Source organism: Actinoplanes nipponensis, from assembly GCF_016862275.1.
In the GTDB taxonomy this organism is placed as follows: domain Bacteria; phylum Actinomycetota; class Actinomycetes; order Mycobacteriales; family Micromonosporaceae; genus Actinoplanes; species Actinoplanes nipponensis.
Genome location: NZ_BOMQ01000018.1, coordinates 1 through 54,818 on the forward strand (window position 1 = coordinate 1; position 54,818 = coordinate 54,818).

55 protein-coding genes (1 of these 55 running past the window's edge) are annotated in these 54,818 nt (G+C 75.3%); 28 read left to right on the forward strand and 27 right to left on the reverse strand.

The annotated features are described in order from the left end of the window. The first annotated feature begins 113 nt into the window (after positions 1–113). From Ani05nite_RS07185 to Ani05nite_RS07205, 5 genes are read left to right on the forward strand one after another with little or no spacing between them, the layout of a single operon-like run. Positions 114–488, forward strand: a complete 375-nt coding sequence (locus Ani05nite_RS07185) for a MerR family transcriptional regulator (RefSeq protein WP_203766219.1) — start codon at positions 114–116, stop codon at positions 486–488. 4 nt (positions 489–492) lie between these two features. After that, on the forward strand, positions 493–939 hold the full coding sequence (locus tag Ani05nite_RS07190) for a YchJ family protein (RefSeq protein ID WP_203766220.1): 447 nt from the start codon (positions 493–495) through the stop codon (positions 937–939). A 45-nt stretch (positions 940–984) separates the two neighbouring features. Next, entirely contained in the window at positions 985–1,842 is an 858-nt protein-coding gene (gene kynA / locus Ani05nite_RS07195) for a tryptophan 2,3-dioxygenase (RefSeq protein ID WP_203766221.1), read from the forward strand. Beyond that, entirely contained in the window at positions 1,839–3,068 is a 1,230-nt protein-coding gene (gene kynU, locus Ani05nite_RS07200; protein ID WP_203766222.1) for a kynureninase, read from the forward strand. Before kynA ends, kynU begins: the two co-directional genes overlap by 4 nt. Continuing rightward, on the forward strand, positions 3,065–4,057 hold the full coding sequence (locus Ani05nite_RS07205; RefSeq protein WP_239129441.1) for an amidohydrolase family protein: 993 nt from the start codon (positions 3,065–3,067) through the stop codon (positions 4,055–4,057). Before kynU ends, Ani05nite_RS07205 begins: the two co-directional genes overlap by 4 nt. Here Ani05nite_RS07205 and Ani05nite_RS07210 read toward each other — a convergent pair. Further along, positions 4,054–5,073, reverse strand: a complete 1,020-nt coding sequence (locus Ani05nite_RS07210) for a Gfo/Idh/MocA family protein (RefSeq protein ID WP_203766223.1) — start codon at positions 5,071–5,073, stop codon at positions 4,054–4,056. The two genes, Ani05nite_RS07205 and Ani05nite_RS07210, sit on opposite strands and share 4 nt — an antisense overlap. 157 nt (positions 5,074–5,230) lie before the next feature. On the opposite strand from Ani05nite_RS07210, the gene Ani05nite_RS07215 reads away from it, so the two are divergent. After that, positions 5,231–6,052 (forward strand): methyltransferase domain-containing protein, encoded by an 822-nt coding sequence (locus Ani05nite_RS07215; RefSeq protein ID WP_203766224.1) that lies wholly within the window; start codon positions 5,231–5,233, stop codon positions 6,050–6,052. Positions 6,053–6,409: 357 nt separating this feature from the next. On the opposite strand, the gene Ani05nite_RS07220 is transcribed toward Ani05nite_RS07215, so the two are convergent. Then, the gene (locus tag Ani05nite_RS07220; RefSeq protein WP_203766225.1) at positions 6,410–7,084 is read right to left on the reverse strand and encodes a YqeB family protein; all 675 of its coding nucleotides are present in this window, start codon (positions 7,082–7,084) and stop codon (positions 6,410–6,412) included. 133 nt (positions 7,085–7,217) lie between these two features. On the opposite strand from Ani05nite_RS07220, the gene Ani05nite_RS07225 reads away from it, so the two are divergent. Together Ani05nite_RS07225 and Ani05nite_RS07230 are read left to right on the forward strand one after the other, a co-directional pair. Then, entirely contained in the window at positions 7,218–8,318 is a 1,101-nt protein-coding gene (locus Ani05nite_RS07225) for a sensor histidine kinase (RefSeq protein WP_203766226.1), read from the forward strand. Continuing rightward, a complete protein-coding gene (locus Ani05nite_RS07230) occupies positions 8,306–8,989 on the forward strand; it encodes a response regulator transcription factor (protein WP_377881014.1) in 684 nt (227 codons plus the stop codon). Before Ani05nite_RS07225 ends, Ani05nite_RS07230 begins: the two co-directional genes overlap by 13 nt. On the opposite strand, the gene Ani05nite_RS07235 is transcribed toward Ani05nite_RS07230, so the two are convergent. The 4 genes from Ani05nite_RS07235 to Ani05nite_RS07250 all read right to left on the reverse strand — a co-directional run bounded on the left by Ani05nite_RS07235 (position 8,986) and on the right by Ani05nite_RS07250 (position 13,865). Further along, positions 8,986–10,488 carry a glycoside hydrolase family 130 protein gene (locus Ani05nite_RS07235; protein WP_203766227.1) on the reverse strand — a complete coding sequence of 501 codons (1,503 nt, stop codon included), beginning with the start codon at positions 10,486–10,488 and terminating at the stop codon, positions 8,986–8,988. The genes Ani05nite_RS07230 and Ani05nite_RS07235 overlap by 4 nt on opposite strands. Then, positions 10,485–11,567, reverse strand: coding sequence for a glycosyltransferase (locus tag Ani05nite_RS07240; protein ID WP_203766228.1), 1,083 nt, complete (start codon positions 11,565–11,567; stop codon positions 10,485–10,487). Before Ani05nite_RS07240 ends, Ani05nite_RS07235 begins: the two co-directional genes overlap by 4 nt. Continuing rightward, positions 11,564–12,715 (reverse strand): glycosyltransferase, encoded by a 1,152-nt coding sequence (locus Ani05nite_RS07245; RefSeq protein WP_203766229.1) that lies wholly within the window; start codon positions 12,713–12,715, stop codon positions 11,564–11,566. The genes Ani05nite_RS07240 and Ani05nite_RS07245 overlap by 4 nt, the downstream gene beginning before the upstream one ends. Before the next feature lie 148 nt (positions 12,716–12,863). After that, positions 12,864–13,865 carry a glycosyltransferase family 4 protein gene (locus tag Ani05nite_RS07250; RefSeq protein ID WP_203766230.1) on the reverse strand — a complete coding sequence of 334 codons (1,002 nt, stop codon included), beginning with the start codon at positions 13,863–13,865 and terminating at the stop codon, positions 12,864–12,866. Between the two features lie 61 nt (positions 13,866–13,926). On the opposite strand from Ani05nite_RS07250, the gene Ani05nite_RS07255 reads away from it, so the two are divergent. Beyond that, the gene (locus Ani05nite_RS07255) at positions 13,927–15,624 is read left to right on the forward strand and encodes a glycoside hydrolase family 13 protein (protein ID WP_203766231.1); all 1,698 of its coding nucleotides are present in this window, start codon (positions 13,927–13,929) and stop codon (positions 15,622–15,624) included. Here Ani05nite_RS07255 and Ani05nite_RS07260 read toward each other — a convergent pair. Continuing rightward, a complete protein-coding gene (locus Ani05nite_RS07260) occupies positions 15,614–15,760 on the reverse strand; it encodes a hypothetical protein (RefSeq protein WP_203766232.1) in 147 nt (48 codons plus the stop codon). The genes Ani05nite_RS07255 and Ani05nite_RS07260 overlap by 11 nt on opposite strands. A 105-nt stretch (positions 15,761–15,865) precedes the next feature. On the opposite strand from Ani05nite_RS07260, the gene Ani05nite_RS07265 reads away from it, so the two are divergent. Then, the gene (locus Ani05nite_RS07265) at positions 15,866–16,519 is read left to right on the forward strand and encodes a class I SAM-dependent methyltransferase (RefSeq protein WP_203766234.1); all 654 of its coding nucleotides are present in this window, start codon (positions 15,866–15,868) and stop codon (positions 16,517–16,519) included. Between the two features lies 1 nt (position 16,520). Here the strand turns inward: Ani05nite_RS07265 and Ani05nite_RS07270 are convergent, their stop codons facing one another. Then, positions 16,521–18,140 carry a CocE/NonD family hydrolase gene (locus Ani05nite_RS07270; RefSeq protein WP_203766235.1) on the reverse strand — a complete coding sequence of 540 codons (1,620 nt, stop codon included), beginning with the start codon at positions 18,138–18,140 and terminating at the stop codon, positions 16,521–16,523. Positions 18,141–18,193: 53 nt separating this feature from the next. Here Ani05nite_RS07270 and Ani05nite_RS07275 point away from each other — a divergent pair, with 53 nt between their 5' ends. After that, positions 18,194–18,820, forward strand: a complete 627-nt coding sequence (locus Ani05nite_RS07275) for a TetR/AcrR family transcriptional regulator C-terminal domain-containing protein (protein WP_203766236.1) — start codon at positions 18,194–18,196, stop codon at positions 18,818–18,820. On the opposite strand, the gene Ani05nite_RS07280 is transcribed toward Ani05nite_RS07275, so the two are convergent. Continuing rightward, a complete protein-coding gene (locus Ani05nite_RS07280; protein ID WP_203766237.1) occupies positions 18,817–19,722 on the reverse strand; it encodes a GntR family transcriptional regulator in 906 nt (301 codons plus the stop codon). The genes Ani05nite_RS07275 and Ani05nite_RS07280 overlap by 4 nt on opposite strands. 121 nt (positions 19,723–19,843) lie before the next feature. Here Ani05nite_RS07280 and Ani05nite_RS07285 point away from each other — a divergent pair, with 121 nt between their 5' ends. Together Ani05nite_RS07285 and Ani05nite_RS07290 are read left to right on the forward strand one after the other, a co-directional pair. Continuing rightward, positions 19,844–21,016 (forward strand): FAD-dependent monooxygenase, encoded by a 1,173-nt coding sequence (locus tag Ani05nite_RS07285; RefSeq protein ID WP_203766238.1) that lies wholly within the window; start codon positions 19,844–19,846, stop codon positions 21,014–21,016. A 30-nt stretch (positions 21,017–21,046) separates the two neighbouring features. After that, positions 21,047–21,526, forward strand: a complete 480-nt coding sequence (locus Ani05nite_RS07290) for a TspO/MBR family protein (RefSeq protein ID WP_203766239.1) — start codon at positions 21,047–21,049, stop codon at positions 21,524–21,526. Here the strand turns inward: Ani05nite_RS07290 and Ani05nite_RS07295 are convergent. The 3 genes from Ani05nite_RS07295 to Ani05nite_RS07305 form a co-directional block, all read right to left on the reverse strand. Continuing rightward, on the reverse strand, positions 21,523–22,104 hold the full coding sequence (locus tag Ani05nite_RS07295; protein ID WP_203766240.1) for an NUDIX domain-containing protein: 582 nt from the start codon (positions 22,102–22,104) through the stop codon (positions 21,523–21,525). The two genes, Ani05nite_RS07290 and Ani05nite_RS07295, sit on opposite strands and share 4 nt — an antisense overlap. Before the next feature lie 63 nt (positions 22,105–22,167). Then, positions 22,168–22,533, reverse strand: a complete 366-nt coding sequence (locus tag Ani05nite_RS07300; protein ID WP_203766242.1) for a VOC family protein — start codon at positions 22,531–22,533, stop codon at positions 22,168–22,170. A 78-nt stretch (positions 22,534–22,611) separates the two neighbouring features. Next, complete coding sequence (locus tag Ani05nite_RS07305) at positions 22,612–24,975, reverse strand: ATP-binding protein (RefSeq protein ID WP_203766244.1); 2,364 nt, start codon at positions 24,973–24,975, stop codon at positions 22,612–22,614. 250 nt (positions 24,976–25,225) lie between these two features. On the opposite strand from Ani05nite_RS07305, the gene Ani05nite_RS07310 reads away from it, so the two are divergent. Beyond that, the gene (locus tag Ani05nite_RS07310) at positions 25,226–25,828 is read left to right on the forward strand and encodes a sigma factor-like helix-turn-helix DNA-binding protein (RefSeq protein ID WP_203766246.1); all 603 of its coding nucleotides are present in this window, start codon (positions 25,226–25,228) and stop codon (positions 25,826–25,828) included. Here the strand turns inward: Ani05nite_RS07310 and Ani05nite_RS07315 are convergent. Then, on the reverse strand, positions 25,816–27,936 hold the full coding sequence (locus Ani05nite_RS07315) for an N-acetylmuramoyl-L-alanine amidase (RefSeq protein ID WP_203766248.1): 2,121 nt from the start codon (positions 27,934–27,936) through the stop codon (positions 25,816–25,818). The two genes, Ani05nite_RS07310 and Ani05nite_RS07315, sit on opposite strands and share 13 nt — an antisense overlap. A 161-nt stretch (positions 27,937–28,097) precedes the next feature. On the opposite strand from Ani05nite_RS07315, the gene Ani05nite_RS07320 reads away from it, so the two are divergent. Further along, the gene (locus Ani05nite_RS07320) at positions 28,098–30,428 is read left to right on the forward strand and encodes a putative bifunctional diguanylate cyclase/phosphodiesterase (protein WP_239129442.1); all 2,331 of its coding nucleotides are present in this window, start codon (positions 28,098–28,100) and stop codon (positions 30,426–30,428) included. Between the two features lie 3 nt (positions 30,429–30,431). Here Ani05nite_RS07320 and Ani05nite_RS07325 read toward each other — a convergent pair whose 3' ends face one another. After that, positions 30,432–31,340, reverse strand: a complete 909-nt coding sequence (locus tag Ani05nite_RS07325) for an NADP-dependent oxidoreductase (RefSeq protein ID WP_203766250.1) — start codon at positions 31,338–31,340, stop codon at positions 30,432–30,434. A 116-nt stretch (positions 31,341–31,456) separates the two neighbouring features. On the opposite strand from Ani05nite_RS07325, the gene Ani05nite_RS07330 reads away from it, so the two are divergent. Both Ani05nite_RS07330 and Ani05nite_RS07335 read left to right on the forward strand, forming a co-directional pair. Continuing rightward, the gene (locus Ani05nite_RS07330; RefSeq protein ID WP_203766252.1) at positions 31,457–32,032 is read left to right on the forward strand and encodes a hypothetical protein; all 576 of its coding nucleotides are present in this window, start codon (positions 31,457–31,459) and stop codon (positions 32,030–32,032) included. Positions 32,033–32,061: 29 nt separating this feature from the next. Further along, positions 32,062–32,997 (forward strand): sugar kinase, encoded by a 936-nt coding sequence (locus Ani05nite_RS07335; protein ID WP_203766254.1) that lies wholly within the window; start codon positions 32,062–32,064, stop codon positions 32,995–32,997. A gap of 150 nt (positions 32,998–33,147) precedes the next feature. Here Ani05nite_RS07335 and Ani05nite_RS07340 read toward each other — a convergent pair whose 3' ends face one another. Together Ani05nite_RS07340 and Ani05nite_RS07345 are read right to left on the reverse strand one after the other, a co-directional pair. Continuing rightward, positions 33,148–33,891 (reverse strand): hypothetical protein, encoded by a 744-nt coding sequence (locus tag Ani05nite_RS07340; RefSeq protein WP_203766256.1) that lies wholly within the window; start codon positions 33,889–33,891, stop codon positions 33,148–33,150. A gap of 74 nt (positions 33,892–33,965) precedes the next feature. Further along, positions 33,966–35,093 carry a PQQ-binding-like beta-propeller repeat protein gene (locus Ani05nite_RS07345; protein WP_203766258.1) on the reverse strand — a complete coding sequence of 376 codons (1,128 nt, stop codon included), beginning with the start codon at positions 35,091–35,093 and terminating at the stop codon, positions 33,966–33,968. Between the two features lie 132 nt (positions 35,094–35,225). On the opposite strand from Ani05nite_RS07345, the gene Ani05nite_RS07350 reads away from it, so the two are divergent. Then, positions 35,226–36,194 carry a hypothetical protein gene (locus Ani05nite_RS07350; protein WP_203766259.1) on the forward strand — a complete coding sequence of 323 codons (969 nt, stop codon included), beginning with the start codon at positions 35,226–35,228 and terminating at the stop codon, positions 36,192–36,194. A gap of 1 nt (position 36,195) precedes the next feature. Here the strand turns inward: Ani05nite_RS07350 and Ani05nite_RS07355 are convergent, their stop codons facing one another. Continuing rightward, on the reverse strand, positions 36,196–36,885 hold the full coding sequence (locus Ani05nite_RS07355; RefSeq protein WP_239129444.1) for an SDR family oxidoreductase: 690 nt from the start codon (positions 36,883–36,885) through the stop codon (positions 36,196–36,198). A gap of 150 nt (positions 36,886–37,035) precedes the next feature. On the opposite strand from Ani05nite_RS07355, the gene Ani05nite_RS07360 reads away from it, so the two are divergent. Together Ani05nite_RS07360 and Ani05nite_RS07365 are read left to right on the forward strand one after the other, a co-directional pair. Next, positions 37,036–37,632 (forward strand): cysteine hydrolase family protein, encoded by a 597-nt coding sequence (locus Ani05nite_RS07360; protein WP_203766261.1) that lies wholly within the window; start codon positions 37,036–37,038, stop codon positions 37,630–37,632. Next, on the forward strand, positions 37,629–38,537 hold the full coding sequence (locus tag Ani05nite_RS07365; protein ID WP_203766262.1) for a GlxA family transcriptional regulator: 909 nt from the start codon (positions 37,629–37,631) through the stop codon (positions 38,535–38,537). The genes Ani05nite_RS07360 and Ani05nite_RS07365 overlap by 4 nt, the downstream gene beginning before the upstream one ends. A gap of 4 nt (positions 38,538–38,541) precedes the next feature. Here Ani05nite_RS07365 and Ani05nite_RS07370 read toward each other — a convergent pair whose 3' ends face one another. Next, positions 38,542–39,414, reverse strand: a complete 873-nt coding sequence (locus Ani05nite_RS07370; protein ID WP_203766263.1) for a pyridoxal-phosphate dependent enzyme — start codon at positions 39,412–39,414, stop codon at positions 38,542–38,544. Positions 39,415–39,437: 23 nt separating this feature from the next. Between Ani05nite_RS07370 and Ani05nite_RS07375 the strand changes: the two genes are divergently transcribed. Then, positions 39,438–40,127, forward strand: coding sequence for an HAD family hydrolase (locus tag Ani05nite_RS07375; protein WP_203766264.1), 690 nt, complete (start codon positions 39,438–39,440; stop codon positions 40,125–40,127). On the opposite strand, the gene Ani05nite_RS07380 is transcribed toward Ani05nite_RS07375, so the two are convergent. The 3 genes from Ani05nite_RS07380 to Ani05nite_RS07390 form a co-directional block, all read right to left on the reverse strand. Beyond that, a complete protein-coding gene (locus Ani05nite_RS07380) occupies positions 40,120–42,423 on the reverse strand; it encodes an N-acetylmuramoyl-L-alanine amidase (RefSeq protein WP_203766266.1) in 2,304 nt (767 codons plus the stop codon). The two genes, Ani05nite_RS07375 and Ani05nite_RS07380, sit on opposite strands and share 8 nt — an antisense overlap. A 114-nt stretch (positions 42,424–42,537) precedes the next feature. Then, positions 42,538–43,455 (reverse strand): DUF389 domain-containing protein, encoded by a 918-nt coding sequence (locus tag Ani05nite_RS07385; protein WP_203766267.1) that lies wholly within the window; start codon positions 43,453–43,455, stop codon positions 42,538–42,540. Positions 43,456–43,474: 19 nt separating this feature from the next. Further along, positions 43,475–44,575 (reverse strand): XdhC family protein, encoded by a 1,101-nt coding sequence (locus Ani05nite_RS07390; RefSeq protein WP_203766268.1) that lies wholly within the window; start codon positions 44,573–44,575, stop codon positions 43,475–43,477. Positions 44,576–44,659: 84 nt separating this feature from the next. Between Ani05nite_RS07390 and Ani05nite_RS07395 the strand changes: the two genes are divergently transcribed. Then, complete coding sequence (locus Ani05nite_RS07395; protein WP_203766269.1) at positions 44,660–45,994, forward strand: FAD-dependent oxidoreductase; 1,335 nt, start codon at positions 44,660–44,662, stop codon at positions 45,992–45,994. On the opposite strand, the gene Ani05nite_RS07400 is transcribed toward Ani05nite_RS07395, so the two are convergent. Continuing rightward, positions 45,991–47,406, reverse strand: a complete 1,416-nt coding sequence (locus tag Ani05nite_RS07400; RefSeq protein WP_239129446.1) for a hypothetical protein — start codon at positions 47,404–47,406, stop codon at positions 45,991–45,993. The two genes, Ani05nite_RS07395 and Ani05nite_RS07400, sit on opposite strands and share 4 nt — an antisense overlap. A gap of 112 nt (positions 47,407–47,518) precedes the next feature. On the opposite strand from Ani05nite_RS07400, the gene Ani05nite_RS07405 reads away from it, so the two are divergent. The 4 genes from Ani05nite_RS07405 to Ani05nite_RS07420 are packed head-to-tail and all read left to right on the forward strand — an operon-like array spanning position 47,519 to position 50,722. Next, positions 47,519–48,403 (forward strand): hypothetical protein, encoded by an 885-nt coding sequence (locus tag Ani05nite_RS07405; protein WP_203766270.1) that lies wholly within the window; start codon positions 47,519–47,521, stop codon positions 48,401–48,403. A gap of 34 nt (positions 48,404–48,437) precedes the next feature. After that, positions 48,438–48,866 (forward strand): ABA4-like family protein, encoded by a 429-nt coding sequence (locus Ani05nite_RS07410; RefSeq protein ID WP_203766271.1) that lies wholly within the window; start codon positions 48,438–48,440, stop codon positions 48,864–48,866. A 10-nt stretch (positions 48,867–48,876) separates the two neighbouring features. Then, positions 48,877–50,043 carry a sensor histidine kinase gene (locus Ani05nite_RS07415; RefSeq protein WP_203766272.1) on the forward strand — a complete coding sequence of 389 codons (1,167 nt, stop codon included), beginning with the start codon at positions 48,877–48,879 and terminating at the stop codon, positions 50,041–50,043. A gap of 52 nt (positions 50,044–50,095) precedes the next feature. Further along, on the forward strand, positions 50,096–50,722 hold the full coding sequence (locus Ani05nite_RS07420; protein ID WP_203766273.1) for a response regulator: 627 nt from the start codon (positions 50,096–50,098) through the stop codon (positions 50,720–50,722). A 12-nt stretch (positions 50,723–50,734) separates the two neighbouring features. On the opposite strand, the gene Ani05nite_RS07425 is transcribed toward Ani05nite_RS07420, so the two are convergent. The 5 genes from Ani05nite_RS07425 to Ani05nite_RS41775 all read right to left on the reverse strand — a co-directional run bounded on the left by Ani05nite_RS07425 (position 50,735) and on the right by Ani05nite_RS41775 (position 53,321). Further along, complete coding sequence (locus tag Ani05nite_RS07425) at positions 50,735–51,571, reverse strand: alpha/beta fold hydrolase (RefSeq protein ID WP_203766275.1); 837 nt, start codon at positions 51,569–51,571, stop codon at positions 50,735–50,737. 208 nt (positions 51,572–51,779) lie between these two features. Further along, complete coding sequence (locus Ani05nite_RS07430) at positions 51,780–52,094, reverse strand: hypothetical protein (protein ID WP_203766276.1); 315 nt, start codon at positions 52,092–52,094, stop codon at positions 51,780–51,782. A 27-nt stretch (positions 52,095–52,121) separates the two neighbouring features. Further along, positions 52,122–52,598, reverse strand: a complete 477-nt coding sequence (locus Ani05nite_RS07435) for an NADPH-dependent FMN reductase (protein WP_203766277.1) — start codon at positions 52,596–52,598, stop codon at positions 52,122–52,124. 71 nt (positions 52,599–52,669) lie between these two features. Further along, entirely contained in the window at positions 52,670–53,185 is a 516-nt protein-coding gene (locus Ani05nite_RS07440; protein ID WP_203766278.1) for a flavin reductase family protein, read from the reverse strand. Positions 53,186–53,195: 10 nt separating this feature from the next. Further along, positions 53,196–53,321, reverse strand: coding sequence for a hypothetical protein (locus Ani05nite_RS41775; RefSeq protein ID WP_275410517.1), 126 nt, complete (start codon positions 53,319–53,321; stop codon positions 53,196–53,198). A gap of 464 nt (positions 53,322–53,785) precedes the next feature. Between Ani05nite_RS41775 and Ani05nite_RS07445 the strand changes: the two genes are divergently transcribed. Beyond that, on the forward strand, positions 53,786–54,346 hold the full coding sequence (locus tag Ani05nite_RS07445; protein WP_203766279.1) for a winged helix-turn-helix domain-containing protein: 561 nt from the start codon (positions 53,786–53,788) through the stop codon (positions 54,344–54,346). Positions 54,347–54,423: 77 nt separating this feature from the next. Continuing rightward, positions 54,424–54,818, forward strand: the start of a protein-coding gene (locus Ani05nite_RS07450) for an FAD/NAD(P)-binding protein (protein WP_203766280.1). The gene runs 862 nt beyond the window's last position; only the first 395 of its 1,257 coding nucleotides appear in the window; it begins with the start codon at positions 54,424–54,426; its stop codon lies beyond the right edge, outside the window.

A 54,818-nucleotide genomic window follows, 5' to 3' on the forward strand; every position in this document is an offset into this window, starting at 1 on the left:
CCCGCTCCCGCTCCCGCTCCCGCTCCCGCTCCCGCTCCCGCTCCCGCTCCCGCTCCCGCTCCCGCTCCCGCTCCCCCTGGAGCCTCCACCCCATCAAAGGCAGAATCCCCACCATGCCGACCTATTCCCCCGGTGAGATCGCCGACAAGACCGGCTTCAGCCTCGACACCCTCCGCTACTACGAGCGGATCGGCCTGCTGGACGACATCGCCCGCACCCCCGGCGGCCGCCGGATCTTCGATGATGACGACATCGCCTGGCTGGGGATTCTGCGCTGCCTGCGGGACACCGGCATGCCGATCGCGCAGATGCGGCGGTACGCCGACCTCACCCGGGACGAGCGGACCGTTCGGGAGCGGGTCGAGTTGCTCGAGGAGCATGATCGGGAGATCGGGCGGCGGCTGGCCGAGTTGGCCGCGCAGCGGGAGCACATCCGCGGGAAGATCCGCTACTACCGGTCGTTGGACACCTCGGGTGAGGGAGACTGAGGGCATGGCCCGACGCTCATCCCGCCGCACCACGACGCTGACCGGCTTCGACGACGCGAAGGCGTGCCCGTGCGGGCTCGGCCAGCCGTACGGTGAGTGCTGCGGTCCCGCCCACCGCGGCCGGCCGCCGGCCACCGCCGAGGCGCTGATGCGTGCGCGGTACGCCGCCTTCGCCCTCGACGACGCGGCGTTCGTGCTGCGGTCCTGGCACCCGGACACCCGGCCGGCCGGGGTCGAGCCCGACCCGGGCATGCGCTGGACCGGCCTGGACGTGCTGAGCTCCAGCGGCGGCGGCCTGTTCGACGCCGAGGGGGTGGTGGAGTTCCGGGCCCGTTACCGGGACGCCGGCCGGCCCGGGGAGATGTACGAGCGCAGCCGCTTCGTGCGCCACGACGGTCAGTGGGTGTACTGGGGTCCGATCCTTACCGATGGAGACCTCGCCAACGTCTGACGGGTGTGATCTCCTTCAGGTGGATCATCTGAGGAGGGCAGGCGCGTGTCGTCGAACCAGCGGCCTCTGGAGCCCGGCATCGTCCGGGACTTCAAGGTCAACATGTCGTACGGGCGGTATCTGCAGCTCGATCAGGTGCTGTCGGCGCAGCACCCGGTCAGCGTGCCCGAGCACCATGACGAGCTGCTGTTCATCCTGCAGCACCAGACCTCCGAGCTGTGGCTCAAGCTGGTGCTGCACGAGCTGCGCGCCGTGCAGCGCAAGCTCGCCGCCGACGACCTGCGGCCGGCGCTCAAGGGCCTGGCCCGGGTCAAGCACATCCAGCGCTGCCTCACCGAGCAGTGGTCGGTGCTGGCCACGCTGACCCCGTCGGAGTACGCCGAGTTCCGCAGCTTCCTCGGCACGTCGTCGGGCTTCCAGTCGTACCAGTACCGGGCGGTCGAGTTCATGCTCGGCAACAAGGACCGCCGGATGCTGGCCGTCTTCGACGACGACCCGGCGGCGCAGGCGCTGCTGCAGGCCGCGCTCGAGGCGCCGACCGTCTACGACGAGTTCCTGCGCTATCTCGCCCGGGCCGGTCACGACGTGCCGGTCGAGCTGCTGCAGCGGGACGTCACGCTGCCGCACCGCTACCACCCCGACCTGGTCGCGGTGTTCACCAAGATCTACGAGAACGCGGACGCCCACTGGGAGGCGTACGAGGCCTGCGAGGAGCTCGTCGACCTGGAGGAGAACTTCCAGCTCTGGCGCTTCCGCCACCTCAAGACGGTGGAGCGCACGATCGGGTTCAAGGCCGGCACCGGCGGCTCCAGCGGCGTCGCGTTCCTGCGCAAGGCCCTCGACCTCACCTTCTTCCCGGAGCTGTACGCCGTCCGGACCGAGATCGGAGTAGTGGACGCGTGACCGACGAGCTGCTCAGCCGCGCGGAGGCCCTGGACGCCGCCGACCCCCTCGGCCACCTGCGGGACCAGTTCCTGGCCCCGGACGGCTTCGACGTCGTCTCGTACCTGGACGGCAACTCGCTGGGCCGGCCGTTGCGGGCCACCGCGCGGCTGCTCGACGAGTTCGTCCGGGAGCAGTGGGCGGGCCGGCTCATCCGGGGCTGGACCGACGGCTGGCTGGACTGGCCGCTGCGGCTCGGCGACCGGCTCGGCGCGGTCGCGCTCGGCGCCGCCGCCGGCCAGGTGGTGGTGGCCGACTCCACGACGGTGCTGCTGTACAAGCTGTCCCGGGCCGCCGTGGACGCCCGGCCCGGCCGCCGCAAGGTGGTGCTCGACACCGACAACTTCCCGACCGACCGGTACGTGCTGGAGGGCATCGCCGCCGAGCGGGGACTCACCCTGGTCTGGGTCGAGACGGACCCGCTGACCGGCATCACGCCCGAGCAGGTCGCCGCGACGGTCGACGACGAGACCGCGTTGGTGCTGTTCAGCCACGTCGCGTACCGGTCGGGCTGGCTGGCCGACGCCGCGGAGATCAACCGGATCGCGCACGCCGCCGGGGCGCTGACCCTGTGGGACCTGAGCCACTCGGTCGGCTCGGTCCCGGTGCGGCTCGACGACTGGGGCGTGGACCTGGCCGTGGGCTGCACCTACAAGTACCTCAACGGCGGCCCGGGCGCGCCCGCGTTCGGCTACCTGCGCCGGGAGCTGCAGGGCGAGCTGCGCCAGCCGATCCAGGGCTGGATGGGGCACCGGGCGGCGTTCGAGATGGGCCCGGGCCACGAGCCGGCCGAGGGGGTACGGGCCCTGCTCAGCGGCACCCCGCCGATCCTGGCCATGGTCCCGCTGCACGCCAACCTGGACATGCTGGCCGAGGCCGGCATCGAGGCCGTCCGCGCCAAGTCGGTGCTGCTCACCGGCTACGCGCTGGAGCTGGCCGACCGCTGGCTGGCGCCGCTGGGGGTCGAGGTGGTCAGCCCGCGCGATCCGGAGCAGCGCGGCGGACACGTGACGCTGCGCCGGCCCGGGTTCGCCGACCTGCTGGAGAGCCTGTGGGAGAACGGCGTGCTGCCCGACTACCGGCGCCCGGACGGCATCCGGATCGGGCCGGCCCCGCTGAGCACCAGCTTCGCCGAGGTGCACCGGGGGTTGAGCGTGCTGCGCACCGTGCTGGAGAAGCACCTGTGAGTTCGCCGGGGGACTGGGTGCTGCCGGAGTCGCTGTGGTGGGACGGCCGGCTGCGCGACGGGGTGGCGCTCGGCCCGGACCGGCAGGTGGTGCCGGTCGCCGCGGTGCCGGCGGGCGCGGCGCGGCGGCGGGTGCCCGGGACGGTGCTGCCGGGACTGTGCGACGCGCACGTGCACTCGGCGCTGGTGGATCTGCCCACGGTCGCGGCCGGCGGGATCTCGTCGGTGTGGGACCTGGGCGGCGTACCGGCGAAGGTGGCCGCCCTGGCCGCGCGCGGCGCACCCGCCGTGCGCTTCGCCGGGCCGTTCTTGCTCGCTCCCGGCGGTTATCCGAGCGACCGGGCGTGGGCGCCGGCCGGGAGCTGCCGCGAGGTGGTGTCGGTGGCGGACGCCGACGCGGCGGTCGGCGAGGCGCACGCCGCGGGGGCCACGCTGATCAAGGTGACCGCGCACGCCGGCGGCCCGATGCTCGACGCCGCGACGCTGGCCGCCGTGGTGCGGGCGGCGCACGCGGCGGGCCTGCCGGTGGTCGTGCACGCCGAGGGCCCGGGCACGGTCGCCGCGGCGCTGGACGCCGGCGCCGACATCCTGGCCCACACGCCCTGGACCGAGGCCCTCGACGACGGCCTCGTCCGGGCGAGCGCGGCCCGGATGACCTGGATCAGCACGCTGGACATCCACGGCTGGGGCCGGGCCACGCCGGAGCAGGAGCTGGCCGTCGGCAACCTGCGGCGTTTCCTCGGCCACGGCGGAAAGGTCCGCTACGGCACCGACCTCGGCAACGGCCCGCTGCCGGCGGGGATCAACCCGCGGGAGCTGCGGGCGTTGCAGCGCGCGGGGCTGGCCCCGGCCGACGTCCTGGCCGCCATGACCGAGCCCGACCAGGGCGACCCGGCGTGGCTGCCGGCCGGGCTGGACCTGGCGCCGGCCACCTTCGCCGACTCGCTCGCCACCGCCCGCGTCCTCACCGCGGCGGTGCGCCCGCGCTAGATCCCGACGGTCTCGCCGGTGGCCGCGCTGATCCGGGCGGCGTCCAGCACGTCCAGGTTGCGGACCGCGTCCCACGGGTCGACCGGCGCCGGCGCCTCCCGGCGGACCGCCGCCGCGAACGCCGGGTAGTAGGAGTCCCACCGGCCACGCTCGCTGCGGACCGGCGCGCCCGTCGCGCCCCGGTAGAGCCGGCCCCAGGCGTGCTCCGGCTCGGCGCCCCACCGGTCGCCGAGGCCGGCGGGGGAACGGCCGGCCTTGAGCGCCGCCTCCTGGCCGTCGATGCCGTCGATGATGTACGTGCCGGTGGTGCCGCTGACCCGCAGGCGTGGCCCCGGGGCGGCCTGCCGCCAGCTGCCCCACAGGTGCGACTCGACGCCCGAGGCGTGGTGCAGCGCCACGAACACGTCGTCGTCCAGGTCGCCGTCGCCGCGCACCTCCGCGTACACCCGGGTGGCCGGGCCGAAGAGCAGATGGGCCTGGTCGACCAGGTGCGCGCCGAAGTCGAGCAGCGTGCCGCCGCCGGCCGCGGGCGGCTCCCGGTCCGGCGCCCAGCGCTCGAAGCGGGACTCGAACCGGCGGACCTCGCCCAGCGCGCCCTCGCCGATCAGCCGCTGCAGGGTGAGCAGGTCGGAATCCCAGCGGCGGTTCTGGTAGACGCTGAGCGGCACGCCCGCCTCGGCCGCCAGGGTGGTGACCTCGCGGGCCGCCTCGGCGTCCAGGGCGAACGGCTTGTCCACGACCACGGCCAGGCCCAGCGCGATCGCCTCGCGGGCCAGCGCGGCGTGCGTCGCCGCCGGGGTCGAGATGGTGACCGCCTCGGCGCCCGCCGCGGCGAGGTCGGCCAGCGAGTCGAAGGCCGGCACGTCCGGGTGGATGCGGGCCAGCTCGGCGCGCCGTTGCGGCGAGCGCGTCACCACGCCCGCGAACGCGACACCGTCCGCCGCCGCGAGCAGGGGCGCGTGGAAGATCCGCCCGCCCGAGCCGTACCCCACCAGTCCGATCCGTGTCGCCGTCATGGACCGGATCCTACGGCCCGCGATCTTCTCCGCCGCCGGGCACCGGCGGGGCCGCCGTCACCCGATCGGGGGCAGTAGCGGCGGAAATACGCTCCGGGGTTGTCGGAAGGTTGACGGCCGCCTGTGCCGGGGCGCGCGCCGCGCAACGATCGGAGCCATGGAGCCCGCACAGCTGGACCGCACCCCGTTCGCGGACCTCGACGCCATGCCCCCGGACATGTTCGCCATGCTGGTGGCGGCCCTCGAGGGCATGTCCCGCCACCCCGAGATCCGCCGGGTCCGGCACACCGCCTGGCAGGCGCTGCGCCCGGCGCCCGGGCAGCGGCTGCTCGACGCCGGCTGCGGCGCGGGCGACGTCGCCCGCGCCCTGGCCGCCGCGGTCGCGCCGGGCGGCGAGGTGGTCGCGCTGGACTACTCCGCGGCCACCCTGGCCGCGGCCCGGGAACGCCACGACGGCGGCGACATCCGGTACGTGACCGGCGACGTCTCCAACCTCGACCTCGACGACGACACCTTCGACGGGGTCTGGTGCGAGCGGGTGCTGCAGCACGTGCAGGACGCCGACGTGGCGATCGGCGAGCTGATCCGGGTGACCCGCCCGGGCGGCCGGGTCTGCCTGCTCGACACCGACTGGGGCTCGCTGGCCTTCGACGGCGTGGACGCGGGCCTGGCCCAGACGATCGTCGGGCACATGCACGGCCGGCTCACCCCCCGCCAGCTCGACATGGGCCGCACGCTGCGCCGCCGGCTGGTCGGCTACGGCCTGCACGACATCGCCGCGACGCCGGTGACCTGCTACTTCCCCGAGCCGGCGTCGGCCGCGGTGGTGCTGCCGATGGTCAACCCGGAGGTGCCCCAGGAAGCCTGGATGACCCCGGCCGGCCTGCGCGAGCGCTGGTTCGACCAGGTGGACCGGGCCGGGGCGAGCGGGGAGTTCCTGGCGGTCCTGACCATCTGGGTGGTCGCCGCGACGGTGTGAACGGCACGCCCGCGACCGGATCGCGCCGGCGCGCCGGCCGGATCCGAGATCCAGGCGACAGGTCCGGGCTGGCGAGCAACGAGCGCGGGAGCCGGCGGATCAGCGCGATGAACCGGTACGCGCACATCCGGTGTCCCGTGACACCACCCGACCCGGGTGCCACGCCGGGCCGTTGCGGGACCGCCGGGCTGAACCGGTGGACGGTCCGCGCCGGGCGTCTTGAGTCGTCGACGCGTGTGCAGTGGCGGGCGAGGGATCCGGGGATCCGGTCGGCGAGCTTAACCTCGGCGTTTGTATGCCGGGCCCGCCGCCGCGGCTCCGACCGGGTGAACCGCCCCGCGATCCGGGCCGGCACCGTCAAAGAACCGGGTCGGTGCGGCGGAAGTGCTGGCGCTTCTTCTCGTCGCGCAGCACGAAGCCGAGCCGGGCCAGCTCGTCGCGCAGCTCCCGGGCGTCGTCGCCGTCGCCGCGGTCCAGGGCGCGCTGCCGGGCGGCGAAGAGCGCCGCCGCCTCCCCGGGCACGTCCGGCCGGTCCGGCACCCAGCGGTGGTAGGAGCCGGCGTACGGGTCCCGTGCCGACCAGGCCGGGCCGAACGCCGCCGCCAGCCGCCCCGCGTCCAGGTGCGACGGTTCCCGGGCCAGCTCGCGGCCGGTCCGGCCGAGCAGCACCAGCTGGTCCCGTTCGGGGTACGCCACGGCCACCGCGTCGCGCGGCACCGTCCGGGACGTTCCGGGGCGGGTGAGGGTCACCTCGGTCCGGGAGAGCCGCACGGTCAGCGACTCCCGGTCGATCAGCCCGGCCAGGACCAGCCCGGCGACCGCGCCCAGCAGCAGCGCGCCGAACGTCGCCGCGGGCTCGTCCAGCCGGTCGACCAGCCGCAACGGTCCCCGCAGGGGCAGCCACGGCACGCGCAGCAGCCACCCCGGCAGCTCGTGCAGCGCCCAGCCCACCCCGGCCCCGGCCGCCGGGCCGCCCGTCCACACCGCCGCGCGGGCCCACACCGGGGTCGCCACGATCGTCTCGTCGTCCACGACCGCAGAGTCTCCGGGCCGGCGCCGGACCGCCGCTACCGGCAGCGGTCTTCCCCCGCGTCGACCAAAGTCGACGCGGTGAGCGACCACCGGCCCCTGCGCGCACCGGCCCCCGCGCAGTACGGTCCCAGTCATGAGGCGCTGGCTCGTCGAGGCGGCCCTGGCCGTCGTCGCTGTCGCCCTGGGCAGCTTCTTCCTGGCGACCACGCTCAACGAGGGCGGTGGCTGGCCGATCGGCGCCGAGCTGGCCGCCGGCGCGGTGGCGGTCGCCGCCCTGGTCCGGTACAGGCGCAGCCGTCCCGTCGCGCTCGCGCTCGCGCTGATCGCGCTCGGCCTGCTCTTCGGCCTGCCGATGGGGGCCACCCCGGTCGCCCTGTTCGCCGTGGCCCTGTACCGACCGGCCGGGGTGACGGTCGCGGTCGCGGCGGTGCACGCCGTGTCCCTGGCGACCGTCTACCTGATCGCGCTCGGGCCCACCCGGACCTACTGGGAGGCGACGATCTCGCTGATCCTGCTGCACGTCATCCTGGTCGCGGTCGGGATGCTGGTCCGCGCCCAGCGGCGGCTGGTGCGGTCCTGGGCCGAGCGGGCGCGCGTGGCCGAGCGGGGTGACGAGCTGCGGGTCGAGCAGGCCCGGCTGGCCGAGCGCGAGCGGATCGCCCGGGAGATGCACGACGTGCTGGCCCACCGCATCTCGCTGCTCGCCGTGCACGCCGGGGCGCTGGAGGTGCGCCGCGACGCGCCGGCGGGCGAGCGGCAGGCCGCCGGGGTGATCCGGCAGAGCGCCCACGACGCGCTGGAGGAGCTGCGGCAGGTGATCGGCCTGCTGCGCGAGCCGGCCGAGGACCGGCCGCAGCCGACCCTCGCCGACGTGCCGGCCCTGGTCGCGCAGTCGCGGGCGGCCGGCGAGCGGGTGGAGCTGGAGCTGAGCGCGGCGCAGGTGCCGGCGGCGGTCGGCCGGCACGCGTACCGGATCGTGCAGGAGGCGCTGACCAACGCGCGCAAGCACGCGCCCGGTACGCGGGTGCGGGTGGCCGTGGCCGGGCGGGCCGAGCAGGGGCTGGTGGTGGAGGTCGGCAACCCGCTGCGGGCCGGCCGGGCCGTCCTGCCGGGCTCCGGCACCGGCCTGGTGGGGTTGCGCGAACGGGTGCAGCTGGCCGGCGGGCGCCTGGAGCACGGCCCGACGCCGGCCGGCGAGTTCCGGCTCCGGGCCTGGCTGCCGTGGCACCCGTGAGCCGTGTCGCGCCGGACCGTGACGGCCCGGTCCGGGTGCTGCTGGTGGACGACGACGCGCTGGTCCGGGCCGGGCTGACGATGATGCTGGAGGCGTTCGACGGCATCGAGGTGGCGGGCGCGGTCGCCGACGGCACCGAGGTCGCCGCCGCCGTCGGCGCCCATCGCCCGGACGTGGTGCTGATGGACATCCGGATGCCCGGCCTGGACGGGCTCAGCGCCACCGAGGCGCTGCGCCGGCGCCGGGAACCGCCCGAGGTGATCGTGCTGACCACCTTCGACACCGACGCGCACGTGCTGCGGGCGCTGCGCGCCGGGGCCAGCGGCTTCCTGCTCAAGCACACCCCGCCGGCGGAGATCGCCGGCGCGGTCAGGCGGGTGGCGGCCGGTGAGCCGATGCTGTCGCCGGAGGTGCTGCGCCGGATGATGGACCGCCTGGCCGCCGCCGAGCGGGATCCGGGACGCGACCGGGCCCGCGCGGCGCTGCGGCTGCTGAGCCCGGGCGAGCACGACGTCGCGCTGCTCGTGGCGCAGGGCCGTACCAATCAGGAGATCGGTACGGCCCTGCGGATGAGCACGGCCACGGTGAAGGCGTACGTGTCGCGCATCCTCACCAAGCTCGACCTGACCAACCGCGTGCAGGTCGCCCTGCTGGTGCACGACGCGCGTTAGACCACCGGGACCATCGCGGCCAGCAGGTCGTCGAGCGGGATGCTGGCGAAGCCGACCCGGACGTCGCTGGCCCCGTACGGCAGCCAGAACCGGCCCCCGTGCACCAGCCCGCCGCAGGAGTAGACGACGTTGGGCACGTACCCCTCCCGCTCGGTCTCGTCCGGCTCCAGCAGCCCGTGCGGCAGGTCGGCCAGCACCCGCTCCGGGTTGTCGAGGTCGAGCAGCATCGCGCCGATCACGTACCGCCGCATCGGGCCCACGCCGTGGGTCAGCACCAGCCAGCCCGCCGGGGTCTCCACCGGGGACCCGCAGTTGCCGACCTGGATCAGGTCCCAGCCGCGGTGCGGCGCCAGCAGCGGCACCGCCTCCTGCCAGCGGTTCTGCGCGTCGCGGGTGCTCAGCCCGAGGGTCTCGCCGTCGGAGCGGCACAGCGCGAGCTGCCGCCCGTCGACCGCCCGCGGGAACAGCGCCATGCCCTTGTTGCGGGCCGCCGGGCCGCGCAGCGCGGTGACCTCGAAGTGCCGCAGGTCGCGGGTCTGCATCATCCGGCCGGCGATGTGCCGCCCGTCGTACGCGGTGTAGGTGGCGTGGTAGGCCGTGCGCCCGTCGGGGTCCTGGACCTGCACGAAGCGCGCGTCCTCCATGCCGTTGCTCTCCGCCGGGGTGGCCGGCCACAGCACCCGCTCGTGCAGCGGCACGGCCGCCGGGAAGGTCATCGCGTAGTCGCTGGCCACGATGCGCCGGATGGCCTCCAGCGTCTCGTTCGCGGTGGGCCGGGCCAGCAGCTCGCCGGGCAGGTGGCCGAGGACGTCCTCGAACTCCTCGTCGTCGTAGCGCTCGGGCAGCGAGGACAGCACCGTGGCGGTGATCTCGTTGTCCAGGTCCTCCTCGGCCAGGCCGGCGGCGAGCAGGTCGCGCTGGTGCTTGGCCCCGACCCGCTGGCCGATCATCAGCGGGCCGTCGCGGTCCTCGAGCCGGATGGTGTCGTCCGGGCCGAGCACGGCCGAGCAGAAGCCCACCGAGGAGATGTGCCCCTCACCGATCTGCCGCAGGCTGATGGCCGTGCGCAGCTCGCCCGGCGCGAGATCGCTCTGGTCGGGGTGCGGGACCATCGACGGGTTGCACAGCGCCGCCGCCTCGACGGCGAACTCGTGACTGAAGTACGCCCCGATCAGCGCCCGGGCGCTCGGTGACAGCTCGATGTCCGGCGGCACCCGGTGGTGCACCAGGTCGTAGTGGTGCTGGAAGGTGGCGCAGATGTCGTGGTGGCGGCCGGAGAACCGGGCCAGCACGTCGTCCAGCAGCCGGCTGATCTCGTCCTCGTCGAGCTGCAGGATCCGCTCGATGATCAGCGACGCGCGGTTCTGGCCGAGCTGGGCATCCTCGCCCGGCACGAACAGTTTGATCACGACCCGGCGGTCGTCGGGCTGCATCGTGAGGGCGTGCCGGAGGACGAGAGTGGTGGTCCGGACGTCGCGGGGATCCAGGGTCGCGGTCATGAAGGTCCGCCTGACGGTCGGGTCGCGCGCCGCCCGGCCAGCGCGCGAGCGTGCTGGAGGGTCGAGACGAGCGCGAGGGTGGATTCGGCGCCTTGGTTCAGATTAGGGCCATCCGGCGTCAATCCGTCGAATCCGCCACCGGTGCGGGGGTCGTACATGACGGCGCCGGCGTCGTTGTCGCCCAGGAACCAGGCGATGGCCTGGAACAACGGCGCGTCCCAGCGTTCGTCGCCGGTGACCGCGGCCGCGGTGGCGCAGGCGTCGGCGGTGGCGGCCGCCTCGATGGCCTGCTGGTCGTAGCGGTGCCGGGGCACGCCGGGCCGCCACCCGCCGACCGGCACGGTGGACAGATGGCCGTGGTGCTCCTGCATGCGGCAGAGCCAGCCGAGCATCCGCAACCCGTCGGTGAGCAGCGGCTCGTCGCCGAGCAGGTCGCCGGCCTGGATGAGCACCTCGGCCAGGGCCGGGTTGGCGTAGGTCAGCTCGCGTTCCGGCCACACCCATTCCGGGTCGGAGTCGGGCAGCCCGATCACTGTGGCCGCGTCGCCGAGCAGCTCGGCCGCCAGCCCGGCACGCGGGTCGTCGCGCAGCACCTCGGCCGCGCCCAGCCCGGCGAAGGCCATCGCCCGGGGCCAGGGTGAGCGCTGCCGGGCGGCGACCGCGAAGGCGGTGCGCGCCTCGGCCCTGATCCACGGCACCGCGCAGCGGCCGGCGGCCGTGCCCAGCGCCCACACCGCGCGCCCCCACCAGTCGCCCAGCGCGGGCTCGTCCAGCCAGCGCCGGTCGTAGCCGAGCCGGTTGCGGCACCGGCCGTCGGTGGCCAGCGCGTGGGTGAGGAAGGCCAGGTAGCGCTCGGCCAGGCCGGTCACCAGCGCGGTCGGCTGCGGTTCGCGCGCGGCGACCAGCAGCCCGCGGGCTACGTCGTCCACGCAGTAGCCGTGCTCGCGCCGCGGTATCGCGTTGCGGGCGTGTTCCAGCAGCCCGGTGTCGTCGGAGAGGCGGGCGATCTGGGACCAGTTGGGTTCGGGAGCGTCGACGAGCCGGATCGGCGGCGGCACCAGCCGCAGGGAGACGCTCACGCGGGTACGCGGGCGGTGACGGGCGTGCGGCTGCGCACCAGGCGGGCGGCGAGCGCCTGGTAGCGGGCGGCCACGGCGGGCCAGCGCAGCGTCGGTCCGCCGGCCAGCCCGCCCAGCTGGTGGGCCGGGTCCGGGCTGGCCAGCAGGCGCCGGATCGCCGTCGCCATGGCCGCCGGGTCCTGGTGCGGCACGAGCAGGCCGGGGCCGTCGGCGAGCAGCTCCACGGCGTGCGGGAACTCGGTGGCGACCACGGGCACGCCCGCGCCGACCGCCTCGATGAGCACACCGGAGGTGACCTGCTCGGTGGAGTCGTACGGCAGCACCACCACGTCGGCCGAGCGGATCAGCCGGCTCAGCGTCGCCTGGTCGTGGTAGACGTCGTCCCACCGCACGAGCTCGGCGACGCCCAGCTCGGCCGCCAGCGCCTTCAGCGACTCCCGGTAGACGTCCCCGTGGTGCTCCAGCACCTTCGGGTGGGTCCGCCCGGCGACGGTGTAGGTGGGCGCCGGGTCGAGGTCGCGCAGCAGGGCCAGCGCCCGCAGCGCCCACTCGATGCCCTTGCCCGGTCCGAGCAGGCCCCAGGTGAGCAGGTGCGGGACGTCGTGGGTCTCGCGCGGGGCGCTGGAGTGGCTGCCCGCGCCGTGCGGGATGACCGTCACCTTGCCGGCGTCGACGCGGTAGCCGGCGGTCAGGCGCTGCCGGGCCGTGTCGGTCATGGTGACGACCGCGTCGGCGGCCGCCACGATGCGCTCCAGCACCGTGCGCTGGTGCGGCGAGGGCGTGCTCAGCACGGTGTGCAGCACCACGATCGTAGGGACCTTGAGCGTGCGCAGCAGCGGGAGGATCTCGTCGCCGTCGTCGCCGGGGTAGATGCCGTACTCGTGCTGCACGATCGCGACGTCGAAGCGGTTCAGGACGTTGGCCGCGGCCACCCAGCCGCCCGGGTCGTCGGTGTGCCAGGTGTGGGCCACGCGGGGCGCCGTACGGTCGACCGCCAGCCCGCCCCCGACGGCGTCGGCGGAGAGCAGCCGGACCACTCCGCTGCCCGGCGCCCCGCCGGTCAGATGACTGGCGAGGGCCGCGCTGAACGTCGCCAGACCGCACTGGGTCGGGGGATAGGTGCTCAGGAAACCGTAGGTGGCGGGCATTGACGGGCCTTTCTGATCAGGAGGCTGCCTCCCCGCAGCACGGACCGGCGCGCGCGGGCGTGGAGCGTGAGCGCACGCTTCCTCTTTCGGCGGCGACTGACGAGAAAATGCCGCAATTCGGTAATAAGACATTAACAAGAAGGACTGTTCAGCCGACCAATTCCCGGTAAATCGCCAGGTAGTCGTCGACCATCCGGTCCGCGCCGAAACGCGAGCGGGCCCGCGCCCGGCAGGCCGCCCGGTCCAGCCCGGCCAGGCCCGCCACGGCGGCCACCGCCTGGTCCACGTCGTCGACCAGGCGCCCGGTGACGCCCTCGTCCACGACCTCCGGCATCGAACCCTTGCGGTACGCCACCACGGGCGTGCCGCAGATCATCGACTCCACCACGGAGAGCCCGAACGGCTCGGCGAACAGGATCGGGTGCAGCAGCGCCGCGCTGCCGCCGAGCACCGCCGCGCGCTCGTCCGGCCCCACCGAGCCGAGGTAGACCACCCGGTCGCCGTCGATGTGCGGGGCCACCTGCTCGGCGAAGTAGCGCTGGTCCTGCACGATGCCGCACAGCGTCAGCCGGCGGCCGGCGCGGCGGGCGATCTCGATGGCGGTGTGGGTGCCCTTGTCCGGGTGGATCCGCCCGAACGCCACCAGGCCGTCCCCGCCGTCGGGGTCGAAGGGCAGGCCGGTGAGGTCCACGCCGTGATGGACGGTGGCCAGGTAATCGAGGTCGGGGGAGCGGTCGGCGTCCGAGATGGAGACGAAGTGCGAGCGGCCGCGGCGGTACGCCGGCAGGATGTTCGGGCCGGAGAAGCCGTGCACCGTGGTCAGCATCGGCGCCCGGCAGTGCGCGGAGAACGCCAGCGGCAGCCAGTCGAGGTGGTTGTGCACCAGGTCGAAGTCGCCCGAGCGCTCCAGCGCGTACGAGACGTGCAGCGCCTCCCAGACCCGGCCGTCGATCTCGGGGGTGTCCTCGTAGCCGCTCGGGCAGACGCCGTCGAGTGTGGCCTTGGTGACCGAGTCGAGCGTGGCGAACAGCGTCACGTCCACCCCGCGGGCGGTCAGCCCCTCGGCGAGCAGACCGGTGATCAGCTCCCAGGGTCCGTAGTGAACCGGCGGCGTGCGCCAGGCGATCGGTCCGAGCAGGGCCACCCTCATGGGCCCCAGTATGGGAGCGGATCCGGTGTTTCGGGCGGGGTTCCCGTGTTAAAGAGTGACTATGCAGAACCCCTGGTGGCACAGCGCCGTCGTTTACCAGATCTATCCGCGCAGCTTCGCCGACGCCGACGGCGACGGCATGGGCGACCTGCGCGGCGTCATCGACCACCTGGACCACATAGCGGGCCTGGGCGTCGACGTGATCTGGCTGTCCCCGGTCTACCCGTCGCCGCAGGACGACAACGGCTACGACATCAGCGACTACCAGGGCATCGACCCGGTCTTCGGCGACCTGGCCGACTTCGACGAGCTGCTGGCCGGCGTGCACGCGCGCGGCATGAAGCTGATCATGGACCTGGTGGTGAACCACAGCTCCGACGAGCACCCGTGGTTCGCCGAGAGCCGCTCGTCGAAGGACAACCCCAAGCGCGACTGGTACTGGTGGCGGCCGGCCCGCGAGGGCATGCAGCCCGGCGCGCCCGGCGCGGAACCGACCAACTGGGGGGCGGCGTTCGGCGGGCCGGCCTGGGAGTACGACCCGGCCACCGGCGAGTACTACCTGCACCTGTTCAGCCGCAAGCAGCCCGACCTCAACTGGGAGAACCCGCAGGTCCGGGCGGCGGTCCACGCGATGATGAACTGGTGGCTGGACCGTGGGGTGGACGGCTTCCGGATGGACGTCATCAACTACATCTCCAAGGACACGGCGCTGCCCGACGGCCCGGTGCGGCCCGGCGTCGCGTACGGCGACGGCTCGGCGTCCTACATGAACGGTCCGCGGATCCACGAGTTCCTGCACGAGATGCACACGCGGGTCTTCGCCGGCCGCGGGCAACTGCTGACCGTCGGCGAGATGCCCGGCGTGACGATCGACGAGGCGACGCTGTTCACCGACCCGGCGCGGGCCGAGGTCGACATGGTCTTCCAGTTCGACCACGTCTGGGTGGACCGGGGCGCGGACCCGTGGCTGCTGCAGCCGCTGCAGCTGACCAAGCTCAAGGCCATCCTGGGCCGCTGGCAGACCGGGCTCGCCGGATCCGGCTGGAACAGCCTCTACTGGAACAACCACGACCAGCCCCGGGTGGTGTCCCGCTTCGGCGACGACTCGCCGCGCTACCGGGAGCGCTCGGCGAAGATGCTCGGCGCGGTGCTCCACCTGCACCGCGGGACGCCGTACGTCTACCAGGGCGAGGAGCTCGGCATGACCAACGCGCCCTTCGCGTCGATCGCCGACTTCCGCGACATCGAGGCGCTGGGCCAGTACGCGCAGGCCGTGGAGCAGGAGGGCCGCTCGCCGGAGGACGTGCTGACCGTGCTGCGGGCCCGCGGGCGGGACAACGCCCGCACCCCGATGCAGTGGGACGCGTCGCCGCACGCCGGCTTCACGACCGGCACGCCGTGGCTGGCCGTGAACCCGAACTATCCGCAGATCAACGCGGTGGCCGCGGTCAAGGACGAGGACTCGGTCTACCACTTCTACCGCAGGCTGATCGAGCTGCGGCACGAGGAGCCGGCGGTGGTCTACGGCGACTTCCGGATGCTGCTGCCGCACGACGAGCGGCTGTACGCCTTCACCCGGACCCACGAGGCCACGACCCTGCTGGTCATCGGCAACTTCTCGGGCGAGACGGTACGGGCCGAGATCGACGACGCCGCGGCCTGGGAGTCAGCGGAACTGCTGCTCACCAACGCCGCGGCGCCGCGGGGCCTGGTGCTGGAGCCGTGGCAGGCCGTCGTCTACCGCCGGGTCAGGCCGTGATGGTGTCCCAGGAGAAGGCCAGCAGCGCGAAGGCCGCGCCCAGCAGGGCCAGCGAGACGCCGCGGGTGCCGATCGGCAGCGCCGCGAGCACGAGCAGGATGACGGCGATGATGTAGAACAGACCCTGGATGCTCATTGGTGTTCCTCAATTCGTGTGGGGGATGCGGCGCGGCATGTACCCCCGGGTCGCGCCGCGCCAAACCACCGTGACCATCCTGACGCACGCCGGGATACTGGGATCATGACGACCCGGATCCGCGAGACCCGCCGGCGGCTCGCGCGCGAGGGGCCGGTCCGCACCCGGCCCGTCGAACGCGACTTCGAGACGATCAGCCTGCCGGAGGCCGACTGCGACCGGCTCCGTGACCTGCTGCTGGCGGAGCGGGCGGAGACGGTCGTCGAGGTCGGTCTGGCCTACGGCAGCTCGGCGCTGGCGATCGGCGAGGCGCTGGTGGCCGCCGGCCGGCCGCGCCCCCGGCACGTGGTCATCGATCCCTTCCAGCGCAGCATCTTCTCGGACGCGGGCTGGGACGTGCTGTGCGCCGCGGGCCTGGCGGCGATCAGCGAGCTGCTCACGGAGTGGTCGTCGACCGCGCTGCCCCGGCTGCTCGCCGGCGGCCTGGTCGCGGACGCGGCCTTCGTGGACGGCAGCCACCGGTTCCACGAGGTCTTCGTCGACCTGTACTTCCTGCGCAAGCTGGTCCGGCCCGGCGGGCTGGTCGTCCTGGACGACACGGACGCGCCGTCGGTGGGCGCGGCCGTGCGCTACTACGAGCGGAACCTGGGCTGGACCGAGATCCCGGACGCCTTCGCGGGCGGCACGGCGGGCCGGTGCCGGGCGTACCGGCTGCCTGCTGCCGTGACCGAGCCGCCCTTCGAGGACTTCGTGCCCTGAGTCAGCCCGCCTGGTGCACCGGCAGGACCAGCGCGGACGCGTGTTCCGGGCCGTGGTGCAGCGTCGTGCGGGTGGCGACCAGCCGGGTCGCCGTGGCCAGCGGCTCGCCGGTGCCGTAGTTGCGGGCGTAGCGGGGGTGCGCGCCCCCGCTCACCTGGAGCCGGATGCGGTGGCCCGGCTCGAAACGGTGGCCGGCGGCGCCCAACGGCACGCGGACCGGGTCGCCGTCGCCGTGGTCCGGGGTGAGGCGGGCGAAGCCGTCGCACACGTTCACCGAGCCGCCGTCCGGATGCACGTCGCACAGCCGCACGAACAGGTCGAAGTGGCCCGTGCTGCCGGTCGCGTGCAGCTCCGCGGCCGGCGTACCGATGATCTCCAGGGCCGTGGCCAGCGGTCCCGTGGTGAAGGTCCGCACGTCGGACCGCGCCTCCAGGGCCCGGTTGTCGCGCGCCCCGGCCGTGCGCGACTGCAGCTGACCGGCGAACGAGGGCGTCGGATCGGCCGGGTCGTAGTCGAAGGCGGTGGCGCCGCTCGCCGGCTCGCCCAGCCCACCGTCGGGCCGCAGGTGGTAGCGCACCGGGGTGCTCGGCGGTGGCCACGCGGGCAGCTCCCGCCACCGGTCGTTGATGTGCACCTTGATGCGGGTCGTGCGCTCGCCCTCGCCGCGCAGGTGCACCCGCAGGTGCTCCAGCGCGTCGGCGAAGACCTCGGGCCAGCCCCGGTCGAAGGCCGAGGTGTGGGTCCACGGCCCGATCATCAGCGTCGGTTCCCGGCCGGCGCGGCGCAGCCGGGCGTACTGCCGCAGGGTCTGGTCCAGGGTGAGGTCGTGCCAGCCGGAGACCAGGCTGACCGGCATGGCCATCCGGTCCGCCGCCGCGCCGGCGTCGGCGCCGGCCCAGAACAGGTCGTCCTGGTACGGGTGGGTGAGCCAGTCCTCGAACTCCTGCCGCCGCCCCCCGAGCGCGCGACGGTAGGAGTCGAGGACCGGCACCCCGTGCGTGGCCCGGCGCAGCTGCCGCATGAGCCGCAGCAGGGCCCGCAGGTACGGGACCGGGCCGGCCGACTGGTGGAAGAACGCCGTCCCGGCGACCAGCGCCATCTCCAGCCGGAACGTGCAGTGCTGGCCGGGGTGGAAGCTGTCGTAGAAGTCGTGCGCCGCCACCTGCAGCACCGCGGCCCGCCACTCCGGGGGCGGGTCCAGCCCGAGCGCCCACTGCACGTAGCTGAAGTGGCTCGGGCCGATCGTCGCGAACGCCCCGGGGAACCACTCCTGGCGGCGCATCCACTCCACCGTGGCCTGGCCGTCGGCGGCGTCGTTGCGCCAGACGTGGAAGTCGCCGCCGGAGCCGCCCGTGCCACGGGTGCTCTGCAGCAGCACCCGGTAGCCCTGGGCGGCGAAGGCGGCGCCGAACAGCGAGTTCCACGGGAAGCCGCGCCCGTACGCGCTGCGGATCAGCAGGAGCGGGCACTGCTCGTCGGTGACCGGCGCGTAGTGGTCGGTGATCAGCGGGCTGCCGTCGGCCGCGGGCACGGTCAGGCCGGGTTCCCACCGCACCTCGTACGGCGCGGCCTCCCGGGCGCGGCGGCGCAGCAGGCGGAGGAAAAATGGCAGGCGTTCCATGGCTCGGCCCCTTTCCCGTACGTTGTACTGAAAATAGCATCCCGGAGGATGACGTGCCCCGAGGCCGACCGCCCCGCCGGACCCGCGCCCAGGTCGTCGCGGCCGCGATCGCCGTCGCCGACGCCGAGGGCCTGGCCGCGCTGACCATGCGGCGGCTGGCCACCGAGCTGGACGCCGGGGTCATGTCGCTCTACACGTACGTGCGCGACAAGGACGACCTGGTGGACCAGATGGTCGACCACGTCAGCGCCTTCCCGCCGGCCGAGCGGCCGCCCGGCCTGCTGGACCTGCTCCGCTGGCAGCGCGCGCTCATGCTGCGCCACCCGTGGCTGCCCGAGGCGCTGCCCAACCGCCGGCTCACCGGCGAGAACACGCTGCGCTTCCTGGAGCACGGGCTGGCCGCGCTGGCCCCGACCGGGCTGCCCGGCGGGACCAAGATGGAGATCCTCGCGCTGCTCACCGGCTTCGTGGCGAGCTACGCCGGCCACGAGCTGGCCCAGGCCCGGGCCGGGATCACCGACCCGGAGCGGATCGCGGCGCACGTGGCCCAGCTCCGGGCCGCGGTGGCCGGCGGCGCCTACCCCGAGCTCGCACGGGTGCTGGCCGAGGCCGCGCCGGCCGCGCCGCCGAGCTTCGACGCCATCGCCCAGCGCATGATCAACGGACTGCTGGCCGGCTAGCCGCGCCCCGCCAGCCAGCCGTCGAGGCCGTCCAGCAGCCGGGCCAGGCCGAACCGGAAGAGCAGGTCCAGATCCAGGTCGAAGTCGTCGCGGGCGACCAGCTCGGCCAGGTGCGGCAGGTGCTCCGGGGTCAGCCCGGCCGGCGGGGCGAGCGAGCCCATCCACTCGTCGCTGCTCACGCCGGTCTCGCGCCGCGCCTCCGCCTCGGGCTCCAGCGCGGTCGCGATCCCCCGGGCGTAGCTGAACAGCAGGATGTGGACGTACAGCCGCTGCCGGCGGTCGAGCCGGGTGGGCGCCAGGGTCTCCAGCACCCACTCCACCAGCAGCAGCCCGTTCGGGGCCGGCTGTGGCCGGGTCAGCGACATCGCCGGGGCCAGCCACGGGTGCCGCCGGAACAGCCGCCACAGCAGGGTGGTCGAGACGGTCAGTCCCGCGCGCCAGCCCGCCGGGCGTACCGCCGGCAGCCGCTCCTCGCCCAGCGCGGCGTCGATCATCAGCAGCACCAGCTCGTCCTTGCCCGGCACGTGCCGGTAGAGCGACATCGTGGCCACGCCCAGCTCGGCGGCGACCCGGCGCATCGACAGCTCGCCCAGGCCGTGCCCGTCGGCCAGGGTGATCGCCGCCCGGACGATGCGCTGCCGGCTCAGCTCCCCGTCCGGTGCGCGGGTCCGGGCCGCCGTCGCCCGGGGCGCGACCACCGTCCCCACCCCGGGCCTCGCGACCGTGATGCCCTCCTGCCGCAGCACCGCGAGGGCCTTGGTCGCCGTCGCGATCGCCACCCCGAAGTCCCGGGCGAGCCGCCGGGTCGACGGCACCCGGTCGCCCGGCGTCAACTCGCCGGCCACTACTTGCCGGCGCACCTCGTCGGCGATCCGCCGGTACGGCGGCGCCTCCTGCTGCACAACCCCTCCCGGGGACTAGGACACCGGCCGCTGCGGGCCCGACTGTACTAGGGCAGTTTGCTCTTCCACAGCGCTCCCAGCAAGCTGCGCGTACGACGTACGCAATGATCGGGGGACAACCATGCGGGTGCTCATCTCGGGCGGCGGGATCGCCGGGCCGGCCCTGGCGTTCTGGCTCGCCCGCCACGGCATCGGCGCGACCATCGTGGAACGCGCGCCGGCGCCCCGGCCCGGCGGCCAGACCGTCGACATCCGCGGCGCCGCGCGCACCGTCGTCGACCGGATGGGCCTGCGCGAGGCCATCCGGGCACGGCAGGTCGACGAGCGGGGCGTGGCCCTGGTCGACGGCGCCGGCCGCCGGCTCGCCGAACTCCCCGCCGACCTGTTCGGCGGCGACGGCATCGTCGCGGAGACCGAGATCCTGCGCGGCGACCTGGCGGACGTGCTGCGCGCTCACGCGGGGCCCGGCGTCGAGCACCGGTACGGCGACCGGCTGGTGGCGCTGGCCCAGGATCCGCACGGGGTCGACGTGCGGTTCGCGTCCGGCCGCACCGAACGGTTCGACGTGGTGGTGGGGGCCGATGGCGTCCACAGCGGAGTGCGGGAGCTGGCCTTCGGGCCGGAGCGGGAGTTCGTCCGGCACCTCGGGGCGTACACCGGCTGGTTCAGCGTGCCGGATCCGGGCGACCTCGACCACTGGTTCCTGATGCACAACGCCCCCGGCGGCCGGGTCGCCGGCCTGCGGCCCGCCCGCGACGGCGCCGCGATGGCCTCGCTGACCTTCACCTCGCCGCCGCGGCCGGTGACCCGCGAGCTGCTGGCCGAGCGCATGGCTGGGGTCGGCTGGCGGGTGCCCGCGCTGCTGGCCGGGCTGCGCGAGGCCGGCGACTGCTACCTGGACGCGGTCAGCCGGGTCCGGGTGCGGCGCTGGGCCCGGGGCCGGGTCGTGCTGCTCGGCGACGCCGGCTACTGCGGGTCGCCGCTGGCCGGGCAGGGCACCAGCCTGGCCCTGGTCGGCGCGTACGTGCTGGCCGGTGAGCTGGCCGCCGGGCGGGGGGACCCGCCGGCGGCGTTCGCGGCGTACCAGCGGGAACTCGCCGCCTACGTGGCGGCGGGGACCCGGCTGCCGCCGGGCGGCGTCCGCGGGTTCGCCCCGCACTCGGCGGCGATGATCGCGCTGCGGGCCGCCTCGACGAGGATGATGACCCGGGCCCCGCTGCGCGCCGTGATGGCCCGGCAGTTCGCGAAGGCCGACCGGATCACGCTCAAGGAGTACGCGGGCGCCCCGGGTTAGCGGCCCGGACATCCCGGGTATCTGCGGGCCATGACGTCTGCGCCCGCCGTGCACCGCCCGTCCTGGCTCGGCCTGATCCCCTTCGCCCTCGCGGTCACCGCCGCCGCCCTGATCGGCGTGCTGGGTGTCACCGGCACGTCGGCCGAGTACCAGAGCCTGGACCAGCCGTCCTGGGCGCCGCCCTCGTGGCTGTTCGGTCCGGTCTGGACGGTCCTGTACGCGATGATCGCGGTCGCCGGCTGGCTGGTCTGGCGCCGCACCGGCTGGAACCGCGCCCTCACCGTCTACGCCGTGCAGCTCGGACTGAACGCCGTCTGGACGCCGATCTTCTTCGGCGCCGGCCGTTACGGGCTCGCGCTGGCCGACATCGTGGTGCTGTGGCTCCTGATCGGCGCGACCGTCCTGCTGTTCCGGCCGATCTCCCGGACCGCGGCCTGGCTGCTGGTGCCGTACTGGGGCTGGGTCACGTTCGCGACCGCCCTGAACGCCGCCATCTGGTCCGCCAACTAACGCCACGCCGGACATGATCGCGGGCCGTTGCTGTGCGGCGGCTGAGGACAGCCGCGCAGATAGCGGCCCAGATGCGGGTCGAAGCGGGCCGGGTCGGCCGCCGCCAGCTCCGCCCGCGACCACCAGCGCACCCCGGCGAACTCGCCCTCGTCGGCCCGCAGGGGCTGCTCGCGGCGTACCTCGGCCGGGAACCACAGGCTCACGTCCGTGTGCCCGGCGTCCACGCCGACCGTCTCCGTCACGGTCAGGAAGATCGGCACGGCCGCCGCGCCGGACACGCCGAGTTCCTCCATCAGCTCGCGGGCGGCGGTGTGCGCCGGGTGCTCGCCCGGCTCCACGTGGCCGCCGGGCGGCAGCCAGAGCCGGGCGTTGCGGTGGTCGACCAGCAGCACGTCGCCGGTGCCGGGGTCGGCCGGGACCACGTACGAGACCAGGTGCCGGGGCGGTGTCGCCGGTTTGACCCGGCGGTACACGTCGTCGGTGGACGCCAGCCAGGCCAGCACGCCCGCCCGGTGGGTGGCCTCGAGCTCGTCGCCGGGGGTCAGGGCGGCGACGAGGTCGTACAGCTCGGTGCGCATCGCGCGATGATGCCAGGCCGCCGTGCCGGTGTGCCGCGCCGCGCGCGACACACCGGCCCCCGATCAGGAGCGCAGGCAGATGTCGAACGGGTGGCCGCCCGGGTCGAGCAGCACGCGCCAGCGCTCCGGGTTCGGCTGCTCGGCCGGCTTGCTCGCGCCCAGGGCCAGCGCCTGTTCCTCGGCCTTGTCCAGGTCGTCGACGTAGAAATCGAGGTGGAAACGCTTCGGGGCGGTCTCCTGGGGCCAGCCGGGCGCCGAGTAGCCGGGCAGCCGGCCGAAACCGATGCTGGTGGAGCCGTCGCCGATCATGGCGTACTCCTCGGCGCTGTGCAGGACCTCCCAGCCCAGCACCTGCGAGTAGAACGCGGCCAGGGCGGCGGGGTCGGCGGCGTCCAGATTGATCATGGCGAGGGTGGCGAAACCGGGCATCGCTGTGCCTTTCGGGTAGGGGCGGCGCTGATCGTCGCCGACGACACCGATCCTGCCCGCAGAGGCTGACACCTGTTGTCAGGTATCCCGGTGGGTCGCCAGCCAACCCGCCACCTGGGCGCGCGACGTGAAGCCCAGCTTGCTGAGGATGTTCTCCACGTGACCCTCCGCCGTCCGCTGCGCCACCACCAGCCGGCCGGCGATCTCCCGGTTGCTCAGGCCCTGGGCGATCAGCGAGACGACCTCGCGTTCCCGCCGGGTCAGGCCGGCCTCGGCCAGCCGGGCCTCCACCGGCCGGGCGCCGCCCGACCCCGGGCGCGGGGCCGGGACCCCGGCGGGCGCGGGCCGGTCCAGGGCCGTCGCCACCGCCTCGGCCGTGGTCAGCTCGGTCCCCCGCCGGAACGCGGCGTCGAACGCCCGGTCGCCCAGCCGCACCCGCAGCGCCGTGACCGCCTGCTCGTGGAAGCCCCGCAGGCTGCGGAACGAGGCCAGCGAGGCGTGCATCGCCTGCCACACCCGTTCGGCCGCGCCCAGCAGCACGGCCGCCCGCTGGTCCCGCCGCTCGGTGGCGCACACCCAGGCCAGGCTCTCCAGCGCCAGCCCGACGCTGAACTGCTCGTCCTCGACCAGCTTGCCGACCTCCAGGCTCTCCTTCGCCGCCTCGGCCGCGCCCGGGTCGTCGCCCGCCCGCCAGCGCAGCACGCTCAGGGCCCACGTCGCGAACGAGCGCCACCACACCTCGCCGTGGGCCGCGGCCAGGTCCCGGCAGGCCAGCAGCGCCGGATACCCGGCGGCCGGGTCGTCGCCGCCCAGCCCGCGGGCCAGGCCCAGCACCGACAGGGTCCACATCTCCCCGGTGAGCGAGCCGAGCTCCCGGAACCGGGCCAGCGCCTGCTCGAACAGCGGCAGCGCGCGGGCGTGCTCCCCGCCGAACATGGCGATGTTGCCCTCGATCAGCGGAATGAACGCCAGCTCGGGCGAGGGGGGCAGGATCAGGGCCAGCGCCCGGGCGTCGGCCAGCAGCGCCTGGGCCCGGTCCCGGTCGCTCTGGACGCAGGCGATCCACGCCGCCACCCGCAGCGCCTTGACCCGGGTCCAGTGCCGCGGGGCCGGCATGGCCAGCGCCCGGTCCAGCCAGTGCCGCCCCTCCGACAGGAAACCGCGGACGAACCAGTGGTTCTGCAGGTCGGCGGCGAACCGCAGGGCGGTCTCGGGGGCGGCCGAGGTGACCGCGTACTCCAGGGCCACCCGCAGGTTGGCCTGCTCGTCGCGCAGCCGCCGGGTCAGCGCGGCCTGCTCGGGGCTCACCCAGTGGGCGTCGCTGTACGCGGCCAGCCGGGCGAACCACCCGCAGTGCCGGCGCGCCACCTCGTCCTGTTCGCCGGCGTCGGCCAGCCGGGCGGCGCCGTACTCGCGCACCACCTCGAGCATCTTGTAGCGGGCGCGCGGGCCGTCCCCGGTCCGGGCGATGACCGACTTCTCCACCAGCGAGGCGACCAGGTCCAGGATCGTGTCGGCCGGCAGCGTGGCGTCGGCGCCGACGTCCTCGGCCGCGTCCAGCTCCAGCCCGCCGGAGAAGACCGACAAGCGCGACCAGAGCCGGCGTTCCGCTTCGGAGCAGAGGTCCCAGCTCCAGTCGATCAGGGCGCGCAGCGTCTGCTGCCGGGCCGGCGCGTTGCGGGCCCCGGCGGTGAGCAGCTTGTACCGGTCGGTCAGCCGCTCCAGGATCTCGTCCAGGGTGAGCACCCGCAGCCGGGCCACCGCGAGCTCGATGGCCAGCGGCATGCCCTCCAGGGCCTGGCACAGGGCGCTGATCGTCGCGCAGTTCGCCTCCGTGACGCGGAAGCCGGGCAGCACCGCGGTCGCCCGCTCGACCAGCAGGCTGGCCGACTCGTAGCGGGCCAGGCCGGCCGGGGTGCAGGCCGCGTCCGGGCCGGGCACCGAGAGCGGCTGCACGGTCAGCGTGGCCTCACCGGCGATCCGCAGCGCCTGCCGGCTGGTCACCAGGATCCGCAGGGCGGGACAGCTGCGCAGCAGGGTCTCGGCGAGATCCGCGCACGCGCCGACCAGGTGCTCGCAGTTGTCGAAGATCAGCAGCACCTGCTGGCCGGCCAGGAACGCGGCCAGCCCCGGCGCCCCCGGGCTGACCGACTCCTCGCGTACCCCGAGGGCCTCGGCCACCGTGACCGCGACCAGATCCGGATCGCGCAGCTCGGCCAGTTCGACCAGCCACACCCCGTCGGGGAAGGCCCGCCGCAGGTCCAGCCCGGCCCGCTGGGCCAGCCGGGTCTTGCCGACGCCGCCGGCGCCGGTCAGGGTCACCAGCCGGCTGGTGGCCAGCATCCGCCGGACCCCGGCCAGCTCGTGCCGCCGCCCGACGAAACTGGTCACCTCGGCGGGCAGGTTGCCGGGGGTACCACGCGCGGTCGTGGCGGTGCTCATAGGAGCACGTTAGTGGGTGTGACCTCCGGTGGCGCCCGCTCGCCGGCCCAGGGACACCCCGGGTCGCGCCGCCAGGGCGAGCCCGGCCCACCCGCGGGCGGCGACGACATGCCCGTCCGGCCCGGGCCGCGGACACGGGAGAACTACCCGGCCGGTACCCGAAAGCCGGTTCGCGGGTACTTCTCCCGTGTCCGCGGGCGGTCCGGCGGCCCAGCATGGAAGCCGATCACCGCACCAGAGAGGGGCACCCATGGGCCGCCACGCGGCCGACCGGCCTCGCCAGCCTCCGCTGCACGCGGACCTGTTCGTGCCGACGCCGGGCAGTGCCGCCGCGCGGGCCGCGCACCAGCGCGCCGCCGCGGTCTTCGACAACCTGGTGGCGCCGCACCGGGAGGCGCTCGGGACGTACGTGCTGCGGCTCACCGGCGGTGACGAGGCGGCCGCGGAGAGCCTGCTCAAGGAGACGCTCTACCGCGCCGCCCAGGACCCGGCGCGCTACCCGCAACGGGCGTCCGCCGTCCGGCCGTGGCTGGTGCTGACCGCCCGGACCATCCAGCGCGACGCGGCCCGCACGGCCGGCCACGACGACCGGCCGCCGGCCCCGGACCAGCCGCCGCCCCCGAGCGCCGCCACGACGATCGTCCGGGCCATGGACGACCTCGCGGCGGCGCACCGGGATCTCCTCGTCGAGCTCTTCTACCAGGGCGTCTCGCTGGAGGACGCGGCCGCCGAGCGCGGCCTGCCGGTGGAGACGCTCAAGTCGAGGCTCTACTTCGCCATGCGGTCCCTGCGGGTCGTGCTCGATCAGCAGCTCGCCGACCGGCCCGGCCCGCGGGGCGGTCACCGCAGGTAGACCAGGCCGTCGGCGATCACGCCGGGACGGCCCGCGGTGCCCTCGGCCTCGATCCGGACGGTGTGCGCTGCGCTGTCGGTCCAGGACCGCGTCCACACCGCGCGCCGGTGCAGGGTCTGCGGCGCGCGCAGGTCGACGACCTCGGCCGGCAGGTCGTCGACGAAGATCCGTACCCGGCCCGACACGGCCGTGCGGGACACGGCCAGGGCCGCCGAGCGCCCGGTGAAGCTCCAGGACAGCGCGGCCTTCGCGGCCGTGCTGCGCAGGGCGCCGCCGCCCAGGTACGCCGGTCCGGTCACCGTGCTCCAGGTCCCGGTCCGCTCGGCGGCGGTCTCGGCGATCAGCGAGGCCGTGCGCTGCGCCGTCACCGAGCTGGTGTTGCCGGCCCGGTCGGTGGCGCGCACCGCGTACGTGGTCTCGGCCCCCGGCTGCACGCTGACGGCCCAGGTCCGCGCGGTGGTGGCCAGGGTGGCCGGGGCCGGGGCGGTCAGGGCCAGGCCGCCGAGCCCACCCTCGTCCGCGACGGCCCAGCGCACCCGTACCGGCACGATGCCGTTGAGCGAGCCGGTCCGCAGCGACACGCTCGGCCCGCTGGTGAATTCCGGTGGCGTCTGGTCCACCTGCACGTCCGCACTGGTGACCGACGTGCTGCCGTTGAGGGCGACCGCCCGGACCTGCACGGTGTGCCGGCCCGGCTCGAGCGTGAGCAACTGCTCGCGGCCCGCGCGGGGCGCCGACGCCGTCAGCACGTCGTCGACCAGCACGTCGAACCGGTGCAGCATCGTGGTCGGCGTGCTGACCTGCCAGAACGGGCGGATGGTGCCGCGCGTGTAGTAGGTGTCGCCCACCCGGGCGGCGCCGTTGACCTTGGTCAGCGCCAGGCCGGCCGGCGCCGCGCCGGCGCTCCGGCGGATGGCGCCGAGCTGGCCGTACAGGGCGTCGCCGGGGCACTCGGTCCGGCCGGTGTCGCGGTGCCCGGCGATGCGGTCGAGCACGGCGGTGCTGCCCCGGGCGAAGCGGTCGCTGCCGCTGGAGGTCATCGCGACCCTTCCGGTCGGCCGGTTGCCGTACGCCCCGATCTTGTACGCCGCCACCTGCGCGATCACCTTCCTGACCCGCGCCGGGACCCCGCCGGTGGCGTAGTTGCCGAGCACGGCGATGGCGCTGCTGCGCCCGTTGAAACCGAGCGTGTGCGCCCCCAGCACCGGCCGGGTGATCCCGCCCGCGCGGCCCTCGAAGAGCGTCCCGCACTTGTCGACCAGGAAGTTGTAGCCGATGTCGTCCCAGTGCTTGCTCTTGACGTGGTACGCCTGGATGCTGCGGACGATGGCCGCGGACTGCGCGCAGCTGTAGTCGTTGGTGCCCGCCGTGTGGTGCACGAACAGCACCTGCACGTCGGTGGAGTATTCGGGGGCGCCCCGGACGATGGTCTCGTCGGCGCCCCAGCCCGACCGGGTCACCACGGTCGGCGCGGGTCGCGGCGGCACGACGGCCTCGGCGCGGGCGGGCCCGGCGACGGCTCGCCGGCCGGCGGCGGCCGGCGAGCCGCGGGGCGCCGGGGCCGGGGCGCCCGTCTCGATCAGGTCCAGCCGCAGCCCCGCGGGCAGCGGCCGGTTCCCCCGCGCGCCGGCCGCGATCCGGGCCTGCACGCCGTCGGACTCGCCCACCCAGACCGGATCGGTGCTGCCCCGGGCCGCCGCCGCGTCGCCCGAGCCGGGCTCGGCCGGTGACGGGCCGTCGGACTCCAGGCGCCGCCACCCGCTCCAGGCCTCGCCGCCGGCCCGCCGGGTGCGGACCTCGACGGCGGCGCCGAGCGCCCGGCGCGGGTCGTCCCAGGTCGCGCCGACCAGGCTGAACCGCCCGGTGGTCCGGGGCGAGACGGTCGCCGCCGCGGCGCGGCCGGATGCCGAGAAGCCGCGGCCGGCCGGTGCCGGGAGCAGGTCGATCGTCTGCAGTACGGGTTCCGCCGCGGTCCCCGCGGCGGGGGCGGCGACGGTCTTGCCGTGCGCTGCGGCCGGGCCGGCGGCGACCGGCAGGGCGGTCGTGCCGCTCAGCGCGACCGCCGTGCCGAGCACCGCGGCCACCGCTCGTCTCTGGGTCTTCTCCACGCGTTTCCCCCCGCGAAAGGCATCGGACCGAGCCGGATCAGGATGAAACGTATGTGGTTTTCATGTGTGGGGTTGCCGATTTCCGTGACACCGGTCACTCTGTTCGGGGTCATGGGCGCGAGGTTGGTTAATGCATCACGCGGTTCTGCCGAAGGTAAGACGTGACCTCTGTGCTGGCGCCGACCCGAACCGGCGGCGAATCCGCCCCGCCGGTCGTCGTGCCGCCCGTGCTGCCCCGGCGGAGCACCGCGCTGGCCTGGTCGTACGTGGGCGTGTCGGCGATCGTCATCGCGCTGTTCGCGGCCGGGCCGGAGTGGCTGCGGACGCCGCTGATGCTGACCGCGATCATCGGCGGGCTGTGGGCGACGACGTACGCGGTCCGCCGGATGGCCGTCCCCGCGCACCGCGGCCCGTGGCGCCTGCTGCTGGCCTCCGCCTGGATGTTCTTCGCCGGCATCGTCCTGCGCGTCGTGGTGCCCGGCGCGGGCGCCTCCCCGCCGACCTCGATGGCGCTGATCCCGGACGCCTTCGTGCTGCCCGGCTACCTGCTGCTGGGCTACGGCTTCGCCGGCATGCTGCGCCGGCGCCGGGCGGCCGACGACGACCCCGCCCGGGTGGACGCGCTGCTGGTCGGGCTGGCCGCGGCGTTCCTGTGCTGGACGTACCTGATCGTGCCCTCGATGGCCCAGACCGACCTGACCCCGCTGCGGATCGCCAACTCGTTCTTCCCGGTCATCGACGTCGTGCTGCTGGTGCTGGTCGCGCAGCTGGCCATCTCCGGCGGCGCCCGGCAGCCGTCGCTGTGGCTGCTCATCTCGTCGTCGAGCACCATGTTCGTCGGGGACTTCCTGTTCATGCTGCGCGACGGCGAGCTGGCCGCCGTGCCCCAGCACGCCGTCGACGTGCTCTTCATGGCGACGTTCCTGCTGCTCGGCGCGGCCGGGCTGCACCCGTCCATGCGGACCCTGACCGAGCCGCAGGAGGTCGTGGTCACCGACCTCAGCCGGGTCCGGACCGGGTTGATCGCCCTGATGGTGGTCGTGCCGACGGTCATCACGACCAGCCTGCCCGCCGGCTCCACGCTCAACGGCGTGGTCCGCTCCACACTGTGCGTGCTGCTGATCCTGGCCGTCCTGGCCCGCGTGGTGCGCTCCAACAACTCCCGCGCCCGGGCCGAACAGGCCACCCGGCGCCGGGCCACCCACGACGCCCTCACCGACCTGCCCAACCGCGAGCTGCTGGCCGAGACGATCACGCGCTGGGGCGACCGGGCGGCCGCCGAGCAGCAGGAGATCAGCCTGCTCTTCATCGACCTGGACCGGTTCAAGATGGTCAACGACCACTGGGGCCACCAGGTCGGCGACGAGCTGCTCTGCGCGGTGGCCGGCCGGCTCGGCGCGCAGATCCGCGGCGAGGACCTGGTCTGCCGGATCGGCGGCGACGAGTTCGTGATCGCGCTGGCCAGCCCGTCGCACTCCGCGCTGGCCGAGTCGCTGGCCGGCCGGGTGCTCGCCGAGTTCGCCCGCCCGTTCGAGCTCTCCGTCGGCAACGTGGTGATCTCCGCGTCCATCGGGGTGGCCAAGTCGCTCGGCGGGGCGCAGGCCCTGGAGCTGATCCGCGACGCCGACACCGCCATGTACAAGGCCAAGGGCAGCGGGCGCAACGCGTACGCGCTGTTCGACACGTCCCTGCGCGACGAGGTCCGGGACCGGATGAACCTCGAGCAGGCGCTGCGCCGGGCCCTGCCGCGCGGCGAGCTCGCGGTGCACTACCAGCCCATCGTCGACCTGGCCACCGACGAGCTGGACGGCTTCGAGGCGCTGATGCGCTGGCAGCACCCGACGCTGGGCAACGTCTCGCCGGCCGACTTCATCCCGGTGGCCGAGGAGACCGGGCTGATCGTGGAGAGCGGCGCCTGGCTGCTGCGCGAGTCCGCGGCCCAGCTCGCCGCCTGGACCGCCGAGCGCGGCCCGGACGCCCGGCGGCTGCACGTCTCGGTCAACGTCTCAGTCCGCCAGCTGCGCGACTGCGCGCTGGTCGGGGTGGTCCGCGACGTCCTCGCCGGCAGCGCGCTGAACCCGGAGCAGCTGTGGCTGGAGATCACCGAGTCCGGCGTGATGGAGGACATCGACACCGCGCTGACCACCCTCAACCAGCTCCGCGACCTGGGCGTCACGCTGTGCATCGACGATTTCGGCACCGGCTACTCGTCGCTGAGCTACCTGAACCGGCTGCCCGTCGGCATCGTCAAGATCGACCGGTCGTTCGTCGGCCAGGTCGGCCAGGACGGCGCCAACGAGCCCATCGTGCGCGCCGTGCTCGCGATGACCCGGGCCATGAGCCTGCGGGTCGTGGCCGAGGGGGTGGAGACCGCGGTGCAGCGCGACTGGCTGCGCGAGCAGGGCTGCGACCTGGCCCAGGGCTGGCTCTACGGCAAGGCCGCGCTGCCCGCCGACCTCGGGGACTGGATCCACCGCCGCACCGCCGCCTGACGCCTACGGCTCGACGATCAGCACCACCTTGCCCCGGCCGTGCCCGGACTCCACCGCGGCGTGCGCCCGGGCGACCTGGGCGAGCGGGTACGCCCGTACCGGCATGGTCAGCAGCCCGCGGGCGGCCAGGGCCACCACCTCGGCGAGCCGCACGGGCGAGCGGGGCGCCCGGACCACCGGGGCGCCGAACGTGGCCGCCTCCCGGTCGTCCACGATCGTGCCGATCCGCTCCCGCGGCACGCCCAGGGCCACCGAGGCCGCGACCGCCCCGCGCCCGGCCGCGTCCAGGGCCACCGTCACCGGGCCGGGCGCGACCGCCCGGACCGCCTCGACCAGGCCGTCGCCGTACGGCACCGGAACGGCCCCGAGCCCGCGCAGATAACCGTGGTTGGCGGGACTCGCGGTGCCGATCACGGTCGCGCCGGCGAGCCGGGCGAGCTGCACGGCGAGCGTGCCGACCGCGCCCGCCGCCGCGTGCACCAGCAGCACGTCACCCGCGGTGACGCCCAGCTGGGCCAGCGCCCCCGACGCGGTCTGCCCGGCCGCCACCAGCGCGGCGGCCGCGGGGAAGGACAGCTCCGGCGGCTTGACCACCAGGTCGGCGACCGGCGCCACCAGGTGCGACGCCTGGCCGTCGAGCATCGTGGAGCCCAGCACCGCCGTGCCCGGGACGGGGCCGGGAACACCGTCGCCCAGCAGGTCGACCACCCCCGAGAACTCCTGGCCGACCCGGTGCGGAAAGTGCCCCGGCCCCCGCCTCATCCGGCCGGCGCGCACGGCCACGTCGAACGGCTGCACACCGGCCGCGCGTACCCGGATCCGCGCCTCACCCGGGCCCGGCGCCGGGTCGGGCAGCTCGGCGATCCGCAACACCTCGGGCGGGCCGTACCGGTCGAACACCGCTGCTCTCATGCCGGCCACTCTGCAAGTTCAAGCCCGGTTGAGGTCAACCGGACCGCCCCGGGGCGCCAGGTCACGATCCGGCCCTCGACCGGGACCGGGCGCGCCGGCATCGCTACCGTTGGCGGGTGTCTGAGATCCCCTGGTGGGCGTTGCCCCTGGTCGCCGTCGTGTTCGCCCTGGCCGGAGCCGGTGTGACGCTGCTCGTCTCGGCCCGCGACGAGTACGCCCGCAGCCGCGCCAAGCGCACCAAACGGTGGTACGCCGAGCGCAAGGAGGCCTACATCGCCCTGATGACGGAGTTCGAACGGGCCACCTACCGGCTGCGCGCCGCGTACGACAGCGGTCAGAACCCGCCGGGGCCGTACACCTACATCGACGCCGTCGGCCCCGCGCTCATGCAGGTGCGGCTGCTGTCGTCCGGGCCGGTCCGCAGCGCGGCGCTGGCGGTGCACCTGCTGATCGAGCGGCTCTACGGCGAACGGCCCACCCCGCCGCCGGGCGTCGACCCGGAGAAGTCGGTGCGCGAGATGCTCGGCCACGTGCCGCTGGTGATGCAGCAGTTCGAGGCGGCGGTCCGGGAGGAGCTGGGCATCGAGGCGAGCCCGCCGCCGGTGGAGCCGCCGGCGCGCGGGGGGCTGCGGTCGTACATCCGGCGGCCGGTGGCGCCGGCGCCGACCGGGGACTCCTCCGTCCCGAGGTGATCTTCGGCGGCCCGGGACAGAATGGGCCCATGGACGCGGGACTGCTCACTCTCGGTGAGACCATGGGGCTCATCGCCGCGGACGGCATCGGACCTCTGGAGCACGCCCGCGGGTTCCACGTCGGCATCGCCGGCGCGGAGAGCACCGTGGCGATCGGGGTGGCCCGCCTCGGCGGCCGGGCCACCTGGCTGGGCCGGGTCGGCGCGGACGCCACCGGCGAGATGATCGGGCGCCGGCTGCGGGCCGAGGGCGTGCACACTCTGGCCGTCCGGGACCAGTCCTTCACCGCGCTGACGGTCCGGCACCGCCGTACCGGGACCCTCACCCAGGTCGACTATCACCGCGCCGGCAGCGCCGGCTCCCGGCTCGCCCCCACCGACGTGCCGGTCGCCCTCGTACAGTCCGCCCGGATCCTGCACGTCACCGGCATCACCCCGGCGCTGAGCGACTCGGCCCGGGCGGCGGTCTTCCACGCGGTCGAGACGGCCCGCGCGGCCCGGGTGCCGGTCTCGGTCGACGTCAACTACCGCGGCAAGCTGTGGTCGCGGTACGACGCCGCGCCGGTGCTGCGCGACCTGGTGTCGCGGGCCGACCTGGTGTTCGCGGGCCCGGACGAGGCGGCGCTGGTGCTCGGCGCGGGCGACGCGATGGCCGAGGGGCTGGCCGCGCTCGGTCCCGCCGAGGTCGTGATCACGGACGGGTCCCGCGGCTGCACCGCACTGATCCACGGCGAGCGCTACGCGGTGCCGGCCCCGGCGGTGACCGTCGTCGACCCGGTGGGGGCGGGGGACGCCTTCGTGGCGGGCTACCTGGCGGACCGGCTGGCCGACGCGGCGCCGGGCGAGCGGCTGGCGACGGCGGTGGCGACGGGGACCTTCGCGGTGACGGTGCCGGGCGACTGCGAGGGGCTGCCGTCGCGGGCGGACCTCGCGGCGCTGTCGACGACCGACGACGTGTCCCGCTAGAATTCCTCACATCCCGGCCAAACCGCCGATACCGGATGATGCTCCCGCTGCTCGAGCACAACCGCGTCCCCCGGCCCGGCGGGATCGGGCGGCCTCGCTCCCGGCCGGGGGAGCAGACCCGGGCGCGGGCCGTCACTCGCCGGCCGGCCGTCACTCGCCGGCGGAGAGGGGCTCGAGGAGCCGGTGGCGGCGCCCGATGCGCAGGTCCTCGATCAGGGTGCGGTGCGCCACCGACTCCGCGCCGGGTTCCGGCCGGAGCCCGAGCTCCCGGGCGGCCTGCGGTCCGGCACTCAGCAGGACGAGGTCGATCCCGCGGTGGTCGAGCAGCTCGGGCGGATCGAGCGGGATGAAACGCCGGTCGCCGAAGTGCGCGGCCGGCACCCCCACCGCGAGCGGCCCGTGAGGACGGCGCCGCCCCTCCTCGGGCGACGGCGGCGCCGCCGGATTGCGGACCGCGACGAGGTAGCCCGCCTCGGCCGCGATGCCGAGCTCGCGCTGGGCGGCGCCGGGGCGCCGCGGCGCCTCCAGCTCGAAGGCCAGGTGGGTGTGGTCGCCGTGCCGCCCGATGAGGTACGCCCCCTCGCCGACCGGGCGCGCGGCGGGCTGCACCCGCAGGCCGCGCGTCCGCGTCCGGTACGTCCGTTCGCCCAGCGACTCGTCCAGGTCCTCCGGCCCCGGGGCGACCCGGTCGACGAAGCACCACGCCCGTTCCTGGGCCGTGCTGTCCGGCAGCCGCTTGTTCCCCAGCACCAGCAGGCGCAACGACTGCCCCGCCCACGGGTGGAGCACGATCTGCAGGCGCCGCACGTCGTCCAGCGACCCGACGTGTTCGTCGACCACCCGCGGGCGGTAGAAGAAGTAGATGGTTCCGGCCTCGAGCCGTTCCACGGTCATGGCGTCACCCGCTCCCAGCGTTGCCGGCCGCCTTCCCGGTCCCGCCGGTTTCATGCCGGTGACCTGCGCCCCGGTCAGCCGAACAGCGCGAAGCGCTCCCGGCCGGCCCCGCCGATCCGGGTGAAGGCGCCACCCGCGGCGATGCGGTGCCGCGCCGGGTGGGTCGTCAGGACGTGGGTGCCGACCGTGCCGTTGGCCCGCGGGTTCCAGCCGGTGAGCCGGCCCCGGCCGTCCAGCGCGGCGAGCTTCACCCGCGACGCGTACCCGGCGGGACAGCCGAGCTGGCGTACGGTGCTGGTCCGGCGGCAGGCCCGGTCGAAGTGGCCACCGACGTACGCGATCCCGCCCATGACCGCGATCGTGTGCACGTCCCCGTCGAACAGGTGGGTCCAGCGCACCGCGCCGGACGCGGTGTACCCGACGGCCCGGCCGCCCATCCCGCCCGTCGCCGTGTAGACGCCGCGCGCGTCCACCGCCACGTCCAGCACGGTCGCCGGGGCCTGCGCCCGGAAGCCGCGGACCAGCGCGCCGGTCGACGCGCCGACCGCGGCCAGCCGGTCGGCCGAGCGGGCGCCGTTGACCCGGCGGAACTCGCCGCCGAGGTAGACCCGCCCGCGGGTGGCGGCCAGCGCGTTGACCTGGCCGCCGGCGCTCGGCCGCCACGAGCGGTCCAGGGCGCCGGTGGTGTGCGAGAAGGCGGCGAGGTTGCGCCGGGCGGTGCCGTCCACGGTGGCGAACCGGCCGCCCACGTACACCCGCCCGTTGCCGATGGCGAGCGTGGTGGCCCGGCCCGCGATCCGGTGGGCGAACCCGGCCGGACGGCCGGACGAGGCGTCGATCCGGGCGATCGCGCCGCGGCGCTGCCCGGAGATGGTGTCGAAGTCGCCGGCGGCGTAGACCGCCGAGCCGGCCACCGCGAGGGCCCGGACGGTGCCGTCGGCGGCCGGCTGCCAGCGCAGGACCGCGCCGGTACGGGCGTCGAGCGCGGCCAACCGCCGGCGCGGGAAGCTGCGGCCCCGGAAGGTGACCGCGGTGAACGACCCGCCGACGTAGACGACGTCACCGCGGAACGCGATCGCCCACACCGTGCCGTTGAACGAGGGTGTCGCCTGCGTGCGGGGGCGGACGGCGGCCGCCGGTGCGGGCGCCGCGACGAGGCCGCCGGTCAGCGCGCAGACCAGTGCCGTGAATACTGACAACATTCGCATGTGGTGATCAACTGCTGGGTCCGCGGAAAGTGTCGCTGCCCCGGGCGGGAGGAACCGGCGTGCCGCCGCGCGTCGTCCCAGCAGAGGGTCCGGGCCGCTCGGCCCGGCGGGTGACGGAGGTGCGCGATGGGCCGGATCGGTACGGGAATCGTGGTCGCGGCAGCGGCCCTGGTCACGATCGCGGGCTGTGCGGGCCCGGCCGCGGCCCCGGACGCACCGGACGGGCCTTTGCGGATCGAGCCGGCCTGGACGTCCTGCCGCGCCGCGGCGCCCGCGCCGTCCGGGCCGGCGCTGCTCGGGGCCGGCGACAGCGGCACCCTGCCCCGCCTGGACGACAGCTTCCAGCCGGTGGCCGCCGTCCTGTGCACCGTCGGCCCGGCGCGCCGGCCCGACGGCGGGGAGGATCTGGCGGCCACGGAACGCCGCGCGGACGACGTGGCCGCGCTGGTCGCCGCGCTGCGCCGGCCCGACGAGCCGCTCAACGGTGGCATCTGCACCACGGAGGCGTACCTGATGCCGTGGATCGCGCTGCTGGACGCGCAGGGCCGCTGGACCCGGGTCCGGCCGCCCCGGGACGCGTGCGGCAAGGTCCGCGTCGAGGTCCGCGACGCCCTCCAGGCGCTGCGGACGACCACGGTGGCGAGCCGTCCGGTCCGGGAGATCGAGTCCTCCGCGGCGGCCGCCGCCGGTTGCCGCCAGCAGTGGGCCGACATGGTCCGGGTCGCCGGCCTCGGCCGGACGAACGGCGAGCCCGCGGTGGTCCCGCCGGGCTTCGACGGCCCGGTGCCGGTGCGGCTCTGCGTCTATCGGGTGCCGGCGGACCAGCAGCGCACCGACAAGCCGGCCGGTGAGTTCGTCTCCGGCCGCGTGCTCGGCGACGGGCAGTGGGCCGGCGTCCGGCGCGAGATCGAGGCCGCCGGCCCGGCCGCGCCCTGCGCCGTCCCGGCCGCCGGTTTCGCCGTCCTGCACGTCGGGGCCGGGCAGATCCACGTCGAGCTGGACGGCTGCCGCCGGCTGCTGGCCACCGCGGCCGGCGGCGGCCCGACCCTCCGGCGGGCCTCGCCGGCCCTGGTGAAGCTGCTCACCGCCGGGTAGCTCAGGCCAGGCCGCCGCCGGCGTGGATGTTCTGCCCGGTGATCCAGCGGCCGTCCGGGCCGGCCAGGAACGCCACCACGTCGGCGATGTCCTCGGGCCGGCCGAGCCGGCCCAGCGGGGTCAGCTCCGGCATGCGCGCCAGCGCCTCCGCGGAGTTCGTCGAGCGCAGCAGCTCGGTGTCCGTCGCGCCGGGCGAGACGGCGTTCACGGTGATGCCGCGGGCGCCCAGCTCCCGCGCCGCCACCGCGACGAACTGCTCCACCGCGCCCTTGCTGCCCACGTAGAGGCTGCCGCCGGGAGCCGGGGACGTGGTGTTCAGGGTGGAGATCGCGATGATCCGGCCGTGGTCGCGCATGTGCCGGGCGGCGTGGCGGACGGCCTGGAACGTGGACCTGGCGTTGACCGCGAAGACCCGGTCGTACTCCTCGTCGGTGACCTCCGCGATGGGCGTCGGGACGAACGCCGCCGCCGCGTTGGCGACCAGGATGTCCAGCCGGTCGGCGCGCTCCAGCAGCTCGCGCATCGCGCCCGGCTCGGCCAGGTCGGCCCGGAAGCCCCGGGCCCGGGGCACCGCCGCCTCGACCGCCTTGGCCTCCTCGTCCCGGCTGCGGTAGCCGAAGACCACCGTGGCGCCGTCGCGCGCCAGCCGCTCGACGATCGCCCGGCCGATGCCCCGCGATCCGCCCGTCACCACAGCCGTCCTGCCCGTCAGCGGCCCACTCATAGCCGGTGACGTTACCGGCCGGAGTGGACCGAGGCCCTGCGCCGTTGACCGGATCGTTCCGGTACGGGGCGGGTCGGTGCCTGGCCTGGCCCGGCCCGGGCGGCCAGGATGGGGGTCATGACCACCGCCCTCGTCGTCATCGACGTCCAGGAGTCCTTCCGCGTCCGGCCGCTCTGGGCCGCCGTGAACAACCCCGCCGTGATCGACCGGGTCGGCGCCCTCGTCGGCGCCGCCCGGGCGGCCGGCGATCTCGTCGTCTGGGTGCTGCACGCCGAGCCGGGCAGCGGCGGCGATTTCGACCCGGCCCGCGGCCACGTGCGCGTCGTGGCGGAGCTGACGCCCGCCGCCGGCGAGCCGGTCATCACGAAGACCTCGCACAACGCCTTCACCACGACCAACCTGCACCAGCTGCTCACCGAGCGCGGGATCCGCGCGCTGACGGTCTGCGGCATCCGGACCGAGCAGTGCGTCGAGACCACCGCCCGGGTCGGCTCCGACCTCGGCTACGCCGTCACCTTCGTCACCGACGCCACGGCGACGTTCCCCATCCCGCACCGCGACGCCCCGGCCGCCCAGACGGTCGCCGAGCTGCTGGCCGACCCGCGTACGCTGTCCGCCGAGGACGTGGTGACCCGCACCGAGTACGCGCTCGCCGGCCGCTTCGCCACCGTCCGTACCGTCGCCGAGCTGACCGGGAGCCTGACCGGATCGTGAGCCAGGTGGTGTTCGTCCTGGTGCCCCAGCTGCACCTGCTGGACCTGGCCGGCGCGGCCCAGGTCTTCTCGACCGCGGGCGACCACGGGCACCCGTACCGGCTGGCCTACGTCGCCGAGCAGCCCGAGGTGCCGACCCATCAGGGCGTCACCCTGCGGGCGGAGCTGACCTGGCCGAAGCTCGCTGCCGGCGACCTGGTGCTGGTGCCCGGCTGGCGCGCGGCGGAGCTGGCCGGCACCGGCCACCTCGGACCGCGGACGCTGGGCCGGATCGCCGCCCACCACGCGGCCGGCGGCACGGTGGCCAGCGTCTGCGCGGGGGCCGACGCGCTGGGCCGGGCCGGGCTGCTGGACGGCCGTCGCTGCACGACCCATCACGACGTGCAGGACGAGCTGGCCCGCCGCTATCCGGCCGCCACGGTGGTCCGGGACGTGCTCTTCGTGCAGGACGACCGGGTGGTGACGTCGGCCGGCATCGCCAGCGGCATCGACCTGGCGCTGCACCTGATCGCGGTCCGGCACGGCCCCGCGGTGGCCGCCCAGGTGGCCCGGCAGATGGTGGTCTACGCCCGGCGCAACGGCGACCAGCGGCAGGAGAGCGCGATGCTGCGGCACCGCGCGCATCTCAGCGACGCGGTGCACCGGGTGCAGGACCGGATCGACGCGAGCTTCGCCGAGCCGCTGCCCCTGGCCGAGCTGGCCCGGGCGGCCGGGGTCAGCGAGCGCACGCTGACCCGCCGGTTCGAGGCCGCCACCGGCCGCACGCCGCTGCGCTACCAGCAGCTGCTGCGGGTGGAACGGGCCGAACACCTGATCGGGCACGGCGCCACCGCGGAGGCGGCGGCCCACGCCGTCGGCTTCGCGGACGCCCGGATGCTGCGCCGGCTGCGGGCCCGCGCGGGCTGAGCCGTCAGATCGACGGGTGCCCGAAGAGCCCCGGCAGGCCGCCGCTGTGCAGGAACACCACCTTGCCGTCGGGCGGGCTGGCCCGCAGCCCGGCCAGCGCCCGCCCGGTGTACGTCGGGTCGAGGAAGAGGCCCTCCGTGCGCGCGGCCAGGCTCAGCGCGTCCCGCACCGGACGGGTCAGCTCCGCGTAGCCCCCGCCCACGTGCGAGCCGTCGATCTGCAGCTCGTCCGGCTTCACCGGCACGCCCATGGCGTCGAGCAGCCCGGCGACCGTGGACCGCGCGTCCGGCAGCGCCCCGGTGTCCACGCCGAAGACCCGGCCCGGGCCCAGCGCGGCCACCAGCCCGGCCATCGTGCCGCCCGAGCCGACCGCCACCACCACCGTGCTCAGGTCGGGCAGCTGCGCGGTCAGCTCGCGCGCACAGTCCACATAGGCCAGCGCCGAGTACGCCGACGTGCCGCCGAACGGGATGACGAACCCCGGCTGCGCGGCCGCCACCTCGTCGAGCGGGGCGTCACCGGCCCACACGATCCGCGCGCCGGCCAGCGCGTCCAGGATCAGGTTGCCGCGTACGGTCGGCGGCTCGTTCCCGCGCAGCACCAGCACGCACTCCAGCCCGAGCCGGGCCGCCGCGGCGGCCGTCAGCCGGGCGTGGTTGGACTGCGGCGCGCCGGTGGTGACCAGCGTGGTGGCGCCCGCCTGCAGCGCCTGCGCGCAGGTGTACTGCAGCTTGCGCACCTTGTTGCCGCCGCCGCCCAGGCCGGTCAGGTCGTCGCGTTTGATCCACAGCTCGTCCAGTCCCAGCGCGGTGCCGAGCCGGGGCGCCGGTTCCAGCGGCGTCGGCCACGTGCCCAGGGCGATCGGCGTGATGTCCACCCGCTGAGTCTAGGATCCCCCGCGTGAAACCGCGTGCTGTCCTGCTCGACCTCGACGGCACGCTCGTCGACCACGACGGCGCCGCCGCGGCGGGCCTGCGCGGCTGGCTGCCGGCCCTGGGCCTGGTGGCGACGGACGAGGCGATCGCCCGTTGGGCCGCCGTGCAGGAGCCGCACCTGGCCGCCTGGCGCGACGGGCGGATCACCTTCGCCGAGCAGCGCCGCCGCCGGCTGCGCGACTACCTGGGCGCCGACGGCGCCGACGCGGAACTGGACGAGCTCTTCGCCGGCTACGTGACCCACTACGAGAGCGCCTGGCGGGCCTTCGACGACGCGGCCGGCGCCCTGGCTGCGCTGGCCGCCGCCGGGGTGGCCACCGCCGTGCTGACCAACGGCACCCGCGGCCAGCAGCTGCGCAAGCTGAGCCGGACCGGCCTGGCCGACCGGGCCGGCCCGGTCTTCACGGTCGACGATCTCGGCGCCGCCAAGCCGCACGCGGCGGCGTTCCACCGGGCCTGCGAGCGCTGGGGTCACCCGCCCGCGGCGGTGCTCAGCGTCGGCGACAACCACGCGCTGGACGTGCTCGGCGCGCGCGCCGCCGGGCTGTCCGCCGTGCACCTGGACCGGTACGGCCGCGGCCCGGCCGACGAGCCGCACCGGATCGCCTCACTGCGCGACCTGCCGCCGTTGCTCGGCGCCGCCCGCCTCACCTGAGGTAGACGAGGCCGTCGCTGGTGACCTTGGGACGGCCCTTGGTGCCGACCACGACGATCTTCACGGTGTGCTTCTTCGCGCTGGTCCACGACTTCGTCCAGACGGCCTGCCGGTACGTGTTCGTGCCGGCCCGCAGGTCGACCGTGGCGACCTTCCTGCCGTCGAGGTAGACGGCGACCTGGCCCGAGGTCTTGCCCTTCATCGCCAGCACCGCCGCCGACCGGCCGGTGAACGTCCAGCTCACCGAGGAGTTCCTGGTCGAGCTCGCGAGCGCGGCCCGGCCGAGGTGGGCCGAGCCGGCGGCCGTGGCCCACTTGCCGGTGCGCCTGCCCTTGGTCTCGGCGACCAGCACCGGGGTGCGGGTCACCGGGGCGGTGGCCACGTTGCCGGCGAGGTCGGTGCCCTGCACCCGCCAGGTCGTCGTCGCGCCCAGCCTGCCGGTGGTGTTCCAGCTGCGCGTGCTCGTCGCGAAGGTGGTCCGGCTGGGCGCGGTGAGCTGCACCGAGGACAGGGCGACGGCGTCGGCGGCCTGCCACGTCAGCACCACCGGCGCGGTGGTCGGGCTCAGCGTCCCGGTCCGCAGGGTCACGTTGGGCCGGCCCGGGAAGGTCGGCGCGGTGGTGTCGGCGACCACCGTGCGGGTGTCGCTGACCGACGTCGGCCCGCCCACGCGGTTGAGCCGGACCTGCACGGTGTGCCGGCCGGGGGCCACCTTCACGGTGGCGGACCGGGCGGTGGCCGCGGCCGTGCCGGCCGTACGACCGTCGACCAGGACGTCGAAGCCGCCGATCTCACCGCCCGGGGTGCTGACCGACCAGGAGACCGTGACGCTGTCGCGGACCACCCCCCGCCGGCCGCTGAGCGCGGTGATCCGCAGGCCGGAGAGCACGCCGGCGGCCTCGGTGCGCAGCGCGGGCAGCTGGCCGTAGAGGGCGGCGCCGGGGCAGTCCGTGGCCTGCACGTCGCGGTGCCCGGCGATCCGGCCCATGGTGACCTGGTCGCCGGCGCTGACCTTGTCGTTGCCGCCCTGGGCGGTGGTGGTGAACGTCTCGCGCGGGTCGTGGCCGTACCGGCCGAGCTTGAACGCCGCCAGCTGGGCCAGCTTGGTCGCCACGGCGGCGGGCACGGCCGTCCGGCCGTAGTCGCCGAGGACCGCGACGGCGGCGTAGTTGGTGTTGAACGGCGGGGTGTGCGCGCCGACCACCGGTTTGTCCACGCCACCCTTGCGGCCCTCGTAGAGCGTGCCGCACTTGTCGACGAGGAAGTTGTACTCCATGTCGTTGAGGCCCTTGCCCGTCACCGCGTACGTGTAGATGCTGCGGATGACCTTGGCGGCGTCCGCGCACGCGTAGTCGTTGGATGTGCTCCCGCTCTGGGCGGTGTGATGCACGAAGAGGGCATTGATGGTGCTGCCGTAGACCGGCGCGTCCTTGACGAGCGTCTCGTCGGCGCTCCAGCCCCGGCGGTTGACGTACGCCGGCATGGCGCTCTGGGCCGGCACCGTGGGCAGTGGCGTCGCGGCCGGCTTGGTCGGCGTCGGCGTGACCGGCGCCGTGGTCGGCGCCGGCGGGACCGCGCTGCTCGGCGTGCCCGTCGTCGGTACGGGCTCGACCACCGGCGGCTGCTCGGGCTCCGGGTCGGTGCCGGCGCCCGGGTCGGTGGGCGGCGGGTCGGCCGGCTCGGACGCCTCCGGCTCGGCCAGCGGCATCCCGCCGCCCTGCCCGCCGCCGGCGCTGGGGCCGGGGTCGACGAGGGTGAGCCGCAGGCCCTCGGGCAGCCGGCGGGACGCGCGCCCGGCGGCCGAGACCACCTTGACCTCGATGCCGTTCGACGCGCCGACCCACAACCCGTGGCTGCCGCCCCGGGTGCGGCCGGCGACCAGGTCGGGGTCGCCGGCGGCCACCGCGGGCTCCAGATCCAGGCGCTGCCAGGCGGACCAGTCGCCCGAGGCCGCCGACCGGGTCCGCACGGAGGCGTCGCCGTGGAACGACAGCAGGGCGTCGTCCCAGGTCACGCCGAGCAGGCTGAAGCGGGCAACGGCGCGCCGGGCCAGGCGTACGGTCTCCCGCCCGTCCTCGACGGTGGGCGGGCCGTCCAGCTCGAGTGACCGGGTGGTGACCGGGGGTGGCGGCGGCCCGGAGGGCAGCGGGGCCGCGGCGGCCTCGGCCGGCGCGGCGGCCGGCGTCGCCGCGGGGCCGCCGGGCGACCGGGTCAGCACCATTGCGGTGACCGTGAGTGCCGTGGCGGTGACCGCCGCGGCGGTCACCGCCAGCCTGCGCGACCTGCTGACCTGCACGCCCGATGCCCCCGTGTCGTTGCGGCGACCACGACCGAGGTCACCGGCGGAAGCGCCACCATACCGGTCGGCGGGCCGACCGTGTGTCCGTCCACAGTGCTCGTTCGCCGGCGGTCACCGCCGGCGCCCGGCGAAGCGCTGCACCGACAGCGTCAGGACGCCGGCCGCGACGATCGCCGCGATGTTGATCACCAGCTGCAGCGCCGAGCCGGCCGCCTCGTTCATGACGCCGTAGGCCAGCGCCACGGCCACGTTCGCGGCGGCGGGCACGGTGGTCACGGAGATCAGCACCCCGACCAGCGTGCCCGCTTTGGCCGAGGTCAGCGACAGCATCCCGGCGACCCCGGCGAGGAAGCCGACCACCCAGCTGAGCGCGTCCGGCTGCCAGATGAACTCGGTGAGCGGGCGGTGGTCCAGCAGCATGGCCTTGTTCACCAGGCCGAGCGCGGTCAGCACCCAGGTGGTGGCGACGGTGACCACCATGCCGACCGGGAAGCCGACGCCCAGGGCCAGCAGGGCCCGGCGGACCAGCGCCCGGCGGCGCCGCACCAGCCCCACGCAGAGCCCGGCCAGCGGGCCGAACTCCGGGCCGACGACCATCGCGCCGACGATGAGGATGGGCAGGTCCAGCAGCACGCCGATGCCCGCGATCACCGTCGCCACGATCATGAAGGTCAGGAACGCGCCGGACAGCTCCGATTCGGCCGCGGTGGCGTGCTCCACCTCCTCCCACACCACGGCGTCCACGCCGAGGCCGGGCACCCGCCGCTCGGCCCGGTCGGCGGCCGCCGACAGCGTGGTGTCGACCTTCTCCAGCATGATCGAGCCGTCCCGCTCGACGCCCAGCTCGCGCAGCCGCTCGATGATCGCGCTGGCGCCCTCCCGGACGACGTCGCAGAAGACCAGGTCGCCCACGGGCTCGACCGCCGCCCCGGGCAGCACCACGACGTGGGTCACCGCCTCGCGGCCGGTCAGCAGCTCCCGCACAGCCGCCGTACGGTCGGGCGGAACGATGATCCTCAAGTGCAGCACGCGGTCATCCAACCACCGCTCAGGAGTGGATCGGCCCCGCGGCGCCGGTGAGTCGCGCGCCGGTGCCCCGGCCCCGCAGCGCGACGATCTCGGCGGCGATGCTGACCGCGGTCTCCTCCGGGGTGCGCGCCCCCAGGTCCAGGCCGATCGGCGAGGCCAGCCGGGCCAGCGCGGCCGGGTCCAGGCCGGCGCCGCGCAGCCGCCGGAGCCGGTCGTCGTGGGCCCGCCGGGAGCCCATCGCGCCCACGTACGCCACCGGCAGCCCGAGCGCCACCTCCAGCACCGGCACGTCGAACTTCGGGTCGTGGGTCAGCACGCACACCACCGTGCGCGGGCCGACCCGCCCGGCCGCGGCCTCGGCGGCGAGGTAGCGGTGCGGCCAGTCGACCACGACCTCGTCGGCGCCGGGGAAGCGCCGGGCGGTGGCGAAGACCTCCCGGGCGTCGCAGACCGTCACCCGGTAGCCGAGGAACGCGCCCATCCGGGCCACCGCGGCGGCATGGTCGGTCGCATCGAACACGATCATCCGGGCGGCCGGCGCGAACGAGGTGACCAGCAGGCTGGTCCCGGCGCCGTCGCGCTCGCCGGCCGGTCCGTAGTGCCGCAGCGCGGTGTGCCCGGCGGCGAGCAGTTCCAGCGCGTCGTCGCCGGCCACGGTGTCCAGCCGGTCCGCGCCCAGCGAGCCGTGCCGGGCGCCGGGCGTGACGACCAGGTGCCGGCCCAGCCGCTCCGGCGGGCCCGCCACGCAGGTCAGCAGCGCCACCGGGCGGTCCGCGGCGACCGCCTCGGCGAGCGCGGGCAGCTCGGGGAAGCCGGCGCGCTCCACGAACAGCTCGACGGTGCCACCGCAGGGCAGTCCGGCCTCGAACGCGTCGGCGTCGCTCACGCCGTACCGCACCGTTCGCGGCCGGCCGGACCCGGCGACCTCGCGGCACAGCTCGTAGACGTCGTTCTCCACGCAGCCGCCCGACACGCTGCCGACCGCGGTGCCGCCGGCGCTCACCAGCATCGCCGCGCCGGGCTGCCGGGGCGCGCTGGACCAGGTCGCGGTGACGGTCGCCAGCCCGGCGGGCTCCGCCGCGCGCCACCACCGCAGCAGGTCGTCCAGGACCTCACGCACGCTGTTCACCTTTCCGGCCCGGGCCCCCGCCGGTGGCCAACTGAGGACACGCGGAAATCCACCGATACGCCTACCTTGACACCCATGAGGGTAGCCATCGCCGGTGCGGGGCCCACCGGCCTGTACTCCGCGCTCGTGCTGGCCCGCCGCGGACACGCGGTGACGATCGTGGATCGCGACACGGGCCCGACGCCCGGCGGGGACTGGCCGCGCCGGGGCGTCATGCAGTTCCACCATCCGCACGGGCTGCGCCGGCAGGTCATCTCCGTCCTGGAGGCCGACCTGCCCGACGTGCTCGAGAAGCTGCTGGCCGCCGGCGCGGAGCTGAACATCCTGCCGGCCGACGGCCCCCGCCCCGAGCTGCTGGTCGGCATGCACTGCCGGCGGGAGACCTTCGAGCGGGTGGTCCGGGCCGCGGCCGAGGCGCAGCCGGGCGTCACCTTCCGGTACGGGCACGTCGACGGCGTGCTCGCGGCCGGGGGACGGGCGACGGGCCTGCGGGTGGACGGCGCCGAGCTGCCGGCCGAGCTGGTGCTCGACGCGACGGGCCGGTCGGGGCAGCTCGGCGACGACAGCCGCGCGCCCGGCACCGGCACCTCGTGCGGCCTGTCCTACGTGTCCCGCCAGTACGCCCTGCTGCCCGGCGCCGAGCCGGGCCCGATCAACGCGCCGATCGGGCTGACGGTCCGGATGCCCGGATACCTCTACGCTGCCTTCGTCCAGGACAACCGGACCGTCAACGTCATGATCGCCCGGCGCGAGACCGACCGGGAGCTGGCCGGCCTGCGCGAGGCCCCGGCGTTCGAGGCGGCGCTGCGGGCGCTGCCGGGGCTGGCCGAGTGGACGGCGCCGGATCGCAGCCGGCCGATCACCGCCGTGCTGCCCGGCGGCAACCTGCGCAACTACTACCGGGGGCAGCTGGACGACCGCGGCCGGGTCGGGCTGCCGGGCCTGCTGCACGCCGGCGACGCCGTCTGCGTCACCAATCCGACCGCCGGCCGCGGCATCGCCACCTCGCTGCTGCAGGCCCAGCGGCTGATCGCGCTCATCGGCGACGCCGCGTCCCCGGCCGACCTCGAGGCGGTGACCCTGGAGTTCGACTGCTGGTGCGCCGAGTGGATCAAGCCCTGGTTCGACGACCACCTGGTCTGGGACGCCGAGCAGCTGCGGCAGTGGGCCGGCGAGGACGTCGACCTGTCCGGGCCGCTCACCTCGTTCCACATCGTCGACGCGACGCAGGCGGACCCGACGCTGATGCGGGTCGTCGGGCCGTACGTGGCCATGGAGATCCTGCCGGACGCGCTGGCCGAGGTGGAGCCGCGGGCCCGGGAGATCTTCGCGTCCGGCTGGCGGCCGCCGGTCCCGCCCGGGCCGGCCCGCGAGGAGCTGGTGTCGGTGGTCGCCGGCGCGCTGCGCTAGGAGCGGCGCAGGGCGGCCGGCAGCCCGCGGACGGCGGCCAGCCCGAGCGCCGTCCGCGGCTGGTAGGCGACCCGCCACAACCCGCCGTGGGCCGCGCCGATGGCCTCGTCCGTCCAGACGACCGGCGCCGCCGGGCGCGGCTTGCGGAGCTGGTGCACCAGCAGCACCGCCATCAGCCGGTTGCTCGTCTCCGGCGCGAAGATCTCCGCGCCGAACAGGTGCGCGCCCGCGTAGGCCGCGGCGAGCAGCCGGTTGCTGGTCACCGAGCGGGTCCGGGTGGGCGGCGCGACCGCGAAGCTCACGGTCGTGCCCTCCTGCCGGGCCACCGACGCCCGCCAGCGCTGGATCCGCTTGGCCAGCGCGTAGTTCGGACCCTGCTGGGGCACGAGGCTGTCCGCCAGCCCGGGGTCGGCGCCGGGCGGGTAGTTCGGCCGGAGCAACCGGCCGCCGGACACCGTGGCGAGCATCCGGGCGGCGGCGGGCCGCTCCCGGTACCGGGCCGTGGCCTGCTCCACCGCGTCGGCCGGCACCGCGAAGGCGTCCGTCGGGGTGGCGAGGAAGGCCAGGGCGGTGCCGGGCCGCTCCCGCTGCACGTGCCCGGCCAGGGCGTCGACCGCGGCGGAGAGCCGGGGGTACGCCGCCCCGGGCGCGTACACGTAGTTGCCCAGCACCAGCCGGCCCTCGATGCCCAGCAGCCATCGCGCGGCCGCCGGCAGTCCGGTCAGCAGGTCCACGCCCGCGCCCTCGACCGTGGCGCCGGGCGCGATCAGCGTGCCCGCGCTGCGCCGGGCGGTGGCCGCCACCCGGGCCCAGACCTCCGGCCGGGGCAGGTCGATGCCGGCGACCGTGCCGCCCCACGCCAGGACGGCCGGCAGCGGTCCCATCTCGGCGCCCGCGCCCAGCACCACCAGCCGCTGGTCGGACAGGTCCAGCCAGTCCGGCTCGGCCGCCACCTCCCGGACCGCCTCGGCGCAGGACGCCTCGATCGTGCCCTGCTCGACCCAGCGGTCGAGCTGGCGCCGCAGGCCGTCCCCGCGCAGCAGCTCCCCGCGGTACGGCAGGACGAGCTCCCGTTCGGGCTTGCCCTCGCCGTGGACCGTGACGGTGCCCAGCGGCTCGGCCGGGGCGGTGAACACCTCGCCGAGCGGGATGTCCTCCGCGTCGCGGGTGACCCGCATCCGGCTGTGCACCGACGCGAGCCCGGCCCGCGCGATGTCGTAGCCGCCGTCCAGCCCGGCCTCGACCAGGGCCCGGAAATGCCGCAGGTAGCCGGTACGCCAGTCGCTCTCGCGTTCCGCCGCGGCGGCCGCCGCCGGATCCGTCACCCGCAGCGCGTCCGCGACCACCGCCCGGCCCAGCGCCGAACCGCTGCGCCGGCCGTCCTCGTCCCGGGGAAACACGACCTCGTTCACGCGGACAGTATGGCCACCTCCTACCGGGGGAGGAGACAGGCTCCGACCACCGGCCACGGGACCGGCCCGCGGACGGGCGAGAACGGACGCCGGGGCCGGAAGCATCGGGGGCATGACAACCGTGCTGCGCTGGCACCGCCCACTGATGATCTTCTCTGCCGCGATGGCCGTCGTCGCCCTCGTCGCGGCGGTCGGCGTGCTCGCCGACCCGCGCGTGCTCACCGGCGCGCCGATCTGGCTCAAGCCGTTCAAGTTCGCCGTGTCGTTCACGCTCTACACCGCCACGCTGGCCTGGATGCTCTCGCTGCTGCCGCGCCGCAGCCGGCTGGCCGAGCGGTCGGCCACGGTGCTGGTGGTCATGTCCGCCGCCGAGATGGCCGTGATCGTGACGCAGGTGCTGCGCGGCCAGACCAGCCACTACAACGAGACGTCGGCGCTGAACGCGGCCCTGTGGCAGGTCATGGGCACCGCGATCATGGTGCTGTTCGTCGCGCACTTCGTGATCGGCGTCGTGGTGCTGCGGCAGCGGATCGCCGACCGGGTGGCCGCGCAAGCCGTCCGCTGGGGCCTCGGGCTGTCCCTGCTCGGCCTGGCGGCGGCCGTGCCGATGGTGCAGCCGGGGCAGATGGGCCACAGCGTCGGCGTGGGCGACGGCGGCCCGGGCCTGCCGGTGGTCGGCTGGAGCACCACCGGGGGCGACCTGCGCATCGGCCACTTCGTCGGGTTGCACGCCCTGCAGGCGCTGCCGTTGCTGGCGCTGCTTCTGGGCCGGCGGCTCGACGAGGTCACCCGGCTGCGGCTGCTGCTGGTCGGCGGCGTCGCGTACGGGATCCTCACCGCGCTGCTGACCTGGCAGGCCCTGCGCGGCCAGCCGCTGCTGCAGCCGGACGCCGCCACGCTGACCGCCTGGGCCGCCCTCGCCGCCGCGACCGCTGCCGCTACCGTCACCGTGGTGGCCCGCCGCCGGCCCGTCGGCGAGCTGGAGCTGGCGGCGTGACCGCCGGACGGGTCGAGCGGGGGGAGGTGCGGGCATGACCGGTGCGCTGTTCGGTCTCACGTTCGCGGTCGCCGCGCCGTTCTGGGCCCTGATGATCCTGCTGCCCCGCTGGTCGTGGACCCGGCGGGTGATCGCCTCGCCGCTGATCGTGCTGCCGGTGGTGGTGATCTACGCGCTGCTGGTGATCCCGGCCTTCGGCGAGGTGCTGCCGGCGGTGGCCGCGCCCACCCTCGGGGGCGTCCGGGAGCTGCTCGGCACGGCCGACGGGGCCGCGGCGGCCTGGGCCCACATGATCGCGTTCGACCTCTTCGTGGGCCGGTGGTCATGGCTGGACAGCCGGGAACGCGGGGTGCCCGCGCTGGTGATGTCGCCGGTGCTGCTGCTGACGATCATGCTCGGGCCGCTCGGCCTGGCCGTGTACCTGCTGGTCCGGACGCGTTACACCGCGGCCGGAAACGCCTAGGGTGGCCCTCGTGGGATGGGTGGGGCGGCTCTTCGACGCGCGGGACACCCTCGTGCGCATCCTGCTGCTCGATCTCAGCGGCCTGGGCTACCTGCTCTTCGGCCACGAGGCGGGCCGGACGCCGACCGGGACGCAGTGGCTGCTGGCCGGGACGGCGTTCGGCTGCGCGCTGGTCCTGCACCGCCGTCCGGTGGTCAGCCTGCTGGTCCAGATCGCGCTGCTGGTGGTGGCGTTCCGGGTCCTCGACGACACGACGATCAACCAGGTGGGCGCCAGCTGGCTGCTGCTGGAGGTGGCCATGTCGCCGGCCGGGCGGCGCGTGCTGTGGGCCGCCGCCGGCCTGCTGGCGACGGTCTACCTGGTCTTCACGCTGGGCAACCGGCCGTCGTCGCTCGCGGTGCCGATCTACGGGCTGTTCGTCGTGGTGGGTGTGCCGGTGCTGCTCGGGCTGGTCATCCGGACCACCCGCGAGCTGAGCGTGCAGGCGCGGCGGCAGGCGGAGTCGGAGAGCCGGGCGGCCCGGGCCGACGAGCGCGCCGCCATCGCCCGCGAGCTGCACGACGTGGTCGCGCACCACGTGGCGTCGATGGTGCTGCGGGTCGGCGTGGCCCGGCACGTGCTGCCGGACGTGGATCCGCGGGTGGCCGAGGTCTTCGACGACGTGCACGGCACGGGCACGGCCGCGCTGGCCGACCTGCGGCGACTGGTCGCGGTGCTGCGGGACCCGTCCCGGCGTACGGATGCGGCGCTCACCGCGATCGAGCCCGGCGCGCTGCCCGCGGCCCTGGAAGCGGCGGTGGAGACGGCCCGGCGGGCGGGGCTGACGGTGGACGCGTCGATCGCCGCGGAGACCGGCTCGCTGGACGTGGTCCGCGGTCTGGCCGTGCTCCGCCTGACCCAGGAGGCCCTGACCAACGTGGCCAAGCACGCGGGACCGGCGGCCCACGCGAGCCTGCGGGTGGAGGTCCGCGACGGCGACGTGGTGTGGTCGGTGGCGGACGACGGCGGCGGCGTGGCGCCCGGGCTGCCCTCCGGCGGCGGCCACGGGCTGACCGGCATGCGGGAGCGCGTGGAGGTGCTGGGCGGCCGGCTCACGGCCGGCCCGGCGGCCGGCGGCTGGCGCGTCGGGACGGTGCTGCCCGCGACCCAGCCCCTGCCGGCGGGGGAGGCCGCGTGACCGGCGCGTGCCCGGCCGGCGGCCCGCCGCGGCCGATCGGCGGGGCGGCCGCGTGATCCGGGTGCTGCTGGTGGACGACCAGCCGTTGATCCGGGCCGGGCTGCGGATGCTGTGCGACGCGGAGGCGGACCTGACCGTGGTCGGTGAGGCGGAGAACGGGCGGGACGCGATCGCGCTGGCCGCCCGGCTCGCGCCGGACGTGATCGTCATGGACCTGCGCATGCCCGGGGTCGACGGCATCACCGCGACCGGCCGCATCCTCGCCGAGCGCCCGGCCGCGCGGGTGGTCGTGCTGACCACCTTCGGCGACGACGACCACCTCTACCCGGCGCTCACCGCCGGGGCCTGCGGCTTCCTGCTCAAGGACGCGCCGCCGGTCGAGCTGCTGGACGGGATCCGGCGGGCCGCGGCCGGCGACAGCCCGTTCAGCCAGGAGGTGCTGCAACGGCTGGTCCGGCGGGCGGTGTCGGCCCGGGCCGAGCCGCCGCGCGAGGTGACCGGGCTGACCGCGCGCGAACGCGACGTGCTGGAACTGGTCGCCGAGGGCCTGTCCAACACCGAGATCGCCGACCGCCTCCACATCGGGGTGACGACGGTGAAGACGCACATCACCAGCCTGATGACCAAGACGGGGAGCCCGAACCGGGTGCGGCTGGCCCTGTTCGCCCGCGGGGGCTGACCGGCGGCCCGGTCAGAGGCCGCGGGCGGTGAGCCATCCGTCGACGAGGTCGACGACCTTCCCCGGGGAGCGGCGGGCCCAGAGGAAGTGGTCGGGGACCGCGTCGACGGTGGCGCGGTCGACCCCGGACGGGAGCCGGCCGGCCAGGTGGTCGACGGCGGCCGGCGGGATCATCCGGTCACCCGCGATGGCGACGAGCAGGGTGGGCACGGCGAGAGCGGCCAGCGCCGCCTCGTAGTCCGTGCGGTCGCCGCGCAGCCGGTACCGGCCGTGCCGGGCCTCGTACCCCCAGTCGGCCATCAGCGTGCGGGGCTGGCGGCCCGCGAAGCCCAGCCGGTGCCCCGGCCAGTAGCCCAGCGAGCAGGTCACCGCGCCGACGAAGCGCACCCCGGCGGCGCGCTGGGCCCGGGCCAGCCGGCCCCGGCGCGCCCACGGGGAACTCGTGCCGGTGCCGAGGGTGACGACGGCGTCGGGGCGTACCGTGCCGGCGGCCCCCGACAGCAGCGCGAGCTGACCGCCCAGGCTGTGGCCCACCAGCGCGATCCGCTCCGCGCCGGCCACGGCGGAACCGGTGAAGACCGCGGGCAGGTCGTCGCGGACCAGGTGGGCGTAGCCGAACGAGTCGCGGCGCAAATCGGCGACCGGGCTCTGCGGCATGCCGCGCAGCTCGACCCCGACGACGTGCCGGCCGGCCGCCGCCCAGGCCCGGAACAGCGGCCGGTAGTAGGCCACCGGCACGCCCAGCGCGGGCAGGAAGACCACGGAGGCGGCGCGGCCGGCAGCGCCGTACTCCTCGACGGTCAGGGTGACGCCGTCGGTGGAGGGCACCGGGTGCACGCGGAATTCCATCGGGCCAGTCTCGACGCCGGCGGCCGGGCGTGACCTGTGATGTGGCCCACCCGACAGGAAAGGCCGGGAACCCGTGGCGGCGGGTTCCCGGCCTTGCTGCCTGACACGATATCGCGGACTCAGCCCTGGCGGCCGTTCCAGCGGGGGTTCTTGCGATTGATGACGACCAACCGGCCGCGCCGGCGGGGGTGGCGAGCCTGCCGAGGGGTCAGCGCCCGTGCTGGGCGGCGAGCGCGTCGACCGCGTTCTTGGCCTCCAGCAGGCTCGCCCCGGTCTCGTCGCGGTACGCCTTGATCGCCGCGATCCGCTGGTCGGCGAAGATCAGCCGGAGCACCTCGGGCAGCTCCCGTTCGCGGACGGTGACGCCGAGGTGGGCGACCACCGCGTCCATCTTCCGCTCGATCGCGCTGAGCCGCGCCGCCGTCCGCAGTTGTTCCCGGCGGGTGTTCGCCGAGGACGCCAGGCCCAGCAGGATGAGGCCGGCCAGCAGCACCACGAGGGCGACGGTCACGAGGATCTCCATGGGGGCATCGTGCCAACCGGCCGCCAATCACCGGCCGAGGGCCGCCGCGTACTTCTCCGCGAGGGCCGCCGAGTCGGGCAGGTCGCCCTCCACCACCGGCAGCGCGGGGGCGACGTCCGCGCCGAGCTCGCCCAGCAGCTGCGCCAGCAGCGCCGCGGCGGCCGCGGCCTGCGGGGCGACGCCGGCCGTCACCACCGGTACGGCCCGCTTGCCGGCCAGCGCGTTGGCGGGCAACTGGTCGAGCAGCACCTTGAGCACCCCGGTGTAGCTGCCTTTGTAGGTGGGCGTGGCCACCACCAGCAGGTCCGCCTCGCGGATCGCGGTGACGGCGGCGGCGGTGGCGGCGTCGCCCGGGGTCAGCAGGCCCGGGCCCAGCTCGCCCACCTCGACCACGGCGACGGCCCCGCCCAGGGCCCCGCCCAGCGCCCCGCCCACGGCGGTGGCCAGCCCGGAGGTCCGCGACCCGGGCCGCGGATTGCCGGACACGACGACGATTCCGCTCATGCGTTCACTCCTGGCGGCAGGGGGAGGACGCCCTCGCCGAGGCGGTGGGCCTTCTTCGGGCGTGGCCACATCTACGCCGACCGCCTCAGGTGGGCGTACGTGCCGTCGTGGTAGACCAGCGGCGCGACGGTCGTGTCGGCGTGGTGCTCGCCCCGCTCCGGGGCAGCCAGCACGATGGTGTGGTCGCCGGCCTCCACCCGCCGGGTCACCCGGCAGACGATGGTGGCCAGCGCGCCGTCGAGCAGCGGCACCCCGCCCGGCCCGGGCCGCCACGCGCCGTGGGCCGCGAACCGGTCGATGCCGCGGGTGGCGAACGTCCGGGCCACCTGCTCCTGCTCCTGGGTCAGCACGTGCACGGCGATGGTGGCCGCCGACTCCACGGCCGGCCACGCGGACGCCGTCCGGGCCAGGCAGAACGAGACCAGCGGCGGGTCCAGCGACACGGAGGTGAACGAGGTGGCGGTGAAGCCGGCCGGCGGCGCGCCCGGCGCGGTGATCACGACCACGGCGGCCGCGTGGCGGCGCAGCAGCGCCCGGAAGAGGTCGGCGTCCACGGCGCGGTCCTGGTGGAGAGGGGTGACGGTCATGGTGATCCCTTTAGGCGGAGACGAGGGAGCGGCGGTCCACAGTGAACGCCGCGCCGGTCGGCGTGGCCGTCTGTGCCATCAGGTGGGAAGGGCGTAGTGCCGGCCACGCGGGGGCGTCGGTGATGGGGGTGGTCATGGGCCCAACCGTGCCCCTCATCCTGGGAGGATGTCAATGGCGATCCCATATCCTAGTAAACCTATGGGGTTGGGCTAGCATGGGGACTTGGATACCCCGCCCAGCCGGTGGTCGCCCGAACGCCGTTGTGCCGATCGTCACCCGTTGCCGGCTCCCGCATCATGGACTTGCTTTGACCCCCGCCCGGCCAATGGGAAGGATGGCGACATGCGATTGCGCGACGTACGGCTCACGTCCCGTCTCGCCATCGATCTCCTCCGGTGCGCGAGCGCGCGCTGTCGCGGCTTCTGATCGGCCGGTGATCCCGGGCCCCGCCGCGACCGCGGTGTGCGGGCCGGAACAGCCCGAAGGAATGACCCACGGCGCGTATCCGCGCCCATAAACCTATCCCACACATGGGAAAAGTATTGTTCAGGCGCCGCCCGGGACCCGGTCGGCGGCCGCACTCTCCTCGAGGAGAAGACATGTCCGTTCTTGCCGTCGCCGATCTGTCCCATGCCCGCTCCGCGCCGGTGCGCCGCGGCGCCGTCCGGCCCCGCGCCGCCCGGCTGCGCGCGCTCACCGCCGTGGACTCCGCGGTCACCGTCACGATCACCCTGGGCGCGCCCGGCTCGGAGGAGAGTGAACGGGTCCTGGCTGCCCTGCGCGACCTGGTCGCGGCGGCCGGTTCCGGCGCGGACGTCGACCTGGCCCCGGCCGCGCCGCCGGTGGACCCGCCGCGGGAGGCGCCCGGCCTGCACGTCGACACCCGGGCCCGCACGGTGTCCCGTGACGGCCGGCTGCTCGACCTGAGCCGCCTCGAGTACGAGCTGCTGCTCTTCCTCTCCCGCCACCCGCGCCAGGTGTTCAGCCGCAGCCAGCTCCTCGGTCACGTCTGGGGGCACGCGCACACCACCGTTCGTACGGTGGACGTGCACGTGAGCCGCCTGCGGACCAAGGTCGGCGACCCGGACGTGGTGACCACGGTCTACGGCGTGGGCTACCGCCTGTCCGACGACGCGCGGGTCATCCTGCTCGACGACTGATTCCCCGGCCTCCTCGGCGTGCCACTGGCGCCCAATACCCGTCATGCCTATCGTGTTGATAGGAGATAGGGGGCCTGATGGGGCGTGTGGTGGCGGTGGTCGGCGGCGGGTGCTCGGGGGTCCTGGTGACCCGGGAGCTCCTGCACGGCGGGGACGACGACGTGGTGCTGATCGAGCCCGGCGAGCCCGGGGGCGGGGTCGCATACGGCCACGCGCAACCCTGGCACCTGCTGAACTCGCGCGCCGGCGCGATGAGCGCCGACCCGGACGACCCCGGCCACTTCGCCCGCTGGGCCGGCGCCGCCCCGCAAGCCTTCCGCCCCCGCGCCGAGTACGGCCGCTACCTGCGGTCCGTGCTCGCCGAGGCGGACCGGGCCCACACCGGACGGTTGCGGGTGCACCGGTCCCGGGTGACCGCGCTCGGCCCGGACGGCACGGTGCTGCTGGACGACGGCGGTGCGGTGCGCGCCGA

Bases quoted from the DNA above. Each gene is read 5' to 3' on its own strand.
- Ani05nite_RS07185 (WP_203766219.1), top strand. From the start codon at position 114: ATGCCGACCTATTCCCCCGGTGAGATCGCCGACAAGACCGGCTTCAGC.
- Ani05nite_RS07190 (WP_203766220.1), top strand. From the start codon at position 493: ATGGCCCGACGCTCATCCCGCCGCACCACGACGCTGACCGGCTTCGAC.
- Ani05nite_RS07210 (WP_203766223.1), bottom strand. From the start codon at position 5,073: ATGACGGCGACACGGATCGGACTGGTGGGGTACGGCTCGGGCGGGCGG.
- Ani05nite_RS07215 (WP_203766224.1), top strand. From the start codon at position 5,231: ATGGAGCCCGCACAGCTGGACCGCACCCCGTTCGCGGACCTCGACGCC.
- Ani05nite_RS07225 (WP_203766226.1), top strand. From the start codon at position 7,218: ATGAGGCGCTGGCTCGTCGAGGCGGCCCTGGCCGTCGTCGCTGTCGCC.
- Ani05nite_RS07235 (WP_203766227.1), bottom strand. From the start codon at position 10,488: ATGACCGCGACCCTGGATCCCCGCGACGTCCGGACCACCACTCTCGTC.
- Ani05nite_RS07245 (WP_203766229.1), bottom strand. From the start codon at position 12,715: ATGCCCGCCACCTACGGTTTCCTGAGCACCTATCCCCCGACCCAGTGC.
- Ani05nite_RS07250 (WP_203766230.1), bottom strand. From the start codon at position 13,865: ATGAGGGTGGCCCTGCTCGGACCGATCGCCTGGCGCACGCCGCCGGTT.
- Ani05nite_RS07255 (WP_203766231.1), top strand. From the start codon at position 13,927: ATGCAGAACCCCTGGTGGCACAGCGCCGTCGTTTACCAGATCTATCCG.
- Ani05nite_RS07260 (WP_203766232.1), bottom strand. From the start codon at position 15,760: ATGAGCATCCAGGGTCTGTTCTACATCATCGCCGTCATCCTGCTCGTG.
- Ani05nite_RS07265 (WP_203766234.1), top strand. From the start codon at position 15,866: ATGACGACCCGGATCCGCGAGACCCGCCGGCGGCTCGCGCGCGAGGGG.
- Ani05nite_RS07270 (WP_203766235.1), bottom strand. From the start codon at position 18,140: ATGGAACGCCTGCCATTTTTCCTCCGCCTGCTGCGCCGCCGCGCCCGG.
- Ani05nite_RS07285 (WP_203766238.1), top strand. From the start codon at position 19,844: ATGCGGGTGCTCATCTCGGGCGGCGGGATCGCCGGGCCGGCCCTGGCG.
- Ani05nite_RS07290 (WP_203766239.1), top strand. From the start codon at position 21,047: ATGACGTCTGCGCCCGCCGTGCACCGCCCGTCCTGGCTCGGCCTGATC.
- Ani05nite_RS07295 (WP_203766240.1), bottom strand. From the start codon at position 22,104: ATGCGCACCGAGCTGTACGACCTCGTCGCCGCCCTGACCCCCGGCGAC.
- Ani05nite_RS07300 (WP_203766242.1), bottom strand. From the start codon at position 22,533: ATGCCCGGTTTCGCCACCCTCGCCATGATCAATCTGGACGCCGCCGAC.
- Ani05nite_RS07305 (WP_203766244.1), bottom strand. From the start codon at position 24,975: ATGAGCACCGCCACGACCGCGCGTGGTACCCCCGGCAACCTGCCCGCC.
- Ani05nite_RS07310 (WP_203766246.1), top strand. From the start codon at position 25,226: ATGGGCCGCCACGCGGCCGACCGGCCTCGCCAGCCTCCGCTGCACGCG.
- Ani05nite_RS07325 (WP_203766250.1), bottom strand. From the start codon at position 31,340: ATGAGAGCAGCGGTGTTCGACCGGTACGGCCCGCCCGAGGTGTTGCGG.
- Ani05nite_RS07335 (WP_203766254.1), top strand. From the start codon at position 32,062: ATGGACGCGGGACTGCTCACTCTCGGTGAGACCATGGGGCTCATCGCC.
- Ani05nite_RS07340 (WP_203766256.1), bottom strand. From the start codon at position 33,891: ATGACCGTGGAACGGCTCGAGGCCGGAACCATCTACTTCTTCTACCGC.
- Ani05nite_RS07345 (WP_203766258.1), bottom strand. From the start codon at position 35,093: ATGTTGTCAGTATTCACGGCACTGGTCTGCGCGCTGACCGGCGGCCTC.
- Ani05nite_RS07350 (WP_203766259.1), top strand. From the start codon at position 35,226: ATGGGCCGGATCGGTACGGGAATCGTGGTCGCGGCAGCGGCCCTGGTC.
- Ani05nite_RS07360 (WP_203766261.1), top strand. From the start codon at position 37,036: ATGACCACCGCCCTCGTCGTCATCGACGTCCAGGAGTCCTTCCGCGTC.
- Ani05nite_RS07395 (WP_203766269.1), top strand. From the start codon at position 44,660: ATGAGGGTAGCCATCGCCGGTGCGGGGCCCACCGGCCTGTACTCCGCG.
- Ani05nite_RS07405 (WP_203766270.1), top strand. From the start codon at position 47,519: ATGACAACCGTGCTGCGCTGGCACCGCCCACTGATGATCTTCTCTGCC.
- Ani05nite_RS07410 (WP_203766271.1), top strand. From the start codon at position 48,438: ATGACCGGTGCGCTGTTCGGTCTCACGTTCGCGGTCGCCGCGCCGTTC.
- Ani05nite_RS07425 (WP_203766275.1), bottom strand. From the start codon at position 51,571: ATGGAATTCCGCGTGCACCCGGTGCCCTCCACCGACGGCGTCACCCTG.
- Ani05nite_RS07430 (WP_203766276.1), bottom strand. From the start codon at position 52,094: ATGGAGATCCTCGTGACCGTCGCCCTCGTGGTGCTGCTGGCCGGCCTC.
- Ani05nite_RS07435 (WP_203766277.1), bottom strand. From the start codon at position 52,598: ATGAGCGGAATCGTCGTCGTGTCCGGCAATCCGCGGCCCGGGTCGCGG.
- Ani05nite_RS07440 (WP_203766278.1), bottom strand. From the start codon at position 53,185: ATGACCGTCACCCCTCTCCACCAGGACCGCGCCGTGGACGCCGACCTC.
- Ani05nite_RS41775 (WP_275410517.1), bottom strand. From the start codon at position 53,321: ATGACCACCCCCATCACCGACGCCCCCGCGTGGCCGGCACTACGCCCT.
- Ani05nite_RS07445 (WP_203766279.1), top strand. From the start codon at position 53,786: ATGTCCGTTCTTGCCGTCGCCGATCTGTCCCATGCCCGCTCCGCGCCG.